The 49,409-nt window shown below is 63.8% G+C and carries 53 protein-coding genes and 3 tRNA genes; 38 read left to right on the forward strand and 18 right to left on the reverse strand.

Annotated features, from left to right (window positions below):
* Positions 1-3: 3 nt before the first annotated feature.
* Positions 4-213: a transporter gene (locus GWP04_02330; GenBank protein NIA24388.1), complete on the reverse strand. Its 210-nt coding sequence runs from the start codon at positions 211-213 to the stop codon at positions 4-6.
* Between the two features lie 66 nt (positions 214-279).
* Positions 280-1,635, reverse strand: coding sequence for a glycosyltransferase (locus GWP04_02335; protein ID NIA24389.1), 1,356 nt, complete (start codon positions 1,633-1,635; stop codon positions 280-282).
* A 252-nt stretch (positions 1,636-1,887) separates the two neighbouring features.
* On the opposite strand from GWP04_02335, the gene GWP04_02340 reads away from it, so the two are divergent.
* From GWP04_02340 to GWP04_02390, 11 genes are all read left to right on the forward strand, one after another.
* Positions 1,888-2,295, forward strand: coding sequence for a heat-shock protein HtpX (locus GWP04_02340; GenBank protein ID NIA24390.1), 408 nt, complete (start codon positions 1,888-1,890; stop codon positions 2,293-2,295).
* Positions 2,296-2,352: 57 nt separating this feature from the next.
* Positions 2,353-2,640, forward strand: coding sequence for an Asp-tRNA(Asn)/Glu-tRNA(Gln) amidotransferase subunit GatC (gene gatC, locus GWP04_02345; GenBank protein ID NIA24391.1), 288 nt, complete (start codon positions 2,353-2,355; stop codon positions 2,638-2,640).
* Positions 2,640-4,109: an Asp-tRNA(Asn)/Glu-tRNA(Gln) amidotransferase subunit GatA gene (gene gatA / locus GWP04_02350; protein NIA24392.1), complete on the forward strand. Its 1,470-nt coding sequence runs from the start codon at positions 2,640-2,642 to the stop codon at positions 4,107-4,109. Before gatC ends, gatA begins: the two co-directional genes overlap by 1 nt.
* Positions 4,106-5,542, forward strand: a complete 1,437-nt coding sequence (gene gatB, locus GWP04_02355; protein ID NIA24393.1) for an Asp-tRNA(Asn)/Glu-tRNA(Gln) amidotransferase subunit GatB — start codon at positions 4,106-4,108, stop codon at positions 5,540-5,542. The genes gatA and gatB overlap by 4 nt, the downstream gene beginning before the upstream one ends.
* A complete protein-coding gene (locus tag GWP04_02360) occupies positions 5,539-6,168 on the forward strand; it encodes an HAD-IA family hydrolase (GenBank protein ID NIA24394.1) in 630 nt (209 codons plus the stop codon). The genes gatB and GWP04_02360 overlap by 4 nt, the downstream gene beginning before the upstream one ends.
* A gap of 55 nt (positions 6,169-6,223) precedes the next feature.
* Complete coding sequence (locus GWP04_02365) at positions 6,224-6,364, forward strand: hypothetical protein (protein NIA24395.1); 141 nt, start codon at positions 6,224-6,226, stop codon at positions 6,362-6,364.
* Complete coding sequence (locus GWP04_02370; protein ID NIA24396.1) at positions 6,361-7,053, forward strand: ABC transporter permease subunit; 693 nt, start codon at positions 6,361-6,363, stop codon at positions 7,051-7,053. The genes GWP04_02365 and GWP04_02370 overlap by 4 nt, the downstream gene beginning before the upstream one ends.
* Entirely contained in the window at positions 7,050-8,027 is a 978-nt protein-coding gene (locus GWP04_02375) for an ATP-binding cassette domain-containing protein (protein ID NIA24397.1), read from the forward strand. Before GWP04_02370 ends, GWP04_02375 begins: the two co-directional genes overlap by 4 nt.
* Positions 8,024-8,806, forward strand: coding sequence for an extracellular solute-binding protein (locus GWP04_02380; protein NIA24398.1), 783 nt, complete (start codon positions 8,024-8,026; stop codon positions 8,804-8,806). The genes GWP04_02375 and GWP04_02380 overlap by 4 nt, the downstream gene beginning before the upstream one ends.
* Positions 8,807-8,914: 108 nt before the next feature.
* The gene (locus GWP04_02385; protein ID NIA24399.1) at positions 8,915-9,091 is read left to right on the forward strand and encodes a hypothetical protein; all 177 of its coding nucleotides are present in this window, start codon (positions 8,915-8,917) and stop codon (positions 9,089-9,091) included.
* Entirely contained in the window at positions 9,088-10,461 is a 1,374-nt protein-coding gene (locus GWP04_02390) for an aldehyde dehydrogenase family protein (GenBank protein NIA24400.1), read from the forward strand. Before GWP04_02385 ends, GWP04_02390 begins: the two co-directional genes overlap by 4 nt.
* 1 nt (position 10,462) lies before the next feature.
* Here the strand turns inward: GWP04_02390 and GWP04_02395 are convergent, their stop codons facing one another.
* Positions 10,463-10,981: a universal stress protein gene (locus tag GWP04_02395; GenBank protein NIA24401.1), complete on the reverse strand. Its 519-nt coding sequence runs from the start codon at positions 10,979-10,981 to the stop codon at positions 10,463-10,465.
* 21 nt (positions 10,982-11,002) lie between these two features.
* Between GWP04_02395 and GWP04_02400 the strand changes: the two genes are divergently transcribed.
* Both GWP04_02400 and GWP04_02405 read left to right on the forward strand, forming a co-directional pair.
* Positions 11,003-12,583 (forward strand): phosphoglycerate dehydrogenase, encoded by a 1,581-nt coding sequence (locus tag GWP04_02400; GenBank protein NIA24402.1) that lies wholly within the window; start codon positions 11,003-11,005, stop codon positions 12,581-12,583.
* Entirely contained in the window at positions 12,580-13,050 is a 471-nt protein-coding gene (locus GWP04_02405; GenBank protein ID NIA24403.1) for a nitroreductase family deazaflavin-dependent oxidoreductase, read from the forward strand. The genes GWP04_02400 and GWP04_02405 overlap by 4 nt, the downstream gene beginning before the upstream one ends.
* A 27-nt stretch (positions 13,051-13,077) precedes the next feature.
* On the opposite strand, the gene GWP04_02410 is transcribed toward GWP04_02405, so the two are convergent.
* Positions 13,078-13,524, reverse strand: a complete 447-nt coding sequence (locus tag GWP04_02410; protein ID NIA24404.1) for a phosphatidylglycerophosphatase A — start codon at positions 13,522-13,524, stop codon at positions 13,078-13,080.
* A gap of 156 nt (positions 13,525-13,680) precedes the next feature.
* On the opposite strand from GWP04_02410, the gene GWP04_02415 reads away from it, so the two are divergent.
* The 9 genes from GWP04_02415 to GWP04_02455 all read left to right on the forward strand — a co-directional run bounded on the left by GWP04_02415 (position 13,681) and on the right by GWP04_02455 (position 19,914).
* On the forward strand, positions 13,681-14,595 hold the full coding sequence (locus GWP04_02415; GenBank protein ID NIA24405.1) for a branched-chain amino acid transaminase: 915 nt from the start codon (positions 13,681-13,683) through the stop codon (positions 14,593-14,595).
* 11 nt (positions 14,596-14,606) lie between these two features.
* Complete coding sequence (locus tag GWP04_02420; protein ID NIA24406.1) at positions 14,607-15,098, forward strand: hypothetical protein; 492 nt, start codon at positions 14,607-14,609, stop codon at positions 15,096-15,098.
* Positions 15,099-15,141: 43 nt separating this feature from the next.
* The gene (locus GWP04_02425; protein NIA24407.1) at positions 15,142-15,903 is read left to right on the forward strand and encodes a DUF2437 domain-containing protein; all 762 of its coding nucleotides are present in this window, start codon (positions 15,142-15,144) and stop codon (positions 15,901-15,903) included.
* Positions 15,900-17,348: a glutamate--tRNA ligase gene (locus GWP04_02430; protein NIA24408.1), complete on the forward strand. Its 1,449-nt coding sequence runs from the start codon at positions 15,900-15,902 to the stop codon at positions 17,346-17,348. The genes GWP04_02425 and GWP04_02430 overlap by 4 nt, the downstream gene beginning before the upstream one ends.
* Positions 17,349-17,452: 104 nt before the next feature.
* A tRNA-Glu gene (locus tag GWP04_02435) sits at positions 17,453-17,528 on the forward strand.
* A 123-nt stretch (positions 17,529-17,651) separates the two neighbouring features.
* Positions 17,652-18,788: an ABC transporter permease subunit gene (locus GWP04_02440; GenBank protein ID NIA24409.1), complete on the forward strand. Its 1,137-nt coding sequence runs from the start codon at positions 17,652-17,654 to the stop codon at positions 18,786-18,788.
* Complete coding sequence (locus GWP04_02445; protein ID NIA24410.1) at positions 18,785-19,699, forward strand: ABC transporter permease subunit; 915 nt, start codon at positions 18,785-18,787, stop codon at positions 19,697-19,699. The genes GWP04_02440 and GWP04_02445 overlap by 4 nt, the downstream gene beginning before the upstream one ends.
* Positions 19,700-19,742: 43 nt before the next feature.
* Positions 19,743-19,814: transfer RNA gene (locus GWP04_02450), tRNA-Gln, on the forward strand.
* A 24-nt stretch (positions 19,815-19,838) separates the two neighbouring features.
* Positions 19,839-19,914 (forward strand) — tRNA-Glu (locus GWP04_02455).
* A 100-nt stretch (positions 19,915-20,014) separates the two neighbouring features.
* Here the strand turns inward: GWP04_02455 and GWP04_02460 are convergent.
* The 3 genes from GWP04_02460 to GWP04_02470 all read right to left on the reverse strand — a co-directional run bounded on the left by GWP04_02460 (position 20,015) and on the right by GWP04_02470 (position 21,001).
* A complete protein-coding gene (locus GWP04_02460; protein NIA24411.1) occupies positions 20,015-20,281 on the reverse strand; it encodes a hypothetical protein in 267 nt (88 codons plus the stop codon).
* A 1-nt stretch (position 20,282) separates the two neighbouring features.
* Positions 20,283-20,486, reverse strand: coding sequence for a cold shock domain-containing protein (locus GWP04_02465; GenBank protein ID NIA24412.1), 204 nt, complete (start codon positions 20,484-20,486; stop codon positions 20,283-20,285).
* Between the two features lie 332 nt (positions 20,487-20,818).
* The gene (locus GWP04_02470; protein ID NIA24413.1) at positions 20,819-21,001 is read right to left on the reverse strand and encodes a hypothetical protein; all 183 of its coding nucleotides are present in this window, start codon (positions 20,999-21,001) and stop codon (positions 20,819-20,821) included.
* Between the two features lie 70 nt (positions 21,002-21,071).
* Here GWP04_02470 and GWP04_02475 point away from each other — a divergent pair, with 70 nt between their 5' ends.
* Complete coding sequence (locus GWP04_02475; GenBank protein NIA24414.1) at positions 21,072-21,761, forward strand: 3'-5' exonuclease; 690 nt, start codon at positions 21,072-21,074, stop codon at positions 21,759-21,761.
* 4 nt (positions 21,762-21,765) lie between these two features.
* Here the strand turns inward: GWP04_02475 and GWP04_02480 are convergent, their stop codons facing one another.
* On the reverse strand, positions 21,766-22,431 hold the full coding sequence (locus GWP04_02480) for an SDR family oxidoreductase (protein NIA24415.1): 666 nt from the start codon (positions 22,429-22,431) through the stop codon (positions 21,766-21,768).
* A 104-nt stretch (positions 22,432-22,535) separates the two neighbouring features.
* Here GWP04_02480 and ugpC point away from each other — a divergent pair, with 104 nt between their 5' ends.
* The gene (gene ugpC / locus GWP04_02485; GenBank protein NIA24416.1) at positions 22,536-23,723 is read left to right on the forward strand and encodes a sn-glycerol-3-phosphate ABC transporter ATP-binding protein UgpC; all 1,188 of its coding nucleotides are present in this window, start codon (positions 22,536-22,538) and stop codon (positions 23,721-23,723) included.
* Here the strand turns inward: ugpC and cofC are convergent.
* Positions 23,717-24,322: a 2-phospho-L-lactate guanylyltransferase gene (gene cofC, locus GWP04_02490; GenBank protein ID NIA24417.1), complete on the reverse strand. Its 606-nt coding sequence runs from the start codon at positions 24,320-24,322 to the stop codon at positions 23,717-23,719. The genes ugpC and cofC overlap by 7 nt on opposite strands.
* A gap of 305 nt (positions 24,323-24,627) precedes the next feature.
* Between cofC and GWP04_02495 the strand changes: the two genes are divergently transcribed.
* The 3 genes from GWP04_02495 to GWP04_02505 all read left to right on the forward strand — a co-directional run bounded on the left by GWP04_02495 (position 24,628) and on the right by GWP04_02505 (position 27,417).
* On the forward strand, positions 24,628-25,608 hold the full coding sequence (locus GWP04_02495) for a TIGR03560 family F420-dependent LLM class oxidoreductase (protein NIA24418.1): 981 nt from the start codon (positions 24,628-24,630) through the stop codon (positions 25,606-25,608).
* A gap of 83 nt (positions 25,609-25,691) precedes the next feature.
* Positions 25,692-27,092, forward strand: a complete 1,401-nt coding sequence (gene pyk, locus GWP04_02500) for a pyruvate kinase (protein NIA24419.1) — start codon at positions 25,692-25,694, stop codon at positions 27,090-27,092.
* Positions 27,093-27,132: 40 nt separating this feature from the next.
* On the forward strand, positions 27,133-27,417 hold the full coding sequence (locus tag GWP04_02505; GenBank protein NIA24420.1) for a hypothetical protein: 285 nt from the start codon (positions 27,133-27,135) through the stop codon (positions 27,415-27,417).
* Positions 27,418-27,488: 71 nt separating this feature from the next.
* On the opposite strand, the gene GWP04_02510 is transcribed toward GWP04_02505, so the two are convergent.
* Complete coding sequence (locus GWP04_02510; protein ID NIA24421.1) at positions 27,489-29,414, reverse strand: hypothetical protein; 1,926 nt, start codon at positions 29,412-29,414, stop codon at positions 27,489-27,491.
* 63 nt (positions 29,415-29,477) lie between these two features.
* Here GWP04_02510 and GWP04_02515 point away from each other — a divergent pair, with 63 nt between their 5' ends.
* Positions 29,478-30,293 carry a hypothetical protein gene (locus GWP04_02515; GenBank protein ID NIA24422.1) on the forward strand — a complete coding sequence of 272 codons (816 nt, stop codon included), beginning with the start codon at positions 29,478-29,480 and terminating at the stop codon, positions 30,291-30,293.
* Here GWP04_02515 and GWP04_02520 read toward each other — a convergent pair.
* The gene (locus tag GWP04_02520; protein ID NIA24423.1) at positions 30,290-30,862 is read right to left on the reverse strand and encodes a hypothetical protein; all 573 of its coding nucleotides are present in this window, start codon (positions 30,860-30,862) and stop codon (positions 30,290-30,292) included. The genes GWP04_02515 and GWP04_02520 overlap by 4 nt on opposite strands.
* A 111-nt stretch (positions 30,863-30,973) precedes the next feature.
* Between GWP04_02520 and GWP04_02525 the strand changes: the two genes are divergently transcribed.
* From GWP04_02525 to GWP04_02545, 5 genes are read left to right on the forward strand one after another with little or no spacing between them, the layout of a single operon-like run.
* A complete protein-coding gene (locus tag GWP04_02525; protein NIA24424.1) occupies positions 30,974-31,651 on the forward strand; it encodes a response regulator in 678 nt (225 codons plus the stop codon).
* Entirely contained in the window at positions 31,648-32,949 is a 1,302-nt protein-coding gene (locus GWP04_02530) for a HAMP domain-containing protein (protein NIA24425.1), read from the forward strand. Before GWP04_02525 ends, GWP04_02530 begins: the two co-directional genes overlap by 4 nt.
* A 36-nt stretch (positions 32,950-32,985) precedes the next feature.
* Complete coding sequence (locus GWP04_02535; GenBank protein ID NIA24426.1) at positions 32,986-34,689, forward strand: hypothetical protein; 1,704 nt, start codon at positions 32,986-32,988, stop codon at positions 34,687-34,689.
* A complete protein-coding gene (locus GWP04_02540; protein ID NIA24427.1) occupies positions 34,679-36,340 on the forward strand; it encodes a hypothetical protein in 1,662 nt (553 codons plus the stop codon). Before GWP04_02535 ends, GWP04_02540 begins: the two co-directional genes overlap by 11 nt.
* 32 nt (positions 36,341-36,372) lie before the next feature.
* Positions 36,373-37,233 (forward strand): hypothetical protein, encoded by an 861-nt coding sequence (locus GWP04_02545; protein ID NIA24428.1) that lies wholly within the window; start codon positions 36,373-36,375, stop codon positions 37,231-37,233.
* Here the strand turns inward: GWP04_02545 and GWP04_02550 are convergent, their stop codons facing one another.
* Complete coding sequence (locus GWP04_02550; GenBank protein ID NIA24429.1) at positions 37,234-38,169, reverse strand: hypothetical protein; 936 nt, start codon at positions 38,167-38,169, stop codon at positions 37,234-37,236.
* An 86-nt stretch (positions 38,170-38,255) separates the two neighbouring features.
* Between GWP04_02550 and GWP04_02555 the strand changes: the two genes are divergently transcribed.
* On the forward strand, positions 38,256-39,212 hold the full coding sequence (locus GWP04_02555; protein NIA24430.1) for a hypothetical protein: 957 nt from the start codon (positions 38,256-38,258) through the stop codon (positions 39,210-39,212).
* 32 nt (positions 39,213-39,244) lie between these two features.
* Here GWP04_02555 and GWP04_02560 read toward each other — a convergent pair whose 3' ends face one another.
* The 3 genes from GWP04_02560 to GWP04_02570 are packed head-to-tail and all read right to left on the reverse strand — an operon-like array spanning position 39,245 to position 42,817.
* On the reverse strand, positions 39,245-40,453 hold the full coding sequence (locus GWP04_02560) for an MFS transporter (GenBank protein ID NIA24431.1): 1,209 nt from the start codon (positions 40,451-40,453) through the stop codon (positions 39,245-39,247).
* 47 nt (positions 40,454-40,500) lie between these two features.
* The gene (locus tag GWP04_02565; GenBank protein ID NIA24432.1) at positions 40,501-41,580 is read right to left on the reverse strand and encodes an alcohol dehydrogenase catalytic domain-containing protein; all 1,080 of its coding nucleotides are present in this window, start codon (positions 41,578-41,580) and stop codon (positions 40,501-40,503) included.
* Positions 41,581-41,623: 43 nt separating this feature from the next.
* Positions 41,624-42,817: an aminotransferase class I/II-fold pyridoxal phosphate-dependent enzyme gene (locus GWP04_02570; protein NIA24433.1), complete on the reverse strand. Its 1,194-nt coding sequence runs from the start codon at positions 42,815-42,817 to the stop codon at positions 41,624-41,626.
* Here GWP04_02570 and GWP04_02575 point away from each other — a divergent pair.
* Complete coding sequence (locus GWP04_02575) at positions 42,800-43,960, forward strand: phosphoserine transaminase (GenBank protein ID NIA24434.1); 1,161 nt, start codon at positions 42,800-42,802, stop codon at positions 43,958-43,960. The genes GWP04_02570 and GWP04_02575 overlap by 18 nt on opposite strands.
* Before the next feature lie 39 nt (positions 43,961-43,999).
* On the opposite strand, the gene GWP04_02580 is transcribed toward GWP04_02575, so the two are convergent.
* On the reverse strand, positions 44,000-44,659 hold the full coding sequence (locus GWP04_02580; protein NIA24435.1) for a hypothetical protein: 660 nt from the start codon (positions 44,657-44,659) through the stop codon (positions 44,000-44,002).
* Between the two features lie 82 nt (positions 44,660-44,741).
* Between GWP04_02580 and pruA the strand changes: the two genes are divergently transcribed.
* The gene (gene pruA, locus GWP04_02585) at positions 44,742-46,292 is read left to right on the forward strand and encodes an L-glutamate gamma-semialdehyde dehydrogenase (GenBank protein NIA24436.1); all 1,551 of its coding nucleotides are present in this window, start codon (positions 44,742-44,744) and stop codon (positions 46,290-46,292) included.
* 42 nt (positions 46,293-46,334) lie between these two features.
* Here pruA and GWP04_02590 read toward each other — a convergent pair whose 3' ends face one another.
* Positions 46,335-46,679, reverse strand: a complete 345-nt coding sequence (locus tag GWP04_02590) for a YtxH domain-containing protein (GenBank protein NIA24437.1) — start codon at positions 46,677-46,679, stop codon at positions 46,335-46,337.
* Between the two features lie 19 nt (positions 46,680-46,698).
* Positions 46,699-47,490, reverse strand: coding sequence for a hypothetical protein (locus GWP04_02595; protein NIA24438.1), 792 nt, complete (start codon positions 47,488-47,490; stop codon positions 46,699-46,701).
* Between the two features lie 42 nt (positions 47,491-47,532).
* Here GWP04_02595 and GWP04_02600 point away from each other — a divergent pair, with 42 nt between their 5' ends.
* Together GWP04_02600 and GWP04_02605 are read left to right on the forward strand one after the other, a co-directional pair.
* Positions 47,533-48,303 (forward strand): alpha/beta fold hydrolase, encoded by a 771-nt coding sequence (locus tag GWP04_02600; protein NIA24439.1) that lies wholly within the window; start codon positions 47,533-47,535, stop codon positions 48,301-48,303.
* A 61-nt stretch (positions 48,304-48,364) separates the two neighbouring features.
* The gene (locus GWP04_02605) at positions 48,365-49,276 is read left to right on the forward strand and encodes a hypothetical protein (protein ID NIA24440.1); all 912 of its coding nucleotides are present in this window, start codon (positions 48,365-48,367) and stop codon (positions 49,274-49,276) included.
* Positions 49,277-49,409: the final 133 nt, after the last annotated feature.

Raw genomic sequence — 49,409 nt, forward strand, 5'->3', positions numbered from 1 at the left:
CTCCTAGCCGGTGTGGTACTTGAACGAGACTTTCACTTTGGCCCGATAGGCGACCACCTGACCTTGCTCGCCCAGTTGCAGGTCGAGGTCGGCGATCTCCGCGACGCGCAGGTCCTGCAGCGAATTCGATGCTGCGGCGACTGCGCTGGCTGCAGCTTCCTCCCACGATGTTGGGCTTGTTCCGACGAGCTCGATCACCTTGTACACGGCCATTTCTTCCTCCCGCGTCGACACGATGCCATTGTTACCCAAGTCCGTTCCCACGGGAAGGGGCAATGCTCAGAGATCGATGGCAGCCCGGTACACGTCCATGTACTCCCCGGCAGCGCGATCCCAAGACCAGTCTCGCTGCATGCCCCTGCGTTGCATGGCCCTCCAGATGCCGCGGCGGTGATCGTGGATACGGCGGGCACGTCGGATCGTCTTGGTCAGCTCCCGAGGGTCGAACAGGCGAAAGCCGAAACCTGTTGCCTCGTCCGGTACTTCGTCGATGTCGATGACCGTGTCGGCCAGACCCCCCGTCAGCCGAACGATCGGAAGACTGCCGTACCGCATCGCATACATCTGTCCGAGGCCGCAGGGTTCGAATCGTGATGGCATGACGTAGGCGTCGGAGCCGGCGAAGACGAGCCGGGAGAGCGACTCCTCATACGGGCTGTGCCAGACGGCCGTCGGGTGCCTGGCCGCCCATCCGTCCACTATCTCGTCGAGTTCTCCATTCCCTACGAGGATCAATCGGAACCCCTCATCGACGAGGCGATCGAGATCGTCGTCGAGGAGACCCAGGCCTTTCTGGTCGGTCATCCGGCCGACATTCCCGAGCAGGAAACCCTCGTCCAGACCTGCCGTGTCCAGGAGCGCCGACTTCGCTTCATCCCGTCCGCGCAGCCTCCAGGCGGTGAACGGCGCCGGCAAGGCGGCATCGGTGGACGGCGTCCAGCGGGAATCGTCGATCCCGTTGAGGATCCCACGCACCGGGTGATCGAGCCATCGGATCACCTCGCTCAGGCCTGCGGTCACCTCGAGGTCGGACGCGATCTGGGTTGCGAAAGAAGGGCTTACCGTGGTGACCCTGCTCGCGCCGACGAGGCCCGCCTTGAGATAGTTTGCCTGCCCGTACCACTCGAGCGATCCCCCCAGGCGACGGTGACGGGGATGAACGCCGAGGACGTCGGCGGATTCCTTCAGGGGGCCGAGCAGCGGGTATGAGGCGTTGTGCACGGTCAGGACGGAGGGTGTGTCGGTGAGGAGTGCCGCCGGAGCCGGTTGGCCATCGTGAACATGCAGAAGATCGAAACCTGCGGCGAGTTCTCCTACCAACCTTGCGAACCGTCCCCAGCGCCACCATTCGTCCTCGTATGTGGTCCCTGGCGTCGGACCGTAGATACCGTCTCGATCGAATGCCTCGGGGTCCTCGAGTGCCAGAACGCCGATCCCATCGATATCGATACGGCGCGCAGGCACCGGTTTCGAAACAGCCGTCCCTGCATCGGCCAGATGTCGATAACGAGGAATGACGACGGTGACGTCGACACCGAGACGCCGCAGCGCGCCGGCAAGGCCGGCAACGGCTTCTCCCAGGCCTCCCGTACGAGCCAGTGGGGTATATTCGGCTGCTGCGATGAGTATGTTCACGGTCTGGCCTCACGGTGATGCAGACGCTCACGTTAGTGGCCTTCGAAGAGGATCCGTTACCGTGAAGGCCACAAGAGGGAGGCATCGTTGCGATATCGGTTGTCAGGGGAATTCAGTGTCGATCCTGCAGAAATCACTCGCCTGACCGAAGAGACGCAGTTGCTGCTCGAGGGGATCGGTGACCATGACGAAGGGCATCTCGAGGGTTTCGTTCGGGACCGTCTCGTTGCCCGTTCGATCCTCGACAAGGGATTGACGAGACCTGCGGTGATCTTCGTCTGTGTTCACAATGCGGGTCGCAGCCAGATGTCGGCGGCGTGGGCGCGACACCTCGCAGGGGATCGGCTGGTCGTGTTCGCAGGCGGATCGAATCCAGGCAGTGAAGTCAATCCCCAGGCCGTCGAGGCGATGGCCGAGATCGGCATCGACATCTCCGAGGCGTTTCCGAAGCCGTTCACCGACGACATCGTCGAGGCGTCCGACGTCGTGGTGACGATGGGATGTGGAGATGCCTGTCCGTACTTCCCCGGGAAGCGATACATCGACTGGGAACTTCCCGACCCTCACGGGCAGTCCATCGAGGCCGTCAGGGCGGTACGTGACGAGATTGGGCGCAAGGTCAAGGCACTTCTGGAAGAAATGTTGGGTTCCGGGTCTTGAGGAATCCGAGCCGCGGCTGATGCGCGGTGTGTTCTGGTTGCTGCCTAACATCGGCGTATGCCCATCAACATCGACATCGCCTATGTGGCGCGGCTCGCCCGCATCGATCTGTCCGACGAGGAACTGGACCGGTACCGGGATCAACTGGGAGTGATCCTCGACCACGCGGCGAAGGTACAGCAGCTTCCGACGGACGGCGTTCGACCGACCGCCCATCCGCTTGCGATGGTCAACGCGTTCCGTCCGGACGAGACACGGCCTTCTCTCGAGCGCTCTGTCGTCCTCGATCAGGCCCCGGCAACCGAGGACGGATACTTCCGGGTGCCGCCTGCAATGGAGACCTGATGACCGATCTGACGGATCTCACCATCCGGCAGGCAGCCGACCTGCTGCGCTCCGGAGAAACCTCGGCAGTCGAACTACTCGAAGCCGTGAGGGAGCAGGCTGCACGGACAGAGGCCGAGTTGCACGCGTACCTGACGCTGGACCACGAGGGTGCCCGCGCCGCTGCGTTGGCGGCCGACCAGTCCTTCGGCAAGGGCGAGGACCTCGGCCCGCTCCAAGGCATCCCCGTCGCCGTCAAGGACAACATGGTGACCAGAGGCCTCGAAACGACCGCCGGCTCGCAGGTCCTCTCCGGCTACATCCCGCCGTACGATGCGACCGTTGTCGGACGACTCCGTGCCGGCGGAGCCGTTGTCGTCGGCAAAACGAATCTCGACGAATTCGCCATGGGGTCCTCGACGGAGAACTCTGCGTACGGGCCCAGTCGGAACCCGTGGGATACCGACCGGGTTCCCGGTGGCTCCTCAGGAGGGTCTGCGGTCACCGTCGCTGCAGGATCCGCCCTGGCCGCCCTCGGTTCCGACACCGGAGGTTCGATCCGCCAGCCTGCCTCGCTCTGTGGTGTCGTCGGCATGAAGCCAACCTATGGGCTCGTATCTCGCTACGGGCTGATCGCCTTCGCGTCTTCACTGGACCAGATCGGTCCGATCACCCGCACGGTGGAAGACTCCGTCTCCGTCCTCGAGACGATCATCGGGCACGATCCCATGGACGCGACGTCGTATCGGGGAGAGGTTCCCGAGTTTCGCTCCGGTCTCGACGAAGGCGCCTCCGGCGTTCGGATCGGGGTGGTCCGGGAACTCTCCGGTGAGGGAATCGAACCGGACGTCCTCGACGCGTTCACCAGACTGGTCGACAGGCTCTCGGATGCCGGCGCGGACATCGTCGAGGTCTCGCTGCCGTCGACCGAGTACGCCCTGTCGACGTACTACCTGATCGCGCCGGCCGAGTGCTCGGCGAACCTGGCACGATTCGACGGGGTTCGCTACGGCAACCGGGTCGACGGGGGGACTGTCGAAGAGATGATGGCCCGTACCAGACGCGCCGGGTTCGGTCCGGAAGTGACCCGTCGCGTGCTGCTGGGCACGTACGCGCTCTCTGCCGGCTACTACGACGCGTTCTACGGACAGGCACAGCGTGTCCGCACGCTCGTGATTCAGGATTTCACGGAGGCGTACGCGAACATCGACGCTCTCATCTCGCCGACGAGCCCGACCACGGCATTCGCGTTGGGTGCTCGGACGCAAGATCCCCTGTCGATGTACATGAGCGACATCTGCACGATCCCTTCGAACCTGGCCGGAGATCCGTCGATCAGCGTCCCCGTGGGTGTGGATACGAAGGGCCTCCCCATCGGCTTCCAGGTGATGGTGCCGGCACTCGGGGAACGCATGCTGTTCAGGGTTGCGGCCGAGGTCGAGCGTCTGGCGGAGTTTCAGCCGTTGCCGTCTCGAAAGGTGGCGTCGTGAGCTACGAGGCGGTCATCGGAATCGAGACACACGTCGAGTTGAAGACGCAGTCAAAGATGTTCTGTGGATGTTCGGCCGAGTTCGGCGCCGAGCCGAACACGCACACCTGTCCGGTGTGTCTCGGTTTGCCAGGAGCACTGCCGGTGCCCAACGAGCAGGCCATCGAGTGGATCATCGCGATTGGTCTTGCGTTGGATTCGACGATTGCTCCATGGTCGGTCTTCCACCGAAAGAACTACTTCTACGCGGACATGCCGAAGAACTACCAGATCTCACAGTTCGACATTCCGATCTGTTCCGACGGTCACCTCGACGTCATCGTGGAAGGGGAGGTCGCGCGGATCGGCGTGACCAGGGTGCACATGGAAGAGGACACCGGGAAGTCGACACACGTCGGCGGCGATGGCCGGATTCAGAGCGCCGACTACACCCTGTTGGACTTCAACCGTGCCGGCGTTCCGCTTGTCGAGATCGTCTCGGAGCCGGATCTTCGAAGCCCTGCACAGGCTCGGGTTTATGTGCAGGAGTTGCGGGAGATCGTGGCGACGCTCGACGTCTCGGATGCGAGGCTCGAGGAGGGCAGCATGAGGTTCGACGCCAACATCTCGCTGCGCCCACAGGGTTCCGAAGCTCTCGGCGTCAAAGTGGAGATCAAGAACATGAACTCGTTTCGCTCGCTGGAGCGCGCGTTGACGTTTGAGATCGAACGGCAAAAGCGGCTCCTCGACGCCGGAATGCCGGTGAGCCAGGAAACCCGGCACTGGGATGAGGCCGCGGGTGTGACTCACAGCATGCGGTCCAAAGAGGAGAGTTCCGACTACCGCTACTTCATGGAACCGGACCTCGTGCCGATGGTGGTCTCCGACGAGTGGCGCGAGCGTATTCGGAACGGGCTACCTGAGCTGCCGGCCCGGCAACGTCTGCGCTACATCGCCCTCGGCCTCGACCCGGGCACCGCTGCAACGGTCGTGGCAGGGGGTCTTGGAGGCCTCCTCGAGGCGGCAGTCGACGCGGGAGGCAGCGCCCGAACCGTGGCGAACTGGTTGACCGGTGAGGTCACCGCCTATTTGCGGAGAGAAGGCAAGAAGCCGTCCGATACGTCACTCACCGGGGAGGCGCTCGCAGAGCTGAGTGGTCTCGTCGACGGCAACAGCCTGTCCAGCAGCGCAGCAAAGCCTGTTCTCGAAGGTGTCTTGAACGGCGAGGGCTCGCCGAGAGAGGTGGCCGAGCGCCGCGACTTGCTTCAGTTGAGTGACGTGGGCGTACTCGAGGCGGTCGTGGATGAAGTACTTGCTGCCAATCCTGAGGAAGCGGAGCGGCTCAGAGGTGGCGACATGAAGGTGCTCGGCTTCCTGATGGGGCAAGTGATGCGGGCGACCAGAGGCAAGGCGGATCCGAAACTCGCCAACGAGATGCTGCGTTCAAGGGCATGACCACCCCCGTAGTGTTCGACTGCGACGGTGTTCTCGTCGACTCGGAAGCACTTGCGTGGGATGCGTGGCGTGCAGTGCTCACACGATACGGGACGGCCCCCAGCGACGCCGACATCGACGTGTTGACCGGTCGTACCGAAGCCGACGCCTACGACCACTTTGCCCGGCGGGTTGCGCTGCCGCGGCCTCGCCCCTTCTCCGAGGAGTTGGCCATAGCGATCTCGAGACGGTTCGCAGCGTCACTCGAGGCCTTCGAGGATGTCGAAGACACGCTGGAAGCCCTCGTCGACCGCGACGTTCCGCTCGCCGTGGCATCATCGAGTTCTCGGTGGCGTCTGGCCCTGTCGTTGTCTTCCACCGGACTGGATCGCTACTTCCAAGTCGTGGTTGCAGGGGACGAGGTCGATGCCGGTAAGCCGGAGCCGGATGTCTTTCTCGAGGCCGCTCGCCGGCTCGGCTTCTCACCCGAGGACTGTGTTGCCGTGGAGGACAGTGCTGCGGGCGTGACGGCGGCGAAGCGGGCAGGAATGTTCGTCGTGGCCGTCCAGCGCGGCGGGTCCGCAGATCTCGCCGCGGCGGATCGGGTCGTGCCGCGCCTCACCCCCGCGTCCGTTGTCCTCGAGTAGCCGGTAGCCCGCAGATCTCGACGGCCGACTGCCGAGTGTGATTAGGCTCCATTCCGTGCAGAACGTGCCGCTGATCATCGGGATCGCAGCAGCAGTGCTCGTGGGTTTCTGGCTGCTGAAGAAACTCGTCAAACTCGCCTTCTGGGCGGCCGTGATCTGCGCTGCCGCCTGGCTCTGGTATTTCAAGATCCAATGAGCTTTCTCGCGGACGTGATCCGCCAGGCGGCAGAACTCATCGGCCGGTTTGGAGCCGAACTGCAGGCCGTCGTGTGGCTCACGTTGATCGTCAGCGGAGCAGCGACGGTGCTTGGCGTGCTCGCAGGCATCCCCTTGGGAGCCGCGCTTGGCCTCGGCCGATTCCGGGGGAGGAGGCTCCTCCTTGCAGCGGTGAACACGGGTATGGGAATGCCGCCCGTCCTCGCCGGCCTTCTGTTGTTGCTGCTGTTGTGGCGTGAAGGCCCACTCGGATCGTGGGGTCTCATCTTCACTCCGGCAGCGATGGTGATCGCCCAGACGATGCTGGCGATACCGATCGCCGCCGGTGTCACCTTCGGAGCCATCCGCGGTCTGACCCTCGACGCTCACGAACAGTTGGCGGCGTTGCGTCTGTCGAAGGTGCGCCGCGCAAAGGTGGTCCTTCGAGAGGCATGGCCCGGTGTCGCGGCAGCCGTCGCGGCTGCCTTCGGACGTGTGGTCTCCGAAGTGGGTGCGGTCCTGATCATCGGTGGCAACATCCGGGGAGAGACACGAGTGCTCACGACTGCGATCGTTCAAGAAGCCCGCCAGGCCCGGTTCGGGGAGGCGCTCGCTCTCGGCATCGTTCTGATGGCCATTGCGCTGGTCGTCAACGTCTCTCTGACGTGGCTGCAGGAGCGGGACGCGTGAACGTACTGACGAATTTGCGATACGGATCCGTTGTCGCCGTTCCCGAGTTGATACTCGATCCAGATGGCCGAGCGGTGATCTTCGGGCCGAACGGTGCGGGAAAGACGACTCTGCTGCGGATACTGGCCGGACGGCTGCCGGGTCCAGCTCTCGACGCCGCCTACCTTCCTCAGCGTCCCTATCTCTTTCGTGGAAGCGCAGGGCACAACCTGGGTCTCGGACTGTCGAGTGAGCAGACGGCCCATGCTCGGCAACTGGTCGAGCGGTTCGGGCTTCCATGGGATGTGCTCAGACGTGGGTCGGGTACGTTGAGTGGGGGAGAGCGTCAGCGCCTCGTCCTCGCCCGCACCATTGCCCGACCGGAGCCGTGGGTACTGCTCGATGAGCCGCTGGCGGCGATCGACGTACGAGATCGCATGGACATCGCCCGCGAACTCGTAGCGGCACTCGATCGTCGCGGAGTGGTCATCGTGACTCACGACCGTGATGTGGCGGCAGCAATGGGAGATTCGGTGGCGGTCATGATCGACGGCACGATCCAGCAGGTTGGCCCGGTCGCGGAGGTCTTCGCGCTGCCTGTCACCGAAAGGGTGGCATCGGTGATCGGTACGGCGAACGTTCTCGAAGGCCGCACCTCGGGCTTGATCGATCCACTCGTCGCCCTCGACCTTGGGGGGGTCGAGGTGTGGGGCATCGGTTCGCTGCCTTCAGGCTCGTCTGCAAGGGCACTGTTCGGAGCCGAAGCCGTGACGATCTATGAGGGTGCGGCGACGACAGGGTCGGCCCAGAACCACTGGCGCGGCACGGTCGTCGATGTTCGACAGGTGGATCGGCTGCTCGAGATCATCGTCGACGTCGGTGTGAGGGTCGTCGCTGTCATCACACCCGGCGCGCAAGCTTCGCTCGAACTTCGCCCCGGAGTCGAGGTCACCGTTGCCGTGAAGGCCACCGCCGTGCGGATCGTTCCTACATGAAGGAGGCGCTCGCCGCCGCCGTGATTGCAGCTCTGCTGGTCGGGTGTGCCCGAGGGGACCGGGTGATCGTCGCCGCCGGTACCACCCTGGTCGACTCCGGCTTCCTCGATGCGGTGATCGAGATGTACGAGTCCGAGCACCCCGGAGTCGAGGTGAGCATCGTGGGCGATGCAACGAGTCGGGCACTCGAGCTGGGGCGGCGTGGATCCGCAGACCTGCTGATCACCCATGCTCCCGATCAGGAGCGGCGCTTCGTCGATGAAGGGCTGGCGTTTCGGTACGCGCCGTTCGTCGACTCCAGATTCGTGATCGTGGCCCCTCCGGGTTCCGGGTTGGCCGGGTCACCCGAGGAGATCCTGCGCGTGATCGCGCAGCGGTCCTTCCCGTTCGTTACCCGCGCCGACGGCTCCGGCACCAACGCAAAGGAGATCGAGCTGTGGCAAGACGCCGGGATCAATCCCGCGGACCGGCCCTGGTACCTCGAAACCGGTCAGGGTATGGGATTCACACTCCAGGTCGCAGACCAGAAGAATGCCGCAACGCTCGCGGAGCTCGGCGCGTATCTCGCCGCCGCGTCGACACTCTCGCTGGTGCCGGTGTCATCGGACGACCCGCGGCTCGTCAACCCGTACCACCTCATCGTTGTAGCGCACGCTTCGAATCGTGGAGCTGCCGCCGACCTCGCCGAGTGGCTGCTCTCGCCCGATGGTCGCGCAGCAGAGAAACGCGTCAACCAGGAGCTCTTCGGCACGATCGTGTACGAGCCCACCGACCAATAGCCCCGAACCCAGGGCTCAGGGGTACCCATAGGGTACCTACGAGCCCTGGGTTCGCCGTGACGCGAAGAGTTCACATCTGCCAAGCTTCAGGGTGACGAGAGGAGAGAGATGCGCGCATTGGGTACTGCAGCATGGTTCGCCGTGCTTTCAGGGCTGGTAACGGGATGGCTGGCGGTCTTCCATGCCGTCGGCGCAGAGGACCTCGCGGCAGCGGTGAGCCTTCTCGCAGCGGGACTCGTGTTCGGTCTGCTGTCGCTGGCACTGCTCAGGGCGATCAAACGATGAAGCGCGACGTCATCGAGGTTCGAAACCCGTACAACGGGGAGATCATCGGTGATGTCCCGCTGTGCGACGCGAACGACGTCGATTCCGCGTGCCGGACGGCGGCGGCGGCGCTCGCACGCGATGATTTCCCCAGGCATGCGAGGGCCCGTGTCCTCGAGCGGGCGACGGAACTGCTCAGAGGCCGCGTCCACGAATTCGGAGAGCTGATTGCCGCGGAATCCGGCAAGCCGATCCGGACCGCCACGGCGGAGGCGCTGCGGGCCGTCGACACGCTGACATTCTCCGCTGCAACGGCACGCACCTTCACCGGAGAGATGATTCCGATGGAAGCTTCCGGGGTCGGTGAAGGGAAGATCGGCTTTGTGATGCGTGTGCCGATCGGAGTCGTGGCCGCGATCAGCCCGTTCAACTTTCCCCTCAACCTGGTCGCCCACAAGGTGGGTCCGGCGATCGCCGCCGGCTGCCCGGTCGTGTTGAAACCGGCATCGGTGACGCCGCTGTCGGGGATCGCTCTCGTTGAACTGCTGATCGAAGCCGGCCTTCCCCCGGACTGGATCACGGTCGTCACCGGTCCAGGCGGAACCGTCGGCAGCGCCCTCGTCGATCATCCGGTCCCCGCGCTGATCTCGTTTACGGGAAGCCCGGCGGTCGGATGGCAGATCCGGGCACGTGCCCCGCACAAGAAGGTGTCGCTGGAGCTCGGCTCGAGTTCGCCGGTGATCGTCGAACCGGGTGTCGACCTGGGCAAGGTGGCCGCAGCGGTGCGGACCGCAGGCTTCTCCCATGCAGGGCAGAGCTGCATCTCCACACAGCGCATTCTCGTTCACAAGGACGTGAAGGATGAGCTCGAGAATCTTCTTGCCGAAGCCGTCGATTCGCTCATCGTCGGTGATCCGCTGGACGATGCGACCGATGTCGGCCCACTGATCGATGCGGCCGAGACCGAACGCGTACTGGGATGGATTCGTACTGCCGTTGCGGAAGGGGCGCGGCTCATTGCGGGTGGCAGTATCGAGAATGGCCTGTTGCGTCCAACCGTGGTCGCCGACGCTCCGCTCGACACAGACCTGTGCGCGAAGGAGGTCTTCGGCCCTGTGGTGGTGACGATCGCCTATGACACGTTCGATGAGGCCATCGAGATCGCCAATGCGACCGAATTCGGGCTCCACGCAGGCGTCTTCACGAACGATGTGAGCAAAGCCCTACGAGCAGCCCGGACGCTGCACTTCGGGGGTGTCCTGATCAACGAAGTGCCGACCTACCGTGCGGATCAGCAGCCATACGGAGGGGTGAAGCAGTCGGGCAACACGAGAGAAGGCCCGGCCTTCGCAGTGCGGGAGATGACCGAGCTTCGGTTCGTGATGCTCTGACCTACGACGGTACGACCATGACCGGGCACGGAGCGTAATGGACGAGCCGGTCGGCGACCGATCCCAAGATGAAGCGTTCGATCAGCCCGGCGCCGCGGCGGCCGATGACGAGCAGATCGGCATTGTTCTGCTCGCAGAAACCGATGATCGTCGTAGCGGGATCACCCAACTCCTCGACCGTCTCATAGTCGACACCGTCGAGGTCGAGAGCGTCGAGCGTCGAGTCGAGTGCCTCCTGTTGCGCCTCGTCCAGCGCCTTCGTGAGCGCGGTGGCGGTCGGTGGTGCACCACCGATGCCCCACCATCCCTCAGGGGGGCGTACCACGGTGACGAGCAGGAGCTTGGAACTCCACGCCCGAGCGATATTGGCCGCCACCTGTGAAGCCCGAACACTGCCTGCGGAGCCATCGGTTGCCGCAACGATGATTTTGGGTGCCCATGCCTTGATACGCCACCTCCTCGAGAGCCTTCTTTCCTCAACTCTATGGTATCGCAGGACACGATATTGGTTTTGCGCCATCAAACGGCAAGAATGTCGGCTGTGAGAATCGTCGTTGCAGAGCTCATAGCGGATGCAGGGTTAGAGATGCTGGCCACCTGCGCCGAGGTAGATGTGGCCGCTGGGGCGGATCACGAGGAGCTCACACGACGGCTCCGAGGAGCAGACGCTCTCATTGTTCGCTCCGCCACTCAGGTCGATGCGGAGATGATCGGTGCAGCTTCGAAGCTGAGGGTCATCGGCCGCGCAGGGATCGGCGTGGACAATATCGATCTGGAAGCTGCAACCCGGGCGGGCGTTCTCGTCGTCAACACGCCCCAGGCGAACACCGTATCGGCTGCCGAGCACACGATGGCACTTCTGCTGGCCCAGGCGCGCAACGTCGCCCAGGCGGATGCTGCGCTGCGAAGCGGGTCATGGGACCGAAAGCGATTTCGCGGCGTCGAGCTGCACGGCAAGACGCTCGGCATCATCGGACTGGGCAACATCGGGACGCTGGTCGCCAAGAGGGCGGCGGCGTTCGGGATGCGCCTCATCGGGTATGACCCTTACGTGCTGCCCGCCAGAGCATCCCGTGTAGGTGTCGAACTCTTCACCGATCTGGCAGAACTGTGTGCCGAAGCCGACTTCATCACGGTGCATCTCCCCCGGACGAGGGAGACGGAGGGACTGATCGACGCCGACCTCTTCGCGCGTATGCGGGACGGCGTGCGGATCGTCAACACGTCTCGTGGGGGAATCGTCGACGAAGAGGCACTGGCTGACGCGGTGAGATCGGGCAAGGTCGCCGGTGCCGCCCTCGACGTGTACGCGTCGGAACCGCTCCGCGACAGCCCCTTGTTCGAGCTGCCTCAGGTCGTACTCACACCGCATCTCGGAGCTTCGACGCGTGAAGCCCAGGATCGCGCGGGCATCGATGTCGCCCAAGCGGTTGTGGCCGCGCTCAACGGTGAACTCGTACTCTCGGCGGTCAATGTTGATCTCGGTCAAGACATCTCGGAGGAAGTGCGACGTTTCCTGGGAGTCGCCGAGCATCTCGGCAAGGTGTTCGTGGCGCTCGCCGGCGGCCTTCCGCGCGTCCTCACGATACGTGCCGAAGGGCGTCTTGGAGAGTACCCGATTCGACCCCTGCGTTTCGGGGTGCTCAAAGGAGTACTCGCCGGGAGCAGCGACGCGCCGGTCTCCTATGTCAACGCGCCCTCGATGGCGGCGGATCGCGGCGTCAAGGTGGAGGAGGAATCTTCTGAAGAGGCCCACGGGTATCAATCCGTGTTTCGGGTTTCGGGGGTGGTGGCCGGTCGTACCGTCTCGGTCGCCGGCACGGTCGGTCGTGGTCCGCTCATCGCCGGGATACTGGGGTTCGCCCTCGAGCTTCCGCTGGCAAACCACCTGCTGATCATCCGCAACCAGGACATCCCGGGAATGATCGGCAGGATCGGCACCTTCCTCGGAGAACTCGACATCAACATCGCCGACATGGTCTTGGGACGATCGCAAGATCAGCCGGGGATCGCATTGATGGCGCTGAGTGTCGACCGCAGCATGTCGGATGCGGAACTGGACGGCTTGCGGGCCATGAGGGGTGTAGGAGAGGCGGTCGCTGTCGAGCTGGACCTGCGGTGAACCTGGATCGATCGCCGTCCGGACTTCTGCGAGCCCTCTGCCGTTTTCCGATTCTCATCTACCGGGCGAGGCTCGGTTGGCTGCTGGGTGGCCGTTTTCTCATGCTGACCCATATCGGCCGCAAATCCGGGCTTCGCCGGTATGTCGTGCTCGAGGTCGTCAAGCACGAGCCCGGGCAGTGGTTCGTGGCGGCTGCCTACGGGGAGCACGCCGACTGGTTTCGCAACGTGCGCGCGCACCCGGAGGTGGTTGTCGACCATCGCGGACACAGGACTCCCGCAATCGCGCAGGTGCTGCCCGTGGAGGAAGGGGCCGAGGTGCTGGCCGACTATGCGCGTCGACATCCCCGAGCGGCCCGACAGCTCGGCAGGCTCATGGACGTGCCGTTCGACCCCGCTGGTGACCCCGTCGCGACAGCGCAGAAGATCCCCATCGTTCGTCTGACCGCCGCCGAGTCCGTCTCCTGAAACGGAGCGGGTGAAGCTGTCCGATCGTCAAGCCAGAAGGATGAAGAACGCCCATCCGGCGGCCAGCCCGTAGAGGCCCGCGACAACATCGTCTGCGGTGACTCCTAGAGCGCCGTGCAGGCGTTCGGCTTCGGACACGCCAGGGAAGCGTTTGGTGATGTCCGCGATGCGGAACACGACGAACGCGATGACTGCCGCCCATCCTCCGATGCCGATCGTCGCCCACAGCATGCCTGCCGCCTCATCGACGACAACCCATCCAGGGTCGCCTTCGGCAAACGGGCGGGCAGCCCACAGGGAGAGCGCGGTGACGGCCAGCGCCGCTGCGAGTTGCACACCCCATCCGAGGGGGTGTAGGAGAAGGGCAACGACCAGAGCGACTGTCGACGCGACCGTTCCCGAACCTGCATCGGAACCGCGTAGGCGTCTGAGTATGAGCCCGGAGCCGAACCAGGATGCGACGATTCGATGCATCTCGCCAGCGTAGCCCGGGGCGCCGGACCGACGGCGAGCTGCGTTCGGCTCATCGGCCACGATCGGGCAGGCCCAAGCACCGGCGTGACCGGTTCGAATCCAACATCGAATGGTATGACCAACACCTGACGCCTCGCGACCTGCAAAACTAGGGCCATGGATACGTCACGGTTTGTCTGGATGGACGGCGAGCTTGTTCCATGGGAGAAGGCCACCGTCCATGTTCTTGTTCACGCACTGCACTACGGCACCGGGGTCTTCGAAGGCATTCGCGCCTACGAGACCTCTGGCGGTACCGCCGTGTTCCGCCATAGGGAGCACATGGAGCGTCTGCACAGCTCGGCACGGGCCTACGGTCTCGAGTTGGAGTGGACGGTCGATGAGCTGATGGAAGCCGCACGGCTGGTGGTCAGAGAGAACGAGCTCGAGTCTGCCTACATCCGTCCGCTCGTCTACCTGGGGGCAGGGTCGCTCGGTCTCAACCCGACCGGGGTTCCGACCCGCACCGCGATTGCCGCATGGCGCTGGGGTGCCTACCTCGGAGAGGAGGGGCTGCGGCGGGGCATTCGTGTGCGGGTGTCGTCGTGGCGGCGGCTCGATCATCAGGCGTTCGTTCTGAACGCGAAGGGAACTGGAGGCTACGTCAACAGCGTGCTCGCGAAACGTGAGGCGGTTCGTGACGGGTACGACGAAGCCATCCTGCTCAACATGCGCGGTTTCGTGGCGGAGGGCTCCGGAGAGAACCTCTTCCTGGTGCGCCGCGGAGAAGTGAAGACACCGCCGGTCTCCGCCGGGATCCTCGACGGGATTACACGCGCAACGGTGATGCAGCTCCTCCGTGACGACGGGTACGACGTCACGGAGATGGAGGTCACGAGAAGCGACCTCTACAACGCAGAGGAACTGTTCTTCACCGGAACGGCCGCGGAGGTAACGCCGATTCGCGAACTCGACGGCCGGTCGGTGGGTACCGGTGAGCGCGGTCCTGTTTCGAAGCGGGCACAGGATCTGTTCAAAGATGCCGTCACCGGCAAGCTCGAACAGTACCGCCACTGGCTGGACTTCGTGTAGGAGGCGGATCGGTGGCTCAACAACCCCACATCGAACTGGATCGCGCCGACCTTCCCCGCCCTGAGCTGACGCCGCAGGCGTCAACCTGGAGGCCGTGTCGGCCCGGAGAGATCACTGCACCCGAGCAGGCGGAGTGGGGTGGGTCGTTTGGCCGTCCCTGTCCGGATGCCGGCTGGGCTCTGCGGCTCGTCCACGAAGCCGAGTTCGATCGAGGCGATCGACCGGATGTCCTCGAACAGATCGTCGCCACGACCGCCGGCGCCAGAGCATCGCTGGCCGGGCGTGGGCCGACATCCGAAGACGTGGAGGTCGCGTTGCTCCTGCTCGGGCTGCGTCCGGAACATCTTCCGGACGAGGTCGTCGGGGTCCTCGCAGCTGCCAGACGTTCCACGATCGACCATGCCGCCCACGAACGAGACAAGGGCCGTTCCTTCTTGCGGACCGTGCCGATCGACAAGCTCGTCGCGAGACCGGGCGAGCTTCTCGACATGCTGGCCGCCTGATGCAGAGTCGTTCAGGTGTGCGCGACGTCAGGCGGTCGCACCGATGAAGGTCGTGCGGCTCCAGACCGCCGAGAGAATTGCCTACGGCGTTCCCGAACACGACGGCATTCGCGTCTATGAAGGCAGCCCGTTCGTGGCCTGGCAACAGACCGATACGATCGTTCCCTATGCAGAGGCGAGGCTGCTGGCACCCGTCTTTCCGACCAAGATCGTCTGTGTCGGCAAGAACTACGCTGCGCACGCCGAGGAGATGGGTTCCGAGGTTCCTTCGGAGCCGCTCATTTTCCTGAAGCCTGCCACCGCGGTGATCGGCCCCGGTGCCCCGATCATGTATCCACGGATCTCGAAACTCGTGCACTACGAGGCAGAACTGGCAGTGGTGATCGGCAGCGTCGCACATCATGTGAAGGCGGAAGATGCAGAGTCGGTCATCTTCGGCTACACCGCGGCCAATGACGTCACGGCACGCGACTTGCAGTTCAGCGACGGGCAGTGGACGCGGGGCAAGGGATTCGATACGTTCTGCCCGCTTGGTCCGGCGATCGAGACGGAGTTGGACCCTCGAGAGGGACTGGCCGTGTCGGCGCGGGTCAACGGCGAAACACGGCAGTCCGGGTCGACCGCCGACATGGTGTTCGGCGTCGGGGAGCTGATCGAGTTCATCTCCGAGGTGATGACGCTGCTGCCGGGGGATGTCATCCTCACCGGCACCCCGCCCGGGGTGGGGCCGATCCTGCCTGGGGACAGAGTCGACATCGAGGTCGAGCGCATTGGCGTCTTGTCCAACCAGGTCGCGGCCTCATGAGCGTTCGTGTCCGCATCGCCCCGTCACCGACAGGGCTCCTCCACATCGGCAATCTCCGATCGGCGCTGTTCAACTGGCTGTTTGCACGGCATGAGGGCGGCGTGTTCATCGTGCGGATCGACGACACGGACACGGTCCGGTCCCGCCCCGAGTACGAGGACGATGCGCAGGAGAGCTTGCGATGGCTCGGCCTGGACTGGGATGAGGGGGTCGGTGTCGGAGGCCCGCACGGTTCCTATCGACAATCCGACAGGCTCGACCGCTATAGGGAGGTCGCCGGTGCCTTGTTGGACGAGGGGAAGGCGTACTGGTGTTTCTGTACTCCCGACGAGTTGGCGGAGCGCAGAGAGCTGGCCAGGGCAGGAGGCGGGTTCTCGGGTTACGACGGTCTATGCCGGCTGGTCGATCCCGAGGAAGCCGCACAGCGTAAGGACTCCGGGGAACCTGCAGTGTTGCGGCTGGCCGTCCCGCGTCCCGCCGAGACCCGGTTTGAGGATCTCGTGCGCGGCGACATGCGGTTCGATCATGCGGACGTAGACGATTTCATCCTGCTGCGATCCGACGGATCGCCCACATACCACCTGGCATCGACGGTCGACGACGTCGACTACGGGATCACCCATGTCGTACGAGGCGAGGACCTGCTCTCCTCCACTCCAAAGCACATCCTCATCACGAAAGCGATGGGCGCGCCCGTTGCGACATACGCCCATCTGCCGCTGCTGTTCGGCCCGGACGGGAAGAAGCTCTCCAAGCGTCACGGTGACGTCTCCGTGCAGGCATACAGAGAACGGGGGATCATTCCGGAGGCGATGTTCAACTACCTCGCGTTGCTCGGCTGGTCCTACGAACCGGACGTGACGGTGTTCACCAAAGAGCAGGCCATCGAGCGGTTCAGTCTCGCCGACGTTTCCAAGAACCCGGCCGTCTTCGATCCGGCGAAGTTGGAATGGATGAACGGCGTGTACATTCGAGATCTCGACGCCGACGGCTTCGCGTCGAGGGCGATTCCGTTCGTGGAAGCGTCGATCGGACGGACGCTCACCGACGACGAACGCGGGCAATTCCGCACGGTGTCGCCGCTGATTCAGGAGCGCGTGAAGAACCTCACCGAAGTTGCGCCGTTGGTCGCGTTCATCTTCACCGACCGACTGGAATATGACGAGAAGTCCTGGCGGAAGGTGCTCGGGCATGAGACGGCACCGGCGGTGCTGACGGCTGCGATCGAACGTCTCGAGGGTCTTGCCGAGTGGGATCACGCGACGATCGAGTCGGCGCTACGCGCGATGCTGGAGGATCTGGAGATCGGTGCACGCCGAGGTCTTCAGCCGGTTCGCGTTGCCGCGACCGGATCGTCGGTGAGCCCTCCGCTGTTCGAGTCGCTGGCCGTCCTGGGAAAGCAGGAAACTCTTCGCCGGCTGACCGATGTCCGCGAACGCTTGTAGGGCAGAGGGCCTCCTGTAGCGCTCGCGGCGATGCGCTCCCTGCAACCGGAAGGCCGCCGAACTGGCGGCCCGCCACCGGGCGCCTATCATCCTTCCGTCATTGCGGCCCCGTCGTCCAGCGGCCTAGGACGCCGGCCTTTCAAGCCGGTAACGCCAGTTCGAATCTGGTCGGGGCTACCACGCGAGACCCCTGCGAAGCAGGGGTCTCTGCGCGCGAGGAAGTCACAATCGACCACATGACGTGTGCCGATCGTCCTGAACACGCCTGAACGTCGGCAGAGGCGATATCGCTAGCCTGATTGGGTGACCAAGTACCTGGTTCGACGCACGCTCTCGGGGCTCGTCGCTCTGGTGCTGTTTACCGCCGGCATGTTCTTGCTCGTCGAGGCACTCATTCCCGGCGATTACGCGACACCGTCCCGACTCTCCCTGTCCGGACCGGAACTCGAGGTGTTGCGCACGCAACTCGGCCTCGATCGCCCGATCTACATTCGGTATCTGTTCTGGCTTCGCAACGTGGTCACGCACGGGCTGGGGTCGACCACCTCGGGCTGGGTGGGGCCGGGGGAATTGATGAGGGCTATTCCTGCAACCGCCCTCGTGTTCATGGTCGGAATCGGGGTTGCGTACCTGTTTGGTTCGTGGCTGGGACGCATCGCCGGCTGGCGGCGCGGGGCCAAGGGAAGGGCCCTGACGTTCCTCGCCGTCACCACGTACACGATCTTTCCCCCGTTCCTCGGATTCATTCTCATCTACTTCCTCAGGAACCGACTGGTTGATGTGCGCAACGGTCTGTTGGGTTCCACCGTCGACTGGCTGGGGGTCGATCGCACAGCCGTGATGGGACGAATGAGCGTGACGATCGTGATTGTCACACTCCTCGTGTTCACCGTCGGCGCCCTTGGGGCTCGAGTCTTGGGAAAGCGACGAATCCTGCCACTGCTCGGCAAACTCGTCTTGGTTGTGGGGGTCTGCGCGGGGTGGTGGGCCTACCGGGAGATGCTCGGTCTCGCGATCGACGTGATGTTCCTGGCAGCAGTTCCAACCATCGCCTTCGCGGTGCTCTCCTATGGCGATTTCCTGCTCGTGATGAGAACGTCCATTGCCGCCGTCAGGCACGAGGACTACGTGATGGCCGCTACAGCCAAAGGACTTCCGGATCGCGTCGTGCGGGACCGTCATGCCGCGCGAAATGCGGTGTTGCCGGTGCTCGGCAGGCTGGTGGTCAGCCTGCCTTACCTGCTCAGCGGCCTGATCATCATCGAAAAGTCCGTCGGATGGGCCGGAATGGGCACGCTGCTCTTCGATGCAGTGTCGGCACAGGACATGCCGGTCGTCATGGACGTCTTGCTGTTGATCGGCGTGTTCACGCTCGTCGTGCGCATGGTGTTCGAAATCATGCAGGCGGTGCTCGATCCGCGGATCTGGAGGGCGGCATGAAACTCGTGATCGAGCGCATTCGAGCACGCCGACGAAGCATCCGCAGGTCTCTGCGGGCCGTCTGGGGGAGTCCGACTGCCGTGGTCGGACTCGGACTGATCCTGCTGTTCGGGATCGCCGCATTGATCCATCCGGTATTGCTGAAGACGGTCTGGCCCGCCAAGATCTACGATCCGCTGGTCGGCTTCGACTTCACCATGATGCATCCCGCCGATCCGTCTTCGGCACATCTGCTCGGGACCGACGCCCTCGGCCGAGATGTGCTTAGCATGATCCTGGCCGCCTCGCGACCCGCATGGGTGGTCGCGCTCACCGCGGCGATCACGACGGGCGTGATCGCGACGTTCATCGGGGCTTTGGGTGCCTTCTACAGGGGGTGGGTCGACGGCGTTCTGTCCCATGTCTCCGATGCCTTCCTGCTGCTGCCCGCACCGATCTTCGTGCTGATCATCGCCGAGCAGGTCGAGTTGTCTCCGGTCCGGTTCGGGCTGGTGTTCGGGCTCATCAACGGTCTCGGTGCAGGGGCGATCGTGATGCGGAGTCAGGGGCTCAAGGTCATGGCCGAGCCCTTCATCGAGGCCGCCAGGGTCGCCGGCGGAGGAGGCCTCCACATCCTGGTCCGGCATCTCGTGCCGCACTTGATGCCCCTGGCAGTGCTGTACATGATGTTGTCGGTCGTCGGAGCGATCGTTGCTCACGGATTCGCGGCGTTCCTCGGACAGACGGAGTCGCTCGTCAGCTGGGGCGCGATCGTATTCTTCGGGATCACTTCCGCGAGATCGTTCAGCGGTGCGGTGCCGTGGAGTGCGCTGATATCGGCCTCTGCAGCGCTGTCGCTGTTTGCCGGGGCGTTCTATCTGGTGTCGTCGGGGCTGCGTGAAATCTTCGATCCGCGCCTGCGGGCCCGGTGAGTTTTGCCGACGGCAACCCCCTTCGGTACCGTAATGGTCCCTTTCGGGGGTGGTGTAATTGGCAACACAGCAGGTTCTGGTCCTGTCATTGAGGGTTCGAGTCCTTCCCCCCGAGCGGAACGATGCTTTCGCCGCGCTCGGCCCCGTCGTCTAGCGGCCTAGGACGCCGGCCTCTCAAGCCGGTAACGCCAGTTCGAATCTGGTCGGGGCTACCACGCGTAACCCCTGCTCAGCAGGGGTTACTGCGCGTCGCGGCGGGGCGCGACAGTGAAGGTGCCGTCGCGACGCAGTCGTTGCGACCGATCGGTATGAGGCTCAGTCGGCTTCCTCGGACTCGATACCGAGTTCGAGGAAGATCCGATGGCGCTCTTTCGTGTAGAGGTCTTCTGCGAGGAGGCCGGCGGCGTAACGCTCGCTCAACACTCGGAATTCCTCCATGAGTCCGGCCTCGTCAGGCGCATCCGTCGGATCGACGGCATCTGCGGAGGCGGACTGGCGCCGCTCTCGCTTCGCCTCCTGCCGCTCCTGGCGGGCCCGCTCCCGGGCCCGCTTCGCTATTTGTTGAGCCCCACGTCGTGCCATGTCAGACGGGCCTGACGTTGACCGCCTCTGGACCCTTGCGCCCCGGTGCGGTCTCGTACTGAACCGACTGGCCCTCGGCGAGGGAGCGGGATTCGCTCCCCACGATGTTGGATGCGTGGACGAACACGTCGTCGCCGTCCGGCGAGGTGATGAAGCCGAACCCCTTCTGTTCGTTGAAAAACTTGACGGTTCCGGTTGTTGTCATTGTCGACCTCCTGGGTCGTGCGTCATACCGACGCGCCGGGATTGGCGCCCGGATTGCAATTCCCGCGGGTGTCGAGACGGAGGTGGACAGAGGGAGAGGACGAAAGTGGGTGTTTTGATCCTGTCCCCGTTTCACGAGCCGGCTCGTCACGCATTCGAGCTGCGGACTCCTGGGAATCACGAGGACCGAATGGCCGATCCTTGCCATGAAGGACCGACTGCGGGGCCCGAAATGACTCGGGCACGATGAAGGTTAGCCGGTTACCCGGGGATAAGAGCATCGGTTCGACTGCCTGCGGTGATCGCGATACCGTGATTGCCCGCCGTAGGTGCCTACCGGCCGGTTTGCCGAGAAAAGAACCGGTCGACCACGGCCAACGCAGCGGCCGTTGCAGCAGCAATGACCACTGCCGCATACCAATCGATGGAGCGGTCAGGCCACAGGCCCTGGACCACCACGTTGACCAGAAAGGCCGACACGAACACGACAAGCGCCAATCTCAGTGAGTGTCCCATCGTGTTTGAGTGTACCTGTCGCGAATGTCCGGATCGGCTTGCTGTCACACGTGTGGGCTACCGTGGTGCCATGAGTTGGCACACAGGATGTCTCGCCGCTCTGGATCTCGAAGCCACCGGCGTCGATCCGGCGACTGACCGCATCGTCGAGGTGGCGCTTGTCGAAGTCGCCCCGGACGGCACAGCGACAGAGATCGTGAACCGGCTCATCAACCCTGGGATTCCCATGCCGCGAGCTGCCGCCGAGATCACCGGGATCACGACCGACGAACTTCGAGAGCGGGGCAGCGATCCTGCGGACGTGCTCAGGGAGACGCTCAGCGGCATCCGGCAGTTCGTTCGCGACGAGATTCCCATCGTGATCTACAACACGCCGTATGACTGGCCGCTGCTCGGCGCGGAACTGGCCCGTCACGGGCTTGGCGCACTCCCTGATGTGCCGCCGGCCGTGATCGTCGATCCGCTCGTCCTGGACCGGCACGTAGACCGCTACCGGAGAGGCAAGCGCATTCTGGCGGCCACTGCCAAACACTACGGGGTGAACGTCGGGGGAGCTCACCGAGCGGCCGCCGACGCAATCGCCACCGCCGGCGTTGCCCGCGTTCTCGCCGACAGATACCCGGAGCTGCATCTCGACGGCCTGGACCTCGTTGCCCTTCAGATCGACGCGTACCGCACATGGAGGGACAGCCTCAACGAGTACCTGGCACGCATCGGCGCCGACCGTCCTCCGGTCATCGGAGAGTGGCCGGGGTGTTGAAGGATCAGGCTTTTCCGTACGCGGGGATGGCCGCCCCCGAGATCGTTGCGCTCTCCTTGCTCAGCATGAACTCCATCACGGCTGCGATCTCACTGGGTGTGGGCCAGTCCATGTAGTCGGCGTAGGGGAGTGCTTTTCGTGTGGCCGGCGTGTCGATGACCGAGGGCAGGATCACGTTGGCGGTGACGGCATCGCCTCCGAGTTCCTGGGCGAGCGATTTCGCGAGTGCCACGACACCGGCTTTGGCGACGTTGAATGCAGCCTGCCCCGCTGGAGGGTCGACGGCTGCACGGCTCCCCATCAGCAGGATGCGACCCCAATCTGCCATCTTGAGATAGGGGAGCGCAGCCCGGACTGCTACGAACGCCGACCGGAGGTTCGTGTCGATCATCCTGTCGAACCGGACATCATCGGTGTCGGCGACGTCGCGTCCGCCGGCCCATTTGCCCGCGAGACAGCACAGCGCGTCGATGCCCCCGAAGCGTTCTGCCGTGCGTTTCATGAACGCTTCCACCTCTTGGGTGTTCGCGGCATCGACTCGTGCAAGGAGGAGCCGGTCTTCATCGAGGAGCACAGCTTCTTCGAATGCGCGGGCTTCTTCAGGGACGAGATACGTTGCCGCAAAACGATAATCGGCGCCTGTGAGCCTGCGAACCAGGGTAGTGCCCAAGCCTCCAGTCCCTCCTGTGATTACGAGCACGCGTGTATCGCCCATCATTGCTCCCTTCTTTTTGCTATTTTGGCAGCTGTAGCGCGAGATAGGTGGAGGACACCGTGGCGGGTATTCGTTTCGATGAGGTCGGCAAGATTTATCCAGGGGGTACGCGGGCGATCGAGGCGGTTAGCTTCGAAGTGGGCGACGGTGAATTCGTCGTGCTGGTGGGTCCGTCCGGATGTGGCAAGTCGACGCTCTTGCGCATGGTCGCCGGACTCGAGGAGATCACCGAGGGCGAGGTGCGTATCGGGGAGAAGGTCGTCAACGACGTTCCCCCGAAGGACAGGGACATCGCGATGGTGTTCCAGAACTACGCGCTGTATCCGCACATGACCGTTTTCGACAATATGGCGTTCGGTCTCAAGCTCAGGAAGCTTCCCAAGGAGGAGATAAAGACCAGGGTCGAAGATGCTGCCAGGACTCTCGAGATCACCGACTTCCTTGCGAGAAAACCCAAGGCCCTCTCCGGTGGCCAGCGGCAGCGAGTCGCGATGGGTCGGGCGATCGTGCGTGAGCCGGAGGCGTTCCTGATGGACGAGCCGCTGTCGAACCTCGACGCGAAACTGCGGGTGCAGATGCGATCTGAACTTGGCGAGCTGCATGCCCGGCTCGGAACCACCACGCTCTATGTGACCCACGATCAGGTCGAGGCGATGACGATGGGGGACCGTGTGGCGGTCATGCGCAAGGGAACCTTGCAGCAGGTCGACACGCCGCGTGCCCTCTACGACCATCCGGTCAACATCTTCGTGGGCGGGTTCATCGGGTCACCATCGATGAACTTCATCTATGGGACTCTGGAAGGTGAGGGGGACAGAGTCTTTGCTTCGTTTGGCACCGATCGGCTGCGTATCGTCCCGGAGCTCCTTGCCCAACGTCCGGATCTTTCCCGCCATGTCGGAAAAGAGCTGGTGATCGGCATACGTCCCGAGAGTTTCGAGATGGCCTTGGCCGTTCCGGATGCACCGGAAGATCGGCTGCTGGAGGTCAATGTTGGGCTCGTCGAGCAGCTCGGCTCGGAAGCATTCGTGCACTTCGAGACGCATGTCCCACCGGTGATCACTCCGGACATCCAGGAGCTGATCGCCGATCAGGGCCAGGACGCGTCGGTTCTGGGAGACCTCACCAAGTTCACGGCTCGTGTCGATCCCGATACGGCTCCACGACTCGGCGAGAGGGTGAAGTTGTTCATCGACACCTCCAAACTGCACTTCTTCGACAAAGACAGCGGAGCGGCGATCTACTGATCGACCAGCGCCCGTAGCCAGGCTCCGCGCGGATGCCTGATCGCGCTCTCCAGGTCAGAGGGACCGTCGAGGTCGAGTCCGAGTCCGAGCCTCACCACGATCCGAACTCGTCTTCGGGACGCAATGCCGAGGTGATGGCGGAAGCTGCCTTCCCCATAGCGGAAGTCGAATGTGTCCATGGTCCCTCCAACCACCGTCGTCCCTCCGTTGTAGGACGGCGCAATCACGACCTCTGCTTCTTCGAGTGCCCCGATGACGGCGCGAAAATCACCTACCTCTACGAGGGGGAGGTCCGCGTGGGCGACGATCCAGGAACGGGTCTCGACAGCTGCTGCGTCGACTGCCGCCCGAGCAGCTCCGGCGAGGCTCGGCTCCAGTTCCGGAATGCTCGCAAACCCGAGGGCGCCGGCCCATTGTCTTACGCCTCGGTCACCGGCAACGACAACGACGCTCGCTCCCGCTTGTCGTGCAGTCTCCAACGTTCTCGCTGCGATCCGGCGGCCGATGATCGATCGTGTGGGAGCGTCCATCACGGTGGCAAGGCGGTGCTTGGCGACGCCGAATGGCTTCACAGGGACTGCGATGAGCGGTCGTGGCATGGGGCAGCATGGTACCTACGGATCGAGCGCGCACCGGCGTGTCTGGTGCCTCGACCGGCAACTTCTGCGGTGTTCTGCCGGCCAGGAACGCCGCTCGCTGCGTTCTCCGCCTCGACGCCCCTGAAGGTGCGCCTTCGTTGTGCGGGTCTTGCGATCGATATCGGATCGACCCGACAACTCGACTCGAACGAAAGGGACCGGTCGATCCGTGTCGACCAGACGCCCCTGCCTCGGCATCGACACCCCGAACGTTACTGGCCAAGGCACTACTACGGTGCAGGTACGTAGACGATCGGAGCTCATTGATGCGTTTTGGCGCCTTTGTCCCGCAAGGATGGCGGATGGACCTTGTCGGCATACCCGAAGAACGCCACTGGGAGACGATGCGGTCGGTGGCCGCGACGATCGAGCGATCCGGCTACGAATCCCTGTGGGTGTACGACCACTTCCACACGGTTCCGGTCCCCTCTCAAGAGGTGACCTACGAAGCCTGGACGCTGATGGCGTCGCTGGCCGCCGTTACGAGCACGGTTCGGCTTGGCCAGATGTGCACCTGTAATTCCTACCGACTGCCCTCGTATCTGGCCAAGGTCGCGGCTTCGATCGACGTGATGAGCGGTGGTCGAGTCGAGATGGGAATCGGTGCAGGCTGGTATGAGCACGAGTACGCGGGGTACGGATATGAGTTTCCAAAAGCCTCGGTCAGAATCGGCATGTTGCGCGAGAGTGTCGAGATCATGCAGAAGATGTGGACCGAGGACACGGTGCATTATGAGGGGAGGCACTACAGACTCGACGGTGCCATCTGCCGTCCGAAGCCCGTCCAGGATCCTCACATCCCGTTCTGGGTGGCCGGCGGCGGGGAGAAACTGACCCTCAACGTGGCGGCGCAGTACGCCTCGTACACGAACTTCGGCCAGTCGGTCGACGAGTTCATCCACAAGTCCCGGATTCTTCGAAGACATTGCGAGGATGTCGGTACCGACTTCGACACGATCGTTCGATCGACGAACTTCAACGTCGTATGCGAGGAATCCGAAGCGGCGGTGGAGGAGCGCTTGGGGTGGATCAAGGACCACTACCGGCCCTACGTTGCCGAGGACCGGTTCGAGCGGATGGAGGCGATGTATCGCGAGATGGCCGGGACGCCGGAACAGCTCGTGGCCAGACTGAAGCCATGGGCGGATGCGGGTCTGGGTTACGCGATCGGGTATTTCGCGGAGGTGGCATACGACACGACCGGTCTCGAACTCTTCGCACGTGAGGTGATCCCGGCTCTGGTATAGACAGGAGCGTTCCGCCCCGGCCGCTGACGTCGGATGCAGCAGTACGCCCTTCTTGGGCACCCGAGTGGGTACGCTTTACGACTATGAGCAGACACACCAAGATCGTCGTCACGCTGGGCCCCGCCGTCGCCACCGCCGAGGCCATCGATGGTCTGGTCGTCGCTGGGATGGACGTCGCCAGGTTGAATTTCTCGCATGGCGACCATGAGACCCACCGCAAACTGGCAACCTTCGTCCGTGAAGCGGCCGTCCGGAATGGCAGGGCCGTGGCGATCCTGCAAGACATCCAGGGACCGAAGATCAGGGTCGGCACGTTTCCCGGCGGCGTGATCCGGTTGGAGAGAGGAGATCAGGTCAGTCTCGTTGCGGGTATGGGTCTCGGTGACGCTGAGCGTATCGAGATCGGGTATCCGCGTCTCATCGACGATGTGGGAGTGGGCTCGGAAGTCGTACTCGCCGACGGTCTCGTTCGCATGAAGGTAACCGAGCGATTCCGAGACCGACTCGTCGCCGAGGTGACCGAGGGCGGTCTCGTTGGGGATCACCGGGGAGCCGCGTTCCCGAAGGCGGACCTTCAAGTCTCGGCGGTGACGGAGAAAGACAAAGTGGATCTCGCATTCGGCCGCGAGCTCGAAGTGGATTTCGTCGCTGCATCCTTCGTTCGTTCGGCGGCGGATGTTGAGCGGGTCCACCGACTCTCGGGGGCGCCGGTCATCGCGAAGATCGAACTTGCAGCTGCATTCGAGAACCTCGACGCGATTCTGGCGGTGGCCGACGGGGTGATGGTGGCCCGTGGCGATCTCGGCGTCGAGATGCCGCTCGAGCAGCTTCCATCCGTGCAAAAGGAGATTCTGCGCCGGACCAATGCCGCCGGGCTCATCTCCGTGACCGCGACGGAGATGCTCGAGTCGATGATTCACAGCACGCGTCCCACTCGGGCGGAGGTCACCGACGTCGCGACGGCCGTCGTGGAGGGAACAGATGCGGTCATGCTCTCGGGGGAGACCGCAATCGGAGACTTCCCGATCGAGACGGTGGCGATGATGGATCGGATCCTCGTGGAGGCCGACCGTCCACGATCCAACCATCAGACGATCGGGTTCCTTGCCGGGCAGGTCGCTTATGCGTCTGCGACGGCGAGAGCCGCCGTGGAGGCGGCGACGGATCTCGGTCTCGGCACGATCGTTGCCTTCACCGAGTCTGGTAATACGGCGCGGTTGCTCTCCAAGTACCGCCCTGGCGCAGCGATCATGGCGTTCAGTCCCGAGGAGCGGACGCGCCGCAGGATGGCGATCTATCGGGGCGTGATTCCTGTCGCCTTCGACCGACTCGACTCGACCGATGCGATGTTCGACTTCGCCGACCGCTACCTCGCCGAGCATGGCGTGTGTGCTGCCGGTGAGGGCGTCGTGATCGTCGCGGGTACCCCTCCAAACCGCAGTGCCTCGACGAATCTGATGAAGCTGCAGATCATCGGCGAGTGAGGATCCGTGCACTAGTGTCCGTCGCTCGAAGGGAGCACGTATGGGCCAGAGCATCGCAGTCAAAAGCATTGTCCATGACGAGGTGGCGATCTTTGACACCGACCGTACCTTCACGGGACAGGACGGCCGCGGGTTCACGCGCCCGGTGTCCGAGGATGGCTTGGGTGCTCGTCTCGCGGAGCGGCTCTTCGCGGCCGACCCGGCGATTCGACACGTCTATGTGCAATCCAACGTGGTGTCCGTGCAGCGAAATGGTGGCTGGGACGAGGGTAGCGTTCGCCGTGCCGGAGAGCAGATCCGCGACCTCTTCGTCGTGTACCACTAGGTCTCAGTTGCCAGTTCCCGGTAGTTGACGCGCCGTCCTCTTGCCGGCTGCCGGCTGCCGGCTGATGCTTGTTACGGGGCAGCCGTCGTGGCCGTCGACGCCGCGGTCGTCGTGGTGGTTGTCGACGTCACGGTGGTCGTCGTGGGACAAGGCACGGGTTCTTGGTCTTCCTCGGGGGGGATCATGCACGAGTTCACTTCGACTTCACGAGGCTGCGGTCGATAGCGAACACGCCACTCCTGGGTTTCGATGTGCCCGTCGGGGTATTCGATGTTCCTCTTCACGAGGACCGTCCAGCCGACTCTGCCCTTGACGTTGACGATCTCCTCGTCGGGCAACAGCTTGTCGTTGGCGGTGTACTCGGTCTCCGGTTCGGTCTCGTCGAAGCGTGGAGAGACACTGGAGGTGACTTTTCTGGCGGTTGCGTCCCCCTCCGAGGTGACTTCCATATGCAGACGTCCGTTCTTTTGCTCCCCGACGACGGTCCGGCCTCCGTTGTTTCCGTAGAAGCTCACGGTCAAGGACGTGTCGGTGTAGGACGTCTTGATGAGTACCGCTGCATCGGAGTCATTTCGGAACACGAGATTCGGGGCCGGCCAGGAGATCGTCGCCTCGTGGCCTTCTGGGTAGCGGCTGAAGTAGTAGCTGTGTGGCGAGTGCGTGATGTCTTCGTACCCACCCCAGTACATGGCGTTGTAGAACGTCGTGGCGAACTGACTCACGCCGCCCCCGATCGTATCGACCATCTTCCCCTGCACGATCGTGTGATCGGGAAGGAACCCGCGCGCAGTATCCCGCTCACCCACGTACTCGTTGATCGAGAATTGCTCGCCCGGCAGGACGACGACTCCGTCGATGATGTCCGCAAGGAGATGGATATTGGTGACGCGGTTCTGACAGCAGCGGTGATAGGTCGTGAACTGTGAGACCAGATGCCTGATGTTCATCGCCTCGGCGTCTTCGGTCGTGAACTCAGGTTCGGCGGCGTCTTCGAACGGCAGCCGTCCGGTTCGTTCGGGCATGCGGGAAGCCACCGCCAGCGCCCCGGCGGTCAGCTCCGGATCCACGATCTGTCCGGGTCTGCTCGGCACGATGGTGACCAGGCCGTCGTCACCGACTTCAAACGATGCATCGCGCGGGGGCACGCCGAGATGGGCGCTCGCCGGTTCGAGGATCGCGCGGATCACTTCGGGATCGAAGCTCAGTTGGATGTGTGCCGGAGAGTTGTGGACGATCTGACTGCGGAGGGCGGATGCCAGGTTCTGTGGGGTGAACGTCACCGAGATATCCGGGTCCTCACGTGACAGGACGACTGGCAGGCCGATCATCTGCTGGGCCTCTTCGACCGCCTCGTCGATGTCCGCGTCGCTGAGGTCGGATTCCAGCGGTGCCGTTTCGATCGCGGCGATCGGTCGATCCGGATCGAGCAGCGATGCAAGAATCGTTTTCGAAGCCGATGGTCGGTCGATGCCGGTGCCGGGATGTGGGTATCGGGCGATGGCCTGGATTCCTCGAACCTCGACGGCTCCGTCGAATGGAGGATTCGAGATCGTGGACTCGTCCCAGTAGTCGAAGACGGCCGAGAGCGCCTCCTCGTCCAGGCTTCCGTGCACCTCCACGGTTTCGACCGTGAAGACATGTGTCGCCCACCACTTGAATTGGTCGAGCATCGTTCCGTCGCGTCCGACGTCGAGTGCGCTGGCTGTCGCGCTCATCTCGTCGATATCGAAACGGACCGTTGTCGGGTCGAGATCCACGCTTGTCCCGGCCACGTCGAATACTGCGGGCGTCGCGCTGAGTTTGTCCTCCAGAGCGACGAGGGCCAACTCGGCTCCCGCTTCGTCTTTTCCGGAGAGGTCCACGGACGAAGCGTGGACATTGTGCAGCACCTTGCCGGTGTGCAGGGCACGGTCGATTCCGAATGCCCCGATGACCATGAGGAAGAGGCCGGCGAGTACGCCGAGGAACACGATGATGATTCGAGAAGTACGTGACATGATCAGCCCTGGGACGAGATTTGAGTGTAGTGGTCTCGGTGGTTAGCCGATACCATGCCGTGCATGATCGTGTTTCCAGAGGTCGAGCCCGGTGATGATATTCGGCTGTCCGGTTCGACGTTTGTGGCCTATCGAGAATGCGCCGACTATGCCAAATCCAGGCTCGAGGGTATCTGGGGGCCGGAGAGCATTCCGGCGTTCAAGGGTGGGCTTGCCCACCGTGTGTTCGCCCGGCATCTCACCAGTGGACCGATCTCTGCCGACCGGCTCGAACAGGTGTGCCGCGAGGAGATCGGTGGCTCGAACCTGAATTTCAAGTTGGGCGCGCTGTCGATGAAACCCTCCGGTCTCGAACGGGTCATCGATGAGGTGGGCGCCCTCTACGACCGATTTCGACGTTTTCCCGCGGAAGGATTCCAGGGAGCGGAGGTCCAGATTCAGGTCGAACCTGCCGACGGTGTGACCCTTGTCGGGTCGGTCGACGCAGCTTTCTCCGACGATGCGGGGGTCCGGCTCGTCGACTGGAAGACGGGCGAGCTGGGCGAGGCTCACGAGCAGCTGCGCTTCTACGCGCTCCTGTGGACGCTCGACAGGGGAGAGATCCCGTCGAAGGTGGAGGCGGTCTCCGTCCGCACGGGGGAGCGCCTCACCGAAGAACCTGGAATCGAGTCGCTCACGGCCACGGCTCGACAGGTGGCCGGTATCGTCAATGAGCTGCGTCGGGCATGGGCCGAGCGGCGCGGCATCGAACGCAGGGGCGGTCCATGGTGCCGCTACTGTGGCCTCCTCGATGGGTGTGTCGAGGGTCGCGCTGCGACGGAACTCTTGCGATTCGGCCGAATTCCCGCCGATAGCCGACAGATAACAGCAAGCACCTAGTCGTCTTGTTCATCCTCTTCTTCGATGGACGCGACGACCTCACCATCGCTGCACTCGGCCTCGAACGTCGACGTGTGGTCGGAGCTCTCGAACTTGACGTCGACCGTGTTCTCTTCGAGTTCCACGCGCTCGACGGAGAATCCCGGCTGTGGTGCAGCGGACTTGAAGCTGATCTGGTCTCCAGAGCATGCAACCGTCACCCAGCCGCCGATGAGCGTATAACGCTGGTCCACGGTCGGTGGAGTGGTTGTGGACGTCGTCGTAGGTGGCGTCGTCGTGGGTGGGGCGGTCGTGGTCGGTGCCACGGTCACGGGGGGCACGGTCGCTGCCGTCGTCGAAGTGGGGCTCGTCGTGCGCTGGGGGACTTCGGGGTCGATGTCGGCTGGTGTGGTGGTGGCAAGAACCGCAGTGGAGGATGTCGTTGCCGATGTGAGGAGGGTGGTGACCGTACGGGAAGGTCGATCGGTGACCTGGTCCCGGACGAGTGCCACTGCCTGGGAGGCGAGCACGATCGCCAGGAGGGTCGCCGCCAGCCAAGCGGTGAACAGCCCAAGACGCCTCATATTCATACGGGCAGTATCGTCGGTGCACGCGTTGGAGAGCGGTAACGGCAGGTTAAAGGTGTGATAAGCCGTCTCCGTTGGCGCTGATTGGGTATGCCAACCGTATAGGGTGTGAACGTGGCTGCACTGATCATCATCGAAGATGACGTCCGGATCCGCCAGACCCTGACGGCGAGGCTTGCAGAGCGCGGACACGATGTGCGTGCCGCCGGGTCAGGGCTTGCCGGGCTCGAACTCGTGGTGTCGGGAAGTCCCGACGCCGTGATCCTCGACCTCGGACTGCCCGACATCGACGGTGCAGAACTCTTGAAGATGATTCGGGCCGTCACCGCCGTTCCGGTCATTGTGGCGACGGCCCGAGACGATGAGCAGGAGATTGTTCATCTCCTCGATGCCGGAGCGGACGACTACGTCGTCAAACCCTTCTCTGCAGCTCATCTCGACGCGAGGATCCGAGCGGTGCTTCGTCGTGGAAGTGAGACAGCCGAGAAGTCCGTTCTCTCGCTCGGGGATCTGGTGATGGATCTCGCCTCCCGGGATGCGTGGTTGGGTGATCGGACGCTGGCACTCACCCGCAAGGAGTTCGACCTCCTGGCATATCTAGCTCAACGGCCCGGAACGGTCGTGGGGAGGCGCGAACTCCTCGCCGAGGTCTGGCGACAGCCATACGGTGGCGCCGACAAGACAGTCGATGTGCACCTTTCATGGCTCCGCAAGAAGCTCGGTGAGAGTGCCGCCGAGCCTCGATATCTGCATACGGTGCGGGGAGTGGGTGTGAAGCTGGTTGCACCGTGAGAAGGCGACTTGCTGTGGTCTCGGCCGCAGTGACCGCGATGGTGGTGCTCGCCTTCCTGATCCCACTCGCCGGGATGGTCAAGACGCTTGCACGCGACCGGGTTCTCGTCGCAGCCGAAAGGGATGCACAGACGTTGTCACAAGCGCTCGGTGTTGTGATCACCGGCGGTCGGCCTCAGGAGGTCGTGGCGCTCGTCGGATCGGGAGAGCTGGCCGACGGAGGCCTGCTCTCGGTGGTCCTTCCGGACGAGACGATCGTTGGAGAGCCGTTCGAATTGGGGGACGGGTATCGACGAGCAGCTGCCGGCGAGGCGTTCCGCGAGCCATCGGAAGACGGCGAGATTATCTGGGTTCCTGTCCTTCTCGAAGGAGAGGAACGAGCTGCCGTAGTGAGGGTCTTCGTTGCTTCAGAGCTGTTGAAGCGCAACGTCACTGCGGCCTGGGTCGTACTCGGCTCCCTCGGGGTCGCGTTGGTGATGCTCTCCGCACTGGTCGCGGACCGACTGGCCCGTTCGGTAGTTCAGCCCGTGCGTGATCTTTCCGTCGCGGCGCATCGCCTCGGTGGCGGAGATCTCAGCGTGCGTGTCGAGCCGGATGGGCCGGTAGAAATCGTCGAGGTTGGCAGGGCATTCAACCGGTTGGCCGGTCGCGTCGGCGAGCTTCTCGAGGAAGAGCGGAGGGCCGCTGCCGATCTGTCGCATCGCCTCCGGACTCCACTGACCGCCTTGCGGCTCGAGATCGAAGCCGTGCCCGATCGATCGGAGCGGCTCATCGGCGACCTGGACGAACTGGAGAGAACCGTCGACCATCTCATCCGGCAGGCTCGTCGACCCCTACGCGAAGGCATGGGCGCCAGTACCGATCTGGGTGTAGTCGTCAAGGAGCGAGCCTCGTTTTGGGGGGCGCTCGCTCAAGAGCAGAAGAGGGTCTGGTCGGCGGATATCGACGGGGGACCCCACCAGGTGCCGCTTCTCGAGGAAGACGCCGTAGCCGTCATCGACGCGCTCGTCGGAAACGTTCTGGCCCACACAGCGGAAAGAACGCCATTTCACATCGCTGTCGACCGAACCGAGGATGGAATGGTGCGACTGGTCGTCGAGGACTCGGGAGCAGGTTTCCCCGAGGGTGACCCCGCGCGTCGGGGAGAGTCGGGGAGCGGCTCGACAGGATTGGGATTGGACATCGTGCGCCGGGCGGCAGAAGCGACAGGAGGGGCGCTGCACTTGCGTTCCGGTCCGGACGGCGGTGCAGGTGTAGAGGTGCTGTTCGGGCCCTCCCGCGACGCACCGACTGCTTGAAACAAAACCGGAGAGCTCGTGTGGGACAATCCGCCGATGGGACGGCAGATCTCCTCGGTGGCACGGTTGCGGGCTGCGTTGGACGCATTGGGCGACCAGATCGCCGCGATCGACTTCGGGCTGCCATCTGCCGACCAGCAGGTCCGCCGAGAGCTTCGGGAAGAGCTGGGGTGGACGATTCGCGAGTACCTCATACCTCGTCTCGTCGATCTCGACAGGGAGGTCGTTGCCGTGATCGTCGGTTCCACAGGCAGCGGCAAGTCGACACTCGTCAATACGCTCGCTCAACGACCGGTGAGTCAGACCGGGGCGGTACGTCCGACGACGACGGCGCCGGTCGTCTGGTGCCACGAGGAGCACGCGCAGCGGTACCGTGACACGTTCATGAGCGGCTACGAAACCGGTACCGACTCGGCCCGTAGCCTGCGCATCGTTGCCGACACCGCACCTGTGCTGCACGGAGTGACGCTCATCGATGCACCTGACTTCGACTCTGTGATCGGGGAGCATCGAGAGATCGCAGAGGAACTGCTCGCGGTCGCCGATATGTGCATCTTTATCACCAGCGCTCAGCGGTACGCGGACGCGGTCCCCTGGGAGTTCCTCGATCGGGCCCGGCGACGCAAGCTGCCGATCGTTTTTGTCGTGAACCGGCTTCCTGACAATGGTGCCTCCGAGATCCTCGCCGACTACTCCGGTCATCTTCGTCGGCGCAATATCGTCCACGGAGATCTGTCTCTGATCGAGATTGCGGAGCAGCCGATCATTCCCGAGTACATGGGCCTCACCGCGAGCGCCGTCGATGGTTTGCGAGATCAACTTGTGCAGCTCGCAGATCCCGCCAGGCGGCGCTCCATCATCGTGGACACCACAAGGGGTGCCGTCGAAGACGTGGTTGTGCGCTCCGGTGATCTGACGGTTGCGATCCGGCAGGAGGCAGATGAGGCTGCCGCCCTCGTCCGTGTCGCCAAGGAGGCATACTCCGGCCAACTCGACGAGATCAACCAGGCATTGGACAGAGGTTCCCTGGTCCGTGCCGAGATCGGAACACGCTGGCAAGAGTTTCTCGGCACGGGATCGTTGCTGAAAGCCGTCGGTGAGGGCACGGGACGACTCCGGCGCTGGGCGGGAACGGTCTTTGGAGGGAAGAGGAATCTCGAACGGTTCGATGAGGAGACTCGGCGAGAGTTTGCAGCCTCCGTCGCACGACGGCTCGACCTCGCGGCTACCCGGGCGGCAGCGGCCTGGGAACTCGATACGGCGGGCAAAGTTCTCTTGGGGGATGGTGAGCTGTGGAGACGCTCTCCAGAGGCGGCCGGTCGCATTGAGGAAGCGATCGAGGACTGGACTGCGGATCTCGCCGCGCTCATCGCGGAGCAAGGAGCCGACAAGCGCCGGCGAGCACAGTTGAACTCACTCGGAATCAACGCGGTGGATCTCGTCGCACTCCTCGCGATGTTCTCACACACCGGCGGGCTGACCGGAGGGGAGTTCGGTGTCGCGGCCGGGGCGGCTGCCGCCCAACAGAAGCTGCTCGAGCAGGCGTTCGGTACGACGGTGGTCCGATCCCTCGTCCGGACCGCTCGGCAGGGTCTCTTCGAGCATCTACGCGACGTTTTCGATGCCGACGAGGCACGGTTCGTTGGTCGAGCCGAAGCGATCTTGTCGGGATCGGATCTCGGTCTGCGCCACGCAACGGCGACGGTCCGCGAGACTGCGGAGATCTTCTATGGCGGGTGATCTGGGCAAGGCCCTCGACATTCTCGATCTTGCGGTCGCCAAGGCGTGGTCCCTGACCGCTGACGATCGTCTCGAGCCGCATGCGCGTGTGGCCAGACAGGCCAGGAGACGAATGGGGTACTTGGGAGAAACGGTAGTTCTCGCGCTTGCCGGTGGGACGGGTGTCGGCAAGTCCAGCCTTCTGAATGCGATCGCCGGGGCTTCTGTGGCACCTGTCGGTCGGATTCGTCCGACGACGGATCGGCCCCTCGTGTGGATGCCAAGCGAGCCCGAGCCGGGACTCGTGCGCCTCCTCGACGCTCTCGACATCGAGGAGCGGATCGGACACACGGCGGCACTGAACCTGGCTATTGTCGACTTGCCGGATTTCGATTCGATCAGTCTTGAGCACAGGGCGACCGTCGAACGGCTCATCCCCAGGGTCGACGCGGTCCTTTGGGTCCTCGACCCCGAGAAATATGGCGATCGGTCCATGCATGAGGGATACCTTCGTCCGTTGTCCGGATATCAAGAACAGTTCCTTTTCGCCTTCAACCAGATCGATCGTCTTGCGCCCGGGGAACTCGACCCCGTTCGTGACGACCTGGTCGCTCTCCTCGAGGCTGACGGGATTGCCGGCCCCGTCGTGTTCGATATCGCCGCCGATCCCGCAAGCGGACATCCGATCGGCATCGAACAGCTGGTGGCGTTCGTCGAGGCCACCCTCGAAGCGAAGCGCACCGCAATCGGGAAACTCGTCGAGGATATCCGGAGGGCGGGTCGTGGCGTTGCAGAAGTCACCGGCGTGCAGCCGGGCTCCGGGCTCGAATTCGATCGTCGCTGGGCCGGGACACGGGAAGCAGCGGTTGCCGGACTGGCGGATCTCCTCGCCGGCCAGGCGGTCGTAAGAGCTGCCGAGGACGCCGGCCGGCATCTCGCGGTTCGCAGTGGATCAGGTCCTCTCGGAAGAGCAGTGGCGGGACTTCGGAGGAGTGTCCTCGGTCGCGCACTGGGTGCGACGGTAGAGGATGAGGCGATCGACACGGCGAGTCGTGATTGGCAAGGTCGTTCCGGCCTGGAAGAGGTGATCGAAGCGGTCGCCTCGACGGTGACCGAATTATCCTTCGAGGCAGGGGGCGGCTTCGGTGCAGAACTCAGAGAGCGTTTCGGACCGGCAAAGGTCGAAACCGAACTGAGAAAAGCTGTGGGCGGCACCCTCGCAGTATCACGCGATCATCCTGTACCGAGCAAGGCCCGTTGGTGGCGGTTTGCGGCGATGGCGCAGTGGCTGGTCGCCATCGCCGTCGTGTCTGCGTTCATGTGGGCTTGGGCGAGGCCCGAAGCGCTTCAGCGAGGCGTCTGGCCGTGGCCCGCCATCCTGGGAGTCGGTGCGCTCGTCGTCGGCAGAGGGCTCGCCCGCTTGGTGCGGTGGTCAGGGAGAAGAGCCGGCAGGAAGGCAGCACATACGTACCGGGCAGTCATCGAACGGCGCCTCGCCGTGAGGGTCGATCGAAGGATCGGCCTGCCGCTTCGCACCGTCATGAGAGATCGCGCCGAGCTTGGAGGAGCCCTGGCAGAGCTCGGCCTCGAGCTGGCCAGACTCGAGTCCGCGCTCCCACAGGTTTCAATCCACCTCAAACCGGACGGATCGGAAGCGGACCCCGGAAGCTGAAAGCTACAGTTGACGGCTCGGAGGGCGGGTACGTGACAGAATGGCGAGACTGGGCGGCGTGGCGACGCGTTACCGCGGTGTCACTTGACACCGTATCGAGTGCCGCGTCCGTTGGGGCGGAAGCTGCAGAAGCGATCGAGGCGTTGGCGCGAAGTGTCGCAACCTATGCTCCGGAGTCGTACCCCGAGGCCATCGTCGATGCGCTCGAGCTGCTCATCGATCGACAGGCTGTCCGTGCTCCGGTCCTCGCTCTCTGCAACGAGTTGTATCTCACTCTCGGTGAGGGGGCGGATCGTGTTGTCGAGGTCGCGGGGGAGTTTGCCGATCGCCTCGCCTCGTCCACGGCAAAGATCGGTTCGGTGGGGGCCCACCTCATCGGCGAGGGTGTGACGGTTCTGGTCCATGGTGCGTCCAGCTCGGTGCGGTCCGTTCTCGATGCTGCCCGGGAGCGATCCTCGTTCCAAGTCTGTTGCACCGAGGCGATGCCGGGGGGAGAGGGCATGGAGATGGCCGCCGAGTTGACGGTCGCGGGGTTCGACGTCGAGGTGGTCGACGACAAATCGGCGGTTGAGCTGCTTCCGGGTGTAGATATGGTCGTCTCGGGAGCGGATGCGATCGGGCCCGACGCCGCGGTGTCGAAGGCCGGGATTCGGAGGCTTGCCATTGCCGCGGATCTTGCAGGAGTGGCGCTCTACCTCACCGCCGGAAGGGACAAAGTGCTTCCTTCCGGTCTGTTCCGCATCACGGCGCAGCTCGGGGGGCGCCAGGCTCTGTCGGAGATCGTTCCGCTGGAGCATTTCACCGCGATCGTGTCCGATGTCGGGCTCCTCACGGCCACCGAGATCGCCGAACTCGCAGCAGAGCGGACGGTCGCCGAGGAATTGAAGCTCTAGCTACTCGTTGACCGGTGCAGTCGGCGCGATGACCCGTAGACCGCGAGGTCGAGCCGAGAATCGAACCGTGTCGACGGCGCCGAGGAGCTCTCCGTCCGCTTGAACGGGCGACGGGGGATCCGCGCTCACGTCGATTTGCCGTACGTCCTCCCAGACATGCACACCGGGGATTCGTCTGAGATCCGCGCCGGTGACTGCCGCGGCCAGGATCGCGGGGATGCGTGGCAGGGTCAGCCGCTCGACCAGCAGCGCGGCGAGACCGGTGTGGGGGCGGCGAGAGATACGAAGAGGAACCCTGCCGAAGTACGTGTAGGGATCGTGGACCTGGACCAACAGCGCTGCCGCGTCTACCGAGCGTGTTCCGTCGCCGACACGCATGTTCGGAGGCTGCCGGTTGTCACGTGAGAGGACGACACCGGCGGCAGATCGCGCGTAGTGCACGCCGCCGAACCAGTACTTTCGGTACGGCTCGAGGTTGGAGACCCTCACGACCTCCGCATCAAAACCGACACCGCTGGCGAACGTCGCGTATCGGACGGTCGTACCGCCACCGGCGCCGAGGGAGATCTGGGCAAGGGGAGCGTTGATGGCGGGCGGTCCGGAGGCCAGATACGTTGCAGCGCGTCCCGGATGAGCGGGGATACCGAGAATCCTCGCGAGTACATTGGTCGTTCCAGCGGGGATGATGCCGAGTGTGGCCCGCGTCCCGTAGATTCCATTCACGACGTGGTGCACCACACCGTCGCCACCCATCGCCGCGACAACGTCGACTCCGTTGTGGGCGGCCTGCAAGGCTCGCGCTTCGACCTCGCCGGCACTTGTCGGCCACGCCGTCTCAACGTCATAGGCCCTCGACAGCCGGAGTACGACGGCGCGATGGAGGCCGCCGGTGAAGCGAGAGGCCGCCGGGTTGGCAATCAAGAGGAGGGAACGCACAGGCGAAGGGTAACGGTGTTCCCGATCTGCAGCACCGCCCACGCTTCCTCTCAAGGCCGGACGACAGTCTTCCGATAGCTCGAAGTATGGAAATGTCACGCCACGCCGCCACCTATGAGGCGGGTGGAGAAGGCGCGCTTCTCGGAGCGGCCGCCGGGGAGCTACTCCTGTCCGGGACTCGTCGCGCCTACGGGTTTGGTGTTCAACAGATGGTCTTGACCGCGTACCACCTGATGCGGGCAGAGGCCCTCAACGGGGAGACCTTTGCGGCGAACCTGCTCGAGTTCGCCTATCCGCAAGACGGACGGTCGAGCGTCTACCGGTCGCCCGATTCGTGGTTCATGGCCTTTCTCGAGGAGTCCCAGCGGGGAGTCTCGACACCGATGCCTTTTCGCAATGCCGGAGCGGCCCTTCGGGCGGTACCGGTAGGGGTGTGGTTTCGGAAGGATCCGGACGCCCTGATCGCCACGGCGACCGAGAGTGCGAGGGCGACGCACACGCGCCCGGAGTCGGCAGTCGGTTCCTGTGTGATCGCGGGCGCCGTAGCAGCGGCAGGCTATGGACAGACGGGCTGGGACCTCGTCAATGGAGCCATAGAAACGGCTGTACAGGCCGAGCGATTCATCGATCGATCCACGGCGGTTTCGGATGTGCTCCGACGAGTGCCCGATCTGGTCGGGCGTTCGGCAAAGGACGTATCCGTTGCGGTCATGTCGTGGGACGTCGGAGACACGGAAGTCGAAGTAACGGCGATGGTCGTTGCGCTTTCCTCGCCGGGATTCGAGCAGGCGGCGATCGTGGTGCGCGAAGCCGCAGGAGTCGTCGCACATGCGGAGCACGTGGCTCCGCTCGTCGGTGCAGTCGTCGGTGCCCGGAACGGCCTGCATCGGTGGCCATGGTCGATACCGAACGACCTCTGGTTCGCCGAGATCGGCCGACGTCTCGCCCGCCAGACGGCCGTTGTCGAGGATCTCCCTGATCCCTATGCGGTCGAAGAGGTACTCAACTACGAACTCGCCACCGATACGCTCGTGGAACGGTAGAAGTTCACGAGGCTTGGTCGTCTTGACTGCCTCTACTGCTCTGGCACTCCGGCGAGGATCAGACGCGACGAGGCGAAGAACAGGAGGAGTGTGGCGATCGCGACGATCCGACCCCACCCGAGCGTGACGGTGACGAGAGCCCACACCAGGGGGCCGAGCAGCGTCGCGAACCTCCCGACGGTGGCATACAGTCCGTAGAACTCGCCGTAGTGCTCCGGAGGGGAGAGCCTCGCCATGTAGACACGGTCGGACGTCCAGGTCGCGCCCGCGGCGATGCCGCCGAGCACGCCGACGAACCATCCGAAGGAGCCGTGACCGCTCACGGCTGCGAGCACCGCAACGGCGACCGCCGCGCTCCATGTGTAGATCGCACCGTGCAGTACCTTTCGCGGCCCGATCACATCCACGATTCGTCCTGCGAGTAGTGAGCCGAGCACTGCCGACACGATGGCCGCCAGAGCGAGAAGGTCTGTCTGACGATCGGAGAACCCCATCTCGGTGATGGCGAAGATGGACACGAACAGAAACGCGGTGTTGGCGGCGTCTGCGTAGAGGAACCGTCCGATGAGGAATCGGGTCACTCCGGGGAATTGGCGGGCCCGCTGCCAGGCGTGGAAGAGGTGCTGCAGGGAGCCGATGAGCTGCGGCGGATGGTCGCTCTGATGTGCCCTGGGCCGCTCCTTGAGGAGGAAGAACGCGGGGAGGGCGAACAGCAGGAACAGTGCCGCCAGAGTCCGAAAGAGCGGTCCGTATCCGAACCTCTCGAGCATGACCATGCCGGTCGCGATGGCGATGAACGAGCCGAGGTATCCCACCCCGACACCCAGCCCGGAGACCCGCCCACGGTTCTGCTCTGTGCTGACGTCGGGAAGCATCGCGTCGTAGACGACGCTGCCCAGAGTGAATCCGATCTGTCCGACGATGTACAGCGCCAGCGAGGGATACAGGCCGACGGTCGTCAGTAGCGCGGTCGCTCCCACCGTGACGACCGTGGCTGCGATCAACGCGGGCTTTCGTCTCCCCACATGGTCCGAGCGCGCCCCTATCCATGGAGCAAGGAAGATGACGATCACCATCGCAATGGCGGTTGCATACCCGAAGTGGGCGTCGGTCGCTCCCTGCTCTCGGACGACCCAGACGGAGAAGTACCGACTGCCGACGGCCAACGCGAAAATCGTGTTGGCCAGGTCATACATCACCCACGAGATCGTGCTGGCGCGTGTCGGTGTCCAGGTGTCCATGAGTGGCGACTGTACAGCAACGGGTCCCGGTACCCGGGACTTGACCCTCAGAACGTCACTGCCACCGCGATGAGTTCCTCATGTCCGAGAAGGCCGGCGGACGCCTCGATGGCCCGTTCCGCCTCGTCGAGCGGGAATTCGTGACTGACCAGTTTGTCCAGGCGAGGGTCCTCCTCGAGGTGCTGAGCCGCCCAGTGATAGCCGGCGGAGCTGGCTCCGAAGGCTCCTCGGACATTGAGCTCTTTGAGCACGATGATGTCGGAGAAGAGTTGATTGACGGCGCGCACACCTTTGATCGAAGCGATCACCACCGTGCCTCCGGAGCGGACAAGGTCGAGGGCCGTGTGGATGGCATCTGGATCATCCCTGGTCACGTCCAGTACCACTTCGGGGCGAGCTCCGAGGCTGTCCGCGACCGATCCTGCCACGTCGACCTGGCGTGCGTCGACGACCATGTCGGCTCCGAGTTCCTTTGCGAGAGCGAGTCGGTCACTGTCTTCGGTGAGCCCACTGACGCCGACCCATCCGGCGCCGGCCTCTTTCGCCGCGATGAGCGCGGCGAGGCCACGAGGGCCGGGACCCAGGATGAGAACACTGTCCCCGGCTCGAAGCGCGGGAGTCTCCACGGTCCAGGTGAACCCATCGGCAAGGGCATGAGTGAAGGTCGCGACAGGCGCCTGGATATTGTCGCTGATCGGATGGAGTCGCGCTCCGGGATCGAGGTAGAGGAACTCCGCGAATCCCCCCCACAGGCTCGGCGGTTCCGTCGAGGGAAGCCTCCCGTAGGCGTTGATCGGTTTGCGGAACGCGCACGAATGGAGTCCGCTCAAGCAGCGACGGCAGGCTCCGCAGCGGATCGATGACTCGACGACGACACGCGTTCCGATGGGGATGTCAAAGGCTTCATCGACGATCGATGCGATCCGTCCGACGATCTCGTGGCCCGGAATCAGCGGGTAACGCATGAACCGGTTCGTCCCTTGCCAGATCTGGACGTCGGATCCGCTGACTCCCGTCGCTTCGATCGCGAGCCATCCGCCGGTTGTGACCTCAGGGATCGCGAATGTCGTCGCGGTGAAACGCTGCGGTTCGACCAGCAGCATCGCCTTGGCAGTCGCGCCCGTCATCCACTCCTCCTTGCCGGCGAGTGTAAACGTGTTGGCGTCTGGCTCAGCCGATGAGGAGGTCGGCCAGGCGACGAAGGCCCTCTTCGAGTTCCTCGTCGCCGAGCGCGTAGGAAAAGCGACCGTATCCGGGTGCACCGAAGGCTTCGCCGGGGACGAACGCCACGAGCGCCTCCTCGAGGACGACTTCTGCGAGTTCGGCGGTGGTAGCCGAAACCTTTCCTCCGACGGGCCGATTCAAGAAGGCCTCGAGGGACGGAAAGGCGTAGAACGCGCCTTCCGGTTCGCGGATGCGGATCCCCGGGATATCCCGAAGCATGCGGTACATCGTGCGACGGCGACGGTCGAACGCTTCACGCATCGAAGTGACAGGCTCGAGGCCTCCCCGAAGTGCGGCGAGGGCCGCGGCTTGCGCGATGTTGCATACGTTCGAAGTGGAGTGCGACTGCAGGTTGGAAGCCGCCGCGATGACGTCGGGGGGTCCGACCATCCATCCCACGCGCCATCCGGTCATGGCATAGGCCTTTGCAGTGCCGTTGATGGTCACGGCCCTGTCTCGAAGGTCGGGAACGGCTCCAGGCATCGATCGGTATTCGGCGTCTCCGTACACGAGGTGCTCGTAGATGTCGTCGGTCACGACCCAGATGCCCTTCTCGGCCGCCCAACGTCCGATCGCCTCGACCTCCTCCGGGGGGTACACCGCGCCGCTCGGGTTCGAGGGGGAGACGAACAGGAGGATTTTCGTTTTCGGTGTCCATGCTGCTTCGAGTGAGTCGATGTCGACGCGGAACCCGCTTTCGATATCGGCTGTGATGGGGACGGTGATCCCGCCTGCGAGCTTGATCGCTTCGGGGTACGTGACCCAGTAGGGGGAAGGCAGCAGGACTTCGTCGCCAGGATCGAGCAGCGTCGCCATGGCCGCAAAGACGGCGTGCTTGGCTCCGTTGGTGATCAGCACCTGGCCGGCGGTCACCGGGAATCCCGCGTCACGGTTGGTCTTGTCGGCGACGGCCTCCCGGAGTTCTGGGAGTCCTGCAGCTGGTGAGTACTTGTGGTATTTCGGAGTGGCGCAGGCTTCGGCTGCTGCTTCCACGATGTACGAGGGAGTGGGAAAGTCGGGCTCACCGGCTCCGAAACCGATGACGTCGTGCCCTGCTTCTCGCAACGCCCTCGCCTTCGCGCTGACAGCCAAGGTCTTCGACTCTGAGATGGATCCGATGCGATGGGAGATTCTGCTCATGTTCCGCTATGTTTGACGACTTCCCGAGACTTTAGTGAGTATGCCGTGAACATTCGGATTCCGAGTCATCTACTGCCCTCCGACGGGAGATTCGGGTCGGGCCCGACGAAGGTTCGCCCGGAAGCCCTCGATGCGCTCGTCAGGATCGGCGCACGCTACGTGGGCACGTCACATCGACAGTCCGCAGTCCGCGATGTCGTACATCGCATCCGCTCGGGCCTGGCCGAACTGTTCTCGATTCCCGACGGGTACGAGGTCGTTCTCGGAAACGGAGGAGCAACGACGTTTTGGGATGTGGCGGCATTCGGATTGATCGACCGAAGAAGCCAGCATCTCAGCTTCGGAGCGTTCAGTGCACGGTTCGCTTCCGTCGTCGCGGGGATGCCGCATCTCGAGCCTCCCCAGGTGATCGAGTCGCCTCCCGGGACCCATCCGGTTCCGGAGCCGAATCCGGAGGTCGATTTCTACGCGCTGACGCACAACGAGACATCGACAGGTGTCATGATGCCTCTGCTGCGTCCGGGCCCCGGCATCGTTGCGGTCGATGCCACGTCTGCTGCGGGAGCGCTTCCCGTGGACATGGAAACGGTCGATGCCTACTACTTCTCACCGCAGAAGGCATTCGGCGCCGATGGCGGACTCTGGGTCGCGCTGCTCTCTCCCGCCGCCATCGATCGAATCGAGCAGATCGCGGCGACAGGCAGAGCCTTGCCGCCGTCGCTGAATCTCGAGAGTGCGCTCCGCAACTCCAGACTCGACCAGACGTTGAACACGCCAAGTCTGATCACGTTGTTCCTGCTCGAGACGCAGATCAACTGGATGATCGAACAGGGAGGCCTTTCCTGGGCGGTCGAGCGCTGTCGCTCCATGTCGTCGCTGGTGTACGAGTGGGCAGATCGGGCTTCCTACGCCTCGGTGTTTGTCGAGGACCGAGCGATGCGGTCGCCGGTGACGGTGACGATCGACTTCACGGTGGATGTGGCTGCCGTGTCGAAGGCACTGCGGAGCAACGGCATCCTCGACACCGAGGCGTATCGCAAGCTCGGCAGGAATCAGCTGCGCATCGGTACGTGGCCGGCGACGGACCCCGCAGATGTCGAGGCGCTTCTCGCCAGCATCGAGTACGTCGTCGATCACCTCTGAGAGGTCGGTTTCGGCACGGCCGGCGGAGCACCGCAGACTTCAGATCTCCACATCGATGAGGGTCGCCGCCGGCCGGTACAACGTTCTCGAGAGGGGGGAGAGCACCGCCAGAGGATGGACGACGGGTACGACACGCGTCGCCCCCGCCTTTGCTCGAAGCGCGATGTCCGCCGCTCGAGCAGTCGTCCAGATTCGATTCCGGAACCGCGCCGTCGCAGGAATCAGGACCACAGACGCCTCTTCGGGCGGGGCGACCACGATCGGAAGCCGCAGATAGCCGAGTCCGCGGGCGATGGACGACCTGTCGACGAAGAGGTCCGTTTCCTGTGAGCTCCTGAAGGCTACGACTTCAAGGATCGACAAGGTGGCATCGCCGAGCGACAGGACCCCGAGCGAAGCGTCGTGGGCGAGGCGAAGACCGAGTTCCTGGGTCCAGGATGTGTCTCGAATCTTGCGCTCGACCTCGTCGAGCCCGACTTTCACGCGCCGCGGGTCCGGATCCAGCGCGGGCTCTGTGACAGCGAGCATAAGGGGGCTGTCCGCACGCCGCCGCCGCAGCTGCTGCACCGCAGCGAGTCCCTCGGCCCAGCCACGGTCGACGAGGGAGTGAATTGCCTCTGCGATGATTGCTGCGGTACCGAGAGGGTCCGCCCATTCATCTATCGACGCGGTATTCAGCGCTTCAATTGGATCGTTCATGGTGGAACGGAACCAAACCTACCTGCACAGATGAGCCCTGTGCCGATCGCGATAGGCTGGGGGTGCCAAAAAAGGAGGCGCATTGTTCGAGCCGTACGTGAATGAGCCGTATTCAGACTTCTCCGACCCAGACAACGCAGCCGCCTACCAGGAGGCCCTTGGAGACGTTCGGGGTAAGTTCACGCACCATCCGCTGGTGATCGGTGGTGAGAAGGTGGTGACAGATCGAGAAATCGAGAGCCTGAACCCTGCACGTCCCGCCGAGGTCGTCGGCACGGTTTCGATGGCCGATGCCAAAACCGCCGAGCGTGCTCTCACCGCCGCGTGGGATGCCTATGCGACATGGTCCCGACTCGGCGCCGATGAGCGGGCCCGGCACCTGGTCAAGCTCGCGGCGATCCTTCGCGATCGCAAGTATGAGTTCTCGGCGTGGGAGACGCTGGAGGCATCGAAGAACTGGCTGGAAGCCGAGGCCGATGTCGCCGAGGCCATCGATTTCTGCGAGTACTACGCGAGACAGGCCATCGAGCTTTCGAAACCCGTTCCGGTGTTCTCCTACCCCGGAGAGGAGAACGAGTCCCATCTGATTCCGATGGGCGCCGGTGTCGTGATCCCACCGTGGAACTTCCCACTCGCCATCCTGGCCGGAATGGCCGTGGGGCCGGTCGCCGCCGGGAACACGGTTGTTGTCAAACCGGCATCGACGACACCGGTCGTGGCAGCGATGTTCATGCAGGCCGTTGAGGATGCAGGCTTTCCTCCGGGCGTCATCAACTTCCTACCCGGCGCCGGGAGCGAAATCGGCGATGTCCTGGTCGATCATCCGAGGACTCGCTTCATCAACTTCACAGGATCTATGGAGGTGGGGCTGCGGATCGGTGAACGGGCCGCCGTCGTGCACGAAGGGCAACTTTGGCTCAAGAGGGCCTACATGGAGATGGGCGGAAAGGATGCACTCGTCGTCGATGAGACCGCCGACCTCGACGCGGCTGCCGCTGCTGCGGTTACGAGTGCGTACGGATTCCAGGGCCAGAAGTGTTCGGCACTGTCGAGGCTGATCGTGGTCGAGGACGTCTACGACGCGGTACTCGACAGAGTCGTCGAAGCAGTAGCGGCGCTGCCGGTGGGTCCTGCAGAAGACAATGTGCGAGTCAACGCGGTGATCAGCGCCGCTCAGCGGCGCAACATCCTCGCCGATATCGACCGGGGCAGAAGCGAAGCCAAGTTACTGACCGGTGGAGATCCCGTGGATCTCGACGATGGCTACTACATCCAACCGACCGTATTCGCGGACGTCGCTCCGGATGCATACATCGCACAGCATGAGATCTTCGGACCCGTGCTGTCGGTTCTTCGCGCCACGAACTTCGACCAGGCCGTGCAGATCTTCAACGGTACGCAGTACGGCCTGACGGGAGGCTTGTTCTCGGCACGTCGGGACCGCATCGAACGTGCGCGCCAGGAGTTTCATGTGGGGAACCTGTACATCAACCGCAAGATCACCGGCGCCCTGGTCGGAGTCCAGCCGTTCGGCGGCTTCAACATGTCCGGCTCGAACGCGAAGGCCGGGGGACCCGGTTACCTGCGTCTGTTCATGGAGATGAAGACGGTTACCGAACGCTGGCTCGTCTAGCCGGGAGGGGTGCACGACCGTGCACCCCTCCCTCCAAGATTCTCAGCCTTCGGTGGCGTCTTCTGCATCACCGGCGGCTTCTTCTGTCGCGGCGCCTTCTTCGGTGCCGGCACCGCGCAACTCGCCCATCCTGTCTTCGACTTTCTCGCGGACGTCTCCGGCGACGTCTTTTGCCTTGTCGAAGGCTTCCGCTGCAGCGTCTTTTGCCTTGTCCACCATCGGCGCGGCTTTCTCACCGAGGTCTTCCGCCATTTCCTTGGCCTTGTCCACCATCGGCGCGGCTTTCTCACCGAGGTCTTCCGCCAATTCCTTGGCCTTGTCTGCAGCTTCGACAGCCTGCTCTTTTGCCTTTCCAAACAGGCCCTTGAGTGTGTCCGCGAATCCCATACCGTTCTCCTCTCTGGCTCTACTGAGGAGAATACGTGATGGAGAAGACAAGTGCTCCCGAATCATCGAACAGAATGACTATGTCCCCTTCGTTGTTCCAGATCGGACCGTCGGCACACCAGTAGAGGTCTTGGGAGCCATCCACCCCGCAACCGGTATGTACGGTGACGCCGGCACCGGGAAGAAGCTCGAAGCCGGCCGGGAACACGAACCGGTGAACGGTAGAACCGTCTCTGAGTGTCCATCCCGAGAGGTCGATGGGTGACTCCTGGTTGTTGTGCAGTGTCACGGTCTCCTGGTTGAGGTGTTGGCCGTCGGGGCCCGGAGGATCGAACGAAATGCGGCCGATGTCGACGATGGCCGACGGTTCTGTTCCACAAGCTGAAGGAGCCCACATGCCCGTGTGCGCCGCTCTGGAACGCTGCATCGCCTGCTCGAGGTCAGGTTGATGGGCGGTGTTGGGAGGATAGGGCCGGGCCAGAGCAAAGCCGTTCTCTACGAGGTCTTGATTGGTGAACATCCCCTCCACGTAGACGTACGCGAGAAGCCGATCGTATTGGTCGAAGGGTTCTGCGTCGGTGACCAGGGTCACCGTTCGTGCATCGACCATGTGACGTAGCGCTTGGGTGGCTTGGGCTCCGTAGCACTCGTCGTGCTCCGGAGCGTTGATGCCGATCAGGCGGACCGTGACCTCGTCTGCTCCCTGTCGGACGACCAGGGTGTCGCCGTCGATGACGCGAAGGACGGTTGCCCCCTGCTGTGTGGCACATGCCGCGAGCACCAGCAGGATCGGCACGAGCAATTTCCTCATGGCAGAGATGGTACGAGCCGGGGGTGACAGTATCGTGGTCATATGCAGTATCGAGATATCGCAGGGCAATCGATGGCCTTCCATGAGCGAGGGCAAGGTCCCCTCGCCGTATTCGTCCACGGGTTTCCTCTCGACCACCGGATGTGGCTGGATCAGGTGGAGGCATTGTCGCCGGTGCGGCGATGCGTCGCGCTCGATCTCCCCGGCTTCGGCAGGTCTGATCCGCTGCGTGAGCGGGTCCTTACGATGAGCCGGATCGCAGACGACATCGCCGAGTTCATCGGCGACCGACAGGCCGACGTCGTTGCGCTGTCCATGGGCGGCTACGCGGCGCTTGCGCTGTGGGAGCGACATCCGCAGGTGATCCGTTCGCTGTCGTTGTTCGACACGAGATCGGGCGAGGACAGCGAAGAGGGGAGAGCGGGGCGAAGGCTCATGGCCGAGCAGGTCGCCGACAGGGGCATGGGTGCATTGGTCGATGGTCTGGTCGAGAGGCTGCTCGCTCCAGGCGCCTCGGTCGTTGTGCGAGCACGGCTGCGAGGCATGATCGAGTCGGCTGCTCCTGAGACGGTCGTGGCTGCGCTCGAAGGCATGGTTCGCAGGCCCGACCGTACCGATCTCCTCGCGACCATTACCGTCCCGACCCTGGTGCTGGTCGGGCAGGAGGATCAGCCGACACCACCGGCGGTCGCCGAAGCGATGGCGACGCGGATACCGGGCTCCACACTGGTCACCGTCCCCGGAGCAGGACACCTGACGCCGGTGGAAGCTCCAGAGCAGGTCAACGATGCCCTCAGGGAGTTCTGGACCTGAAACCTCGTCCAGGCATGATCAGGATAGGATCAGGGTACGTGCAGCACAGACGGATCAAGTGATGGGGCATCGGCAGCAGCCCGGCGAGGCGCGGAGCAACGGGCCGGAGCTGTGGACGGTACTGTGGACGCGCGGCGATGGCTGCGAGGAGCTCGCGGGGATTCTCGGAGAGCCGGTGTTCGCAGAGGGGAACCTGCGAGAGAGGTGCATCGAGGCCAGGGCGGATCTCGTCGTGCAGCGTCGACTGACGTCGTTCGACCTCGTCGATTCCGTCGCTTCGAACCAGTTCGATGTCAAACAAGTGACCTCTGTGATGGCCGCGATCGGCGGGGGGCCGCACTCGCTGCTCGCAGGGAGAGTGGCCCAACAGGTTGCCGTGTCGCTTGGCGTTCCCGGGTCGTTGGTCTCGGCCGCCCGCAACACGCCTGAGGATCTCTCCATCCGGGAGAATCTCGACTGGATCGGTGAGCACGTGCCGGCGCTCGAACGTCGCCTGGAGCAGGTCACCAGTGCGGGTGGACTGCTGTCGACCCTGGACGACGGAGCGCTGCTCGTACTGGGAGCCCCTGGGGGCTCATGGATGCAACGGCAGTTCTTCGGACCAGGCCGCCAGCTGATCCACGCGGCACCTGGAGGGATCGTCGTCGTGCGCAGCTCCCCCCGGCGCTGTTTCCAGGCCGCGGAGTCGGCAATGGCGATCGCACCGTGGCTGTCCGTATCCGAGGCGGTAAAACTCGGCGGTCCCCCCGTCGTTCCTGTTGCGGCTCACGGCAGCCTCGTCGGTCTGTTTCGTCTCGAAAGCGCTCGCGACGCAATAGGGGAAACGACCGTGCAGGACGTGATGGAAGAGCCCGTGTTCCTCGCCGTCGATGATCCGGTCGACGCTGCAAGCGACCTCGGCTCATTCTTCGACGGTGCGCCGGTCCCGATCGTGGATCACGACGGCCGGCTCGTCGGCGTCCTTCCTATCTGAGCTACGGTCTCGTGGCGGCTTGACGAGCTTTGCGCGCCGCGACGTTGACAGGCTCCCACACTCCTGAGAACGGCGGCGAGTAGGACAGATCGACATACTCCAGCTCATCGGCGGTCATCCCGGTCCACAAGGC

Source organism: Gammaproteobacteria bacterium (assembly GCA_011682695.1).
Classification (GTDB): Bacteria; Actinomycetota; Acidimicrobiia; order Spongiisociales; family UBA4744; genus BMS3Bbin01.

Bases quoted from the DNA above. Each gene is read 5' to 3' on its own strand.
- GWP04_02330 (NIA24388.1), bottom strand. From the start codon at position 213: ATGGCCGTGTACAAGGTGATCGAGCTCGTCGGAACAAGCCCAACATCG.
- gatC (NIA24391.1), top strand. From the start codon at position 2,353: ATGCCCATCAACATCGACATCGCCTATGTGGCGCGGCTCGCCCGCATC.
- gatA (NIA24392.1), top strand. From the start codon at position 2,640: ATGACCGATCTGACGGATCTCACCATCCGGCAGGCAGCCGACCTGCTG.
- GWP04_02360 (NIA24394.1), top strand. From the start codon at position 5,539: ATGACCACCCCCGTAGTGTTCGACTGCGACGGTGTTCTCGTCGACTCG.
- GWP04_02370 (NIA24396.1), top strand. From the start codon at position 6,361: ATGAGCTTTCTCGCGGACGTGATCCGCCAGGCGGCAGAACTCATCGGC.
- GWP04_02380 (NIA24398.1), top strand. From the start codon at position 8,024: ATGAAGGAGGCGCTCGCCGCCGCCGTGATTGCAGCTCTGCTGGTCGGG.
- GWP04_02385 (NIA24399.1), top strand. From the start codon at position 8,915: ATGCGCGCATTGGGTACTGCAGCATGGTTCGCCGTGCTTTCAGGGCTG.
- GWP04_02390 (NIA24400.1), top strand. From the start codon at position 9,088: ATGAAGCGCGACGTCATCGAGGTTCGAAACCCGTACAACGGGGAGATC.
- GWP04_02395 (NIA24401.1), bottom strand. From the start codon at position 10,981: ATGGCGCAAAACCAATATCGTGTCCTGCGATACCATAGAGTTGAGGAA.
- GWP04_02410 (NIA24404.1), bottom strand. From the start codon at position 13,524: ATGCATCGAATCGTCGCATCCTGGTTCGGCTCCGGGCTCATACTCAGA.
- GWP04_02415 (NIA24405.1), top strand. From the start codon at position 13,681: ATGGATACGTCACGGTTTGTCTGGATGGACGGCGAGCTTGTTCCATGG.
- GWP04_02425 (NIA24407.1), top strand. From the start codon at position 15,142: ATGAAGGTCGTGCGGCTCCAGACCGCCGAGAGAATTGCCTACGGCGTT.
- GWP04_02430 (NIA24408.1), top strand. From the start codon at position 15,900: ATGAGCGTTCGTGTCCGCATCGCCCCGTCACCGACAGGGCTCCTCCAC.
- GWP04_02445 (NIA24410.1), top strand. From the start codon at position 18,785: ATGAAACTCGTGATCGAGCGCATTCGAGCACGCCGACGAAGCATCCGC.
- GWP04_02460 (NIA24411.1), bottom strand. From the start codon at position 20,281: ATGGCACGACGTGGGGCTCAACAAATAGCGAAGCGGGCCCGGGAGCGG.
- GWP04_02465 (NIA24412.1), bottom strand. From the start codon at position 20,486: ATGACAACAACCGGAACCGTCAAGTTTTTCAACGAACAGAAGGGGTTC.
- GWP04_02470 (NIA24413.1), bottom strand. From the start codon at position 21,001: ATGGGACACTCACTGAGATTGGCGCTTGTCGTGTTCGTGTCGGCCTTT.
- GWP04_02475 (NIA24414.1), top strand. From the start codon at position 21,072: ATGAGTTGGCACACAGGATGTCTCGCCGCTCTGGATCTCGAAGCCACC.
- cofC (NIA24417.1), bottom strand. From the start codon at position 24,322: ATGCCACGACCGCTCATCGCAGTCCCTGTGAAGCCATTCGGCGTCGCC.
- GWP04_02495 (NIA24418.1), top strand. From the start codon at position 24,628: ATGCGTTTTGGCGCCTTTGTCCCGCAAGGATGGCGGATGGACCTTGTC.
- pyk (NIA24419.1), top strand. From the start codon at position 25,692: ATGAGCAGACACACCAAGATCGTCGTCACGCTGGGCCCCGCCGTCGCC.
- GWP04_02505 (NIA24420.1), top strand. From the start codon at position 27,133: ATGGGCCAGAGCATCGCAGTCAAAAGCATTGTCCATGACGAGGTGGCG.
- GWP04_02510 (NIA24421.1), bottom strand. From the start codon at position 29,414: ATGTCACGTACTTCTCGAATCATCATCGTGTTCCTCGGCGTACTCGCC.
- GWP04_02515 (NIA24422.1), top strand. From the start codon at position 29,478: ATGATCGTGTTTCCAGAGGTCGAGCCCGGTGATGATATTCGGCTGTCC.
- GWP04_02520 (NIA24423.1), bottom strand. From the start codon at position 30,862: ATGAATATGAGGCGTCTTGGGCTGTTCACCGCTTGGCTGGCGGCGACC.
- GWP04_02535 (NIA24426.1), top strand. From the start codon at position 32,986: ATGGGACGGCAGATCTCCTCGGTGGCACGGTTGCGGGCTGCGTTGGAC.
- GWP04_02540 (NIA24427.1), top strand. From the start codon at position 34,679: ATGGCGGGTGATCTGGGCAAGGCCCTCGACATTCTCGATCTTGCGGTC.
- GWP04_02555 (NIA24430.1), top strand. From the start codon at position 38,256: ATGGAAATGTCACGCCACGCCGCCACCTATGAGGCGGGTGGAGAAGGC.
- GWP04_02560 (NIA24431.1), bottom strand. From the start codon at position 40,453: ATGGACACCTGGACACCGACACGCGCCAGCACGATCTCGTGGGTGATG.
- GWP04_02565 (NIA24432.1), bottom strand. From the start codon at position 41,580: ATGACGGGCGCGACTGCCAAGGCGATGCTGCTGGTCGAACCGCAGCGT.
- GWP04_02575 (NIA24434.1), top strand. From the start codon at position 42,800: ATGGGAGATTCTGCTCATGTTCCGCTATGTTTGACGACTTCCCGAGAC.
- GWP04_02570 (NIA24433.1), bottom strand. From the start codon at position 42,817: ATGAGCAGAATCTCCCATCGCATCGGATCCATCTCAGAGTCGAAGACC.
- GWP04_02580 (NIA24435.1), bottom strand. From the start codon at position 44,659: ATGAACGATCCAATTGAAGCGCTGAATACCGCGTCGATAGATGAATGG.
- GWP04_02590 (NIA24437.1), bottom strand. From the start codon at position 46,679: ATGGGATTCGCGGACACACTCAAGGGCCTGTTTGGAAAGGCAAAAGAG.
- GWP04_02595 (NIA24438.1), bottom strand. From the start codon at position 47,490: ATGAGGAAATTGCTCGTGCCGATCCTGCTGGTGCTCGCGGCATGTGCC.
- GWP04_02600 (NIA24439.1), top strand. From the start codon at position 47,533: ATGCAGTATCGAGATATCGCAGGGCAATCGATGGCCTTCCATGAGCGA.
- GWP04_02605 (NIA24440.1), top strand. From the start codon at position 48,365: ATGGGGCATCGGCAGCAGCCCGGCGAGGCGCGGAGCAACGGGCCGGAG.